The organism is Pseudonocardia sp. DxW, from assembly GCF_058448985.1.
In genome coordinates, this window is record NZ_JBZFLK010000013.1 from 168927 (window position 1) to 213419 (window position 44493).

Sequence of the window (44493 nt, forward strand, 5' to 3'; positions counted from 1 at the left end):
GCGCTGGTCGAGATCGAGGCCGCCGGGACGACCGTGGTGCCGACGGCGCGGGCGGCGAAGCTGACCATGGACCGGGAGGGCATCCGGCGGCTGGCCGCCGAGGAGCTGGGGCTGCCGACGTCGCCGTACGCGTTCGCCGACACCCTGGACGAGGTCCGGGCGGCGATCGGCCGGGTCGGGCTGCCGTGCGTGCTCAAGCCGGTGATGTCGTCGTCGGGCAAGGGCCAGTCGGTGCTCAAGGACGCCGGGGACGCCGAGGCCGCCTGGGAGCACGCCCGCACCGCCGGCCGGGTGTCGAACCCGCGGGTGATCGTCGAGGGCTTCGTCGAGTTCGACTACGAGATCACCCTGCTCACCGTGCGGCACGCCGGCGGCACCGCGTTCTGCGAGCCGGTCGGGCACCGCCAGGAGAACGGCGACTACGTCGAGTCGTGGCAGCCGCAGCCGATGTCGCCCGCCGCGCTGGCGGCCGCGCAGGACGTCGCCGGCCGGATCACCGAGGCGCTGGGCGGGCGCGGCCTGTTCGGGGTGGAGCTGTTCGTCCGCGGCGACGAGGTGCTGTTCTCCGAGGTCAGCCCGCGGCCGCACGACACCGGCCTGGTCACCCTCGCGACCCAGCGGCTCAGCGAGTTCGAGCTGCACGCGCGCGCCGTGCTCGGGCTGCCGGTGGACACCTCGCTGCGCTCCCCCGGCGCGTCCGCGGTCGTCTACGGCGGGCAGGAGCTGACCGCGCCGGACTACGAGGGCGTCGCCGAGGCGCTCGCCGTCCCGGGCGCCGACCTGCGGCTGTTCGGGAAGCCGACGGCCGGTGAGCGGCGCCGGATGGGCGTCGCGGTCGCCGCCGCCGACGACGTCGCCACCGCCCGCGACCGGGCCACCGCGGCGGCCGCGCACGTCCGCCCGGTGCCGCGCGCCGGGGATCCGGGGCCGGCCGGCCGATGAGTTCCCGGGCCGCCCCCGGTCGGTGACGGTACGGGGCGCCGGCGGTCGGCGCCCCCGGCCGAAGGGACCCGCGATGCGGACGATCACACCCTGCCTCTGGTTCGACGGACGGGCCGAGGAGGCCGCCCGGTTCTACACGTCGGTGTTCCCGGACTCCGGCATCGACGAGATCACCCACTACGGCCCCGAGATCCCGGAGCGGGAGGGGCAGGTGCTCACCGTGTCGTTCCGGCTGGGCGGGCAGCGCTACACCGCGCTCGACGGCGGTCCCGGGTTCACCTTCAGCGAGGCGGTCTCGCTGGAGGTGCACTGCGACACCGCCGACGAGGTGGACCACTTCTACGACTCGCTGGTGCAGGGCGGCACGACGCAGCCCTGCGGCTGGCTGAAGGACCGCTTCGGCTTCTCCTGGCAGATCGTGCCGCCGGGCCTGCTGGGCTGGCTGAACGGCCCGGACCCCGACGCCGCGGGGCGCGTCGCGAAGGTCCTCTACGCCACCCACGGCAAGCTGGACACGGCCGCGCTGCGGGCCGCCTACGAGGGGTGACCCGCGGGTAACCTGGCTTCGGGGGGCCGAGGCGAGGGGGCGCGTGATGGCGGGACGGACCGGGTTGGTGGTGGCCGGCGCCGGCGCCCGCGGCGCCTACGAGGCGGGGGCGCTCACCGAGCTGCTGCCCCGGCTGGAGCGGACCTGGTCGGCGCCGTCGGTGCTGGTCGGGACGAGTGCCGGGGCGCTCAACGTGGCCGCGCTGGCCGGTCTGGCCGGGACCCGGCCGGACGCCGCGGCGGCGGAGCTGGTCGCCCGCTGGGAGTCGGTGCGGACGGGTGACGTGGTCGCGTTGCCGTCGTCGGCGCTGGAGGCCGGTGTCGCCTACGCCGGGGACCTGCTCGGCGTCCCGTCCGCGCTGCGCCGCGCCGTCGGGCTGCCGGAGCGGGTGACCCGGCTGCTCGACGCGGACCGGCTGCGCCCGGTCGTCGAGCGGGTCGTCGACTGGGACCGGCTGCACCACGCCGTCGCCGGTGGGCTCGTCGACGCCGTCGGGGTCGCCTGCACCGCGGCCGGGACCGGCGGGACGGTCGTGTTCGTCGAGCACGGGCCGGACGTCGCGCTCCCGCCCTACGATCCGGGCCGCGACATCCGCTACGTCGGCACCCGGCTGACCCCGGACCATCTGCTCGCGTCGGCGGCGGTGCCGGTGCTGTTCGCGCCGCGCTGGATCGAGGGCCCGGGCGCCGGCTGGTACGTCGACGGCGGGGTCCGGCTGAACACCCCGCTGAAGCCGGCGCTGCGGCTGGGCGCCGACCGGATCGGGGTGGTCGCGACGACGCCGGCGGCGCCGTGCCCGGACGCGGCGCCGCCGCCGGACCGGGTGCCCGACGTGTACGCGGTCGCGGCGCTCGCGCTGCGGATCGTGCTGGGCGCCGGGGTCACCGAGGACCTGCGCACGCTGCGCGCGGTGAACGCCGAGATCGACCGGGGCGCCGACGGCAGGCACGCCCGGATCGGCGCCTGGTTCGCCGGGCCGCCCGCGGACCGGGCCACCGAGCTGGCCGAGCTGGCCGCCGAGATCCGCCGCCGCGAGTACGGCGGGCTGCGGGCGCTGCGCAACCCGCCGCTGCTGGTGCTGGAACGGCTGGTCGGCGGGGCCGTGCCGGACACCGATCTCACGCACGGCGCCGAGCTGCTCAGCTTCCTGTTCTTCGATCCCGCCTTCGCCGCGGCCGCCGCGGACCTCGGGGCGGCGCACGCCGCCCGGTCGACGGCCCCGGACACCGGCCGCCCGGGCGCCGGGGCACGGCGCCGGGCGCGGGCGGCCCGGCGCTGAGCCCCCGGCGGCCGGGCACCGAGCCTGCGCGCACGGCGGTGTGCCCCCGCGACCCGGCCCCGGCGGGTGCCACCGGCACCGCGTCGCTCACACCGCGTCCGCCCCCCGTTCCCCGGTCCGCACCCGGACGACCGTCTCGACGGCCTGCACCCACACCTTCCCGTCGCCGACCTTCCCGGTGCGGGCCGCCTCGGTGATCGCGCCGACCACCCGGTCGACCTGCTCCTCGTGCACCACGGCGTCGATCCGGATCTTCGGCACCAGGTCGACCGCGTACTCGGCGCCCCGGTACAGCTCGGTGTGCCCCTTCTGCCTGCCGTAGCCGCGGACCTCGCCGATGGTCATCCCCAGCACGCCGAGCTGTTCGAGCGCGGCCCGGACGTCCTCCAGCGCGTAGGGCCGGACGATCGCGGTCACCAGCTTCACGACGCCTCCACCGGTGGCGCGGTGGTGGCCTGCCCGGCCGGCCGCGCGGACGCGGTGCCGCCGCGCAGCGTGGAGAAGTCGTAGGCGGTCTCGGCGTGCTCGGTCTCGTCGATGCCGGTGACCTCGTCGTCGCCGTCCACCCGGAAGCCGATGGTCACCTTCACCAGGTAGCCGAGCAGCAGCGCGAGCACGAACGAGTAGGCGAGCACCGCCCCGGCGGCGAGCGCCTGGCGGCCCAGCTGGACCAGCCCGCCGCCGTAGAACAGGCCGTTGTCGCCGGCCGCCGCCGAGTTGACGCTGTTGTCGCCGAAGAACCCGATCAGCAGGGTCCCGACGATCCCGCCGACCAGGTGGACGCCGACGACGTCGAGCGAGTCGTCGAGCCCGAACCGGTACTTCAGCCCGACGGCGAGCGCGCACACCGCACCGGCGATCAGCCCGATCGCCAGCGCCCCGACCGGCCGGACGAACCCGCAGGCCGGGGTGATCGCGACCAGCCCGGCGACGGCGCCGGACGCCGCGCCCAGCGTGGTGGGCCGCCCGTCCCGGATCTGCTCGACGATCAGCCAGCCGATCAGCGCGGTCGCGGTCGCCAGCATGGTGTTGGTGAACGCGGTGGCGGCGAGGTCACCGGCGGACAGCGCCGAGCCGGCGTTGAACCCGAACCAGCCGAACCACAGCAGCGCCATCCCGAGGAGCACGAACGGCAGGTTGTGCGGGCGCATCGGTTCGCGCGGCCAGCCGCGCCTGCGCCCGAGCACGATCGCCAGTGCCAGCGCCGCGGCGCCGGCGTTGATGTGCACCGCGGTCCCGCCGGCGAAGTCCTCGGCGCCGAGGGTGTTCGCGATCCAGCCGCCGACGTTGTCCGGGCCGGTGAAGCCGTCGAACGCGAACACCCAGTGCGCGACCGGGAAGTACACGACCGTCGCCCACAGCACGACGAACGCCGTCCAGCCCCAGAACTTCGTGCGGTCCGCGACGGCGCCCGAGATCAGCGCCGGGGTGATCACCGCGAACATCAGCTGGAACATCACGAAGGCGAGCGCGGGCAGCGCGTCCGGCCCCGGCCACGGCGCGGTGTCCGAGCCGACGCCGACCGCCTGGCCGATCGTGTTCGCCAGCCCGGCGAACTCGCCGCCGCCGAGCAGGCCGCCGCCGATGTCGTTGCCGAACGCCCAGCTGTAGCCGTACAGCGCCCAGAGAACGCTCACCACCGCCAGGCAGATCACGTTCATCATCAGCATGTTCAGCACGGACTTGCTGCGCGTCATCCCGCCGTAGAAGAACGCCAGCCCCGGCGTCATCAGCATCACCAGCGCGGCGCTGACCAGCACCCACGCCGTGTCTCCCGCATTGAGTTCCACCCGTCCTCCGTTCGGTCCGCCCCGACCAGGTGGCATGTTTCGCCCGCTGTGTTGCAGGGAGGAACGGTCCGCGGTTTCCCGGGCGTGTCGGGTCCCGGCACCGGGCGCAGCGGGCGCCGACCGCGCCGACCGCGCAGGCGGTACAGGGGGTACAGGGGGGTACAGAGAGGAACAGGGGGCGCGCTGCCCGGCCCTTCCGGGCACAGCGGTACGGACCGGTGGGATCAGCCCATCTCGTCGTCGAGCCGGCCGTTGTTGTAGTCGTCGTACGCGGCCAGGTCGAGGAAGCCGTGCCCGGAGTAGTTGAACAGGATGACCCGCTCCTCCCCGGTCTCCTTCGCGGCGAGTGCCTCGTCGATCGCGGCGGCGATCGCGTGCCCGGTCTCCGGGGCCGGGATCTTCCCCTCGCTCCGGGCGAACTGCACGGCCGCCTCGAAGACCTTGCCCTGCGGGTACGCCGCCGCCTCCATCCGGCCGTCCTTCACCAGCGACGACACCAGCGGCGAGTCGCCGTGGTAGCGCAGGCCGCCCGCATGGATCGACGGTGGCACGAAGTCGTGGCCGAGGGTGTACATCGGCATCAGCGGGGTCAGGCCCGCGGTGTCACCGAAGTCGTAGTCGTAGCGGCCCTGGGTCAGCGTCGGGCAGGACAGCGGCTCGACGGCGAGCAGCCGCACGCTCTCGTCCGGCACGAACGGGAAGGTGATGCCGCCCAGGTTCGAGCCGCCCCCGCAGGACCCGATCACGATGTCCGGCAGCGTCTCGCCGGCCAGCCCCAGCTGCTCGCGCGCCTCCAGCCCGACCACGGTCTGGTGCAGCAGCACGTGGTTGAGCACCGACCCGAGCGCGTAGTGGGTGTCGTCGCGGCCGACGCAGTCCCGCACCGCGTCCGAGATCGCCGCACCCAGCGAGCCCGGGTGGTCCGGCTCGTCGACCGGGCTCGGGACCACCTCGCCGCCCCAGGTCTCGATGGCGATCCGCCGGTAGGGCTTCTGCCCGAACGACGCCCGCACCATGTAGACCTTCAGCTCCAGGTCGAACTGGGCCGCGGCGAACGCCAGCGAGGTGCCCCACTGGCCGGCGCCGGTCTCGGTGGTGAGCCGCCGGATGCCCTCGCGGGCGTTGTAGAACGCCTGCGGCACCGCGGTGTTCGGCTTGTGGCTGCCGGCCGGGGAGACCGACTCGTCCTTGAAGTAGATGCGCGCCGGGGTGCCCAGCGCCTGCTCCAGCCGGACCGCCCGCTGCAGCGGCGTCGGCCGCCACAGCCGCAGGATGTCGAGCACCTCGCCCGGCACGTCGATCCACGGTTCGGCGCTGACCTCCTGCTCGATCAGCGACATCGGGAACAGCGGCGCCAGGTCGGCCGGGCCGACCGGCTCCCGCGTCCCCGGGTGCAACGGCGGCTGCACCGGGCTCGGCAGGTGCGGAACGACGTTGAACCAGGCCGAGGGGATCTGTTCCGGAGGCAGCGTCCAGCGGGTCATGACCTCGGAATCTATCCCGAACGTGCCCGGGATCACGAGGGGGGCGGTCCGCCCGGCTCGTCGATCCGGACGGCGACCTGCTCGTTGTCGTAGGTGTAGCAGAGGTAGCTGTAGCCGACGCCGTGCGCGGCGGCGTACTCCCACCAGGCACGGGCCTCGTCGCGCTGCCACTGCGGGAAGTTGAAGAACTCGTCGAACAGCACGATGCTGCCGCGGCGCAACCGCGGGCCGACCCCGGCCAGCACGGTGACCGCGGACGAGTAGAGGTCGGAGTCGACGTGCAGGAAGTCGACCGGGCCGGGATGCGTCGCCAGGAACCCGTCGAGAGTGTCCTCGAACAGCCCGGGCACCAGCTCGGCGCCGGGCACCCGCGGGAGCTCGCCGACGTCGCCGAAGGCGCCGGCCGGGAAGCCCTGGCGCCAGGTCTGCGGCAGGCCGGTGAAGGTGTCGAAACCGTGCACCCGGCCGTCGCCGCGGTGCTCGGCGATGGTGCGCAGGGTGCCGCCGCGGTACACGCCGAACTCCAGCGCCGTGCCGCCGGTCGGGGCGGCCCGGAGCGCGTGCTCCAGGGTGGCCTGCGGGTTCGGCAGCGGCACCGCGTCGGCCAGGTGCTCCCGGGCGAACCGGGCGCTGCTCGCGACGGCCTCCCGCTCCCCCGCCGCGATCGTGTCCCGGCGGTCCCGGATCTCGACCGCGCGCAGCTCGGCGACGACCCGGTCGACCTCGGTGCGGACCCGGCCGTCCAGCTCCTCGCGCAGCAGCGCCAGCTCGGACCGCAGGGTCGCCGTCTGGTTCGCGGTGTGCCGGGCCAGCGCGTCGTCGAGCACCCGCCCGGCGCGCCGGCGGGCCCGCCGGACGAGCGCGCGCGGCCCGGGGAGCCCGATCAGAGCTCCCGGGACGCCCGCAGCCGACCGAGGGCCTCCTCGAGGATGGCCTCACCGTCGGCGTCGCTGCGCCGTTCCTTCACGTACGCGAGGTGCGTCTTGTACGGCTCGGTGCGCGGGGCGGCCGGCGGGTTCGCCGAGTCCCGGCCGCCGGGCAGCCCGCAGCGGGGGCAGTCCCAGGTCTCGGGGACCTCGGCCTCCGCGGCGAACCAGGTGTTGTTGACGTGGCCGTTCGCACAGTAGAAGGGGATCCGCTCGCGGGCGGCACTCTCGCCCCGCTCGGACTCGCCCATCGGACCGGCCCCCACCCGGGTGCCGCGGATCGCGTTGCCGCCAGCCATCTCCCTCGTCCCCTCTCCTCGCCGCGACGCTCAGACGTTCGCCAGCATCAGGCCGTTGCCGACGACGGCGATCGCCCAGATCATTCCGACGAAGATGGTGTAACGAGCCATGTTGCGGTCGGCGGCCGCGGAGCCGGACAGGCTCGACTGCACGCCGCCGCCGAAGAGGCTGGTCAGACCCCCACCCTTGCTGCGCTGCAGCAGGATCAGCGCGATCAGCAGAAGGCTGGTCACGATGAGGATGATCTGCAGTGTCAGGATCACGCGCTTCCCAATCCTGGTCGCTCGCCGGAGTGGCCGAGGATACTCCGCACGCTGCGGGGACCCTCCGGCCGGGGTGGCCGGGAACGCGTGGAGCCGTGGCCCCGCACCCGGCGGCCACGGCTCCACGGCTGTGCGGACGGACCTGCCTAGGGCAGCGGACCGCCGGCCGCGATCGCGGACAGCTTCGCGAACTCCTCGGCGTCCAGGCTGGCGCCGCCGACGAGGGCGCCGTCCACGTCGGCCTGGCCGACGATCTCCGCCACGTTCGACGACTTCACCGAGCCGCCGTAGAGGATCCGCACGGCGCGGGAGACCTCCGGCCCGTACAGCTCGGTCAGCGTCTCCCGCAGCGCCGCACAGACCTCCTGGGCGTCCGACGCGCCGGCCACCCGGCCGGTGCCGATCGCCCAGACCGGCTCGTAGGCGAGCACCAGGGTGGCCGCCTGCTCGGCGGTGACCCCCTTGAGCGCGCCGCGCAGCTGGTCGGTGCAGTGCTGCACGTGCTCGCCGGCCTCGCGGACGTCCAGGCCCTCGCCGACGCACAGGATCGGGGTGATCCCGTGCCGCAGCGCGGCCAGCACCTTCGAGTTGACGACGGCGTCGTCCTCGCCGTGGACCTCCCGGCGCTCGGAGTGCCCGACCACCACGTAGCGGCAGCCCAGCTTCGCCAGCATCGCGCCGGACACGTCGCCGGTGTAGGCGCCCGAGTCGTGCGGGGACAGGTCCTGCGCCCCGTGCACCACGCTCAGCTTGTCGCCGTCGATCAGCGTCTGCACGCTGCGGATGTCGGTGAACGGCGGCAGCACCGCCACCTCGACCCGGTCGAAGTACTTCTCGGGCAGCGCGAAGGCGAGCTTCTGCACCACCGCGATCGCCTCGAGGTGGTTGAGGTTCATCTTCCAGTTGCCGGCGATGAACGGCTTACGGGTCATGCGTCCCCCTCCAGTACCGCGACGCCGGGGAGGGTGGCGCCCTCGAGGAACTCGAGCGAGGCACCCCCGCCGGTGGAGATGTGCGAGAAGCCGTCCTCGGGGATGCCCAGCGCGCGCACCGCGGCCGCGGAGTCACCGCCGCCGACGACGCTGAACGCGCCGCCCGCCGTGGCGTCCGCGATCGCCTGCGCCACACCGCGGGTGCCGTCGGCGAACGGGGCCAGCTCGAAGACGCCCATCGGGCCGTTCCAGAAGATCGTCCGCGCCGCGCCGATCCGGTCGGCGAACGCGGCGACCGACTCCGGGCCGATGTCCAGGCCCAGCCAGCCGTCCTCGATGCCGGTGACCGGCACCGTGCGGGTGGTGGCGTCGGCGGAGAACGCGTCGGCGACCACCACGTCGGACGGCAGGACGATCTTGCCGGACTCCAGCAGCGTCCGGCAGGTCCCGACCTGGTCGGCCTCCAGCAGCGACGACCCGACGCCGTGCCCCTGGGCGGCCAGGAAGGTGAAGCACATCCCGCCGCCGACCAGCAGGGTGTCCACGCCGGGCAGCAGCGCCTCGATCACGGCCAGCTTGTCGGAGACCTTCGAGCCGCCGAGCACGACCGCGTACGGCCGCTCCGGATCCCCGGTCAGGGTCCGCAGGACCTCGACCTCGGACAGCACCAGGCCGCCCGCGTAGGGATCGAGCCGCTGCGCGACGTCGTACACCGACGCCTGCTTGCGGTGCACCACGCCGAAGCCGTCCGAGACGAACGCGGCGTCGTCGCCCACCAGGGCGGCCAGCTCGTCGGCGAACGCGGCGCGCTCGGCGTCGTCCTTGGCGGTCTCCCGGGCGTCGAACCGGATGTTCTCCAGCAGCACGACGTCGCCCGCGGCCATGCTCGGCAGCGGCTTCCCGAGCTCCACCAGCCGGACCGGCGCGCCGAGCAGCTCACCGAGCCGGTCGGCGACCGGGGCCAGCGAGAGCTTCTCGTCCGGGCCGTTCTTCGGCCGGCCCAGGTGCGCGGTCACCACGACCAGCGCCCCGGCCCCGGACAGCGCCGAGATCGTCGGCACCGAGGCGCGGATGCGGCCGTCGTCGGTGATGTTCCGGTCGTCGTCGAGGGGAACGTTGAGATCGGACCGCACCAGCACGGTCCGGCCCTGCACGCCCTCCCCCTCGTTCAGGAGGTCGTCGAGGGTCCTCACAGCTTCGACGCCACCAGCCCGGCGATGTCGACGAGGCGGTTCGAGTAGCCCCACTCGTTGTCGTACCAGCCGACCACCTTGACCTGGTTCCCGATGACCTTGGTCAGGCCCGAGTCGAAGATCGTCGAGTGCGGGTCGGTGACGATGTCGGAGGAGACGATCGGGTCCTCGGTGTACTTCAGGATGCCCTTCAGCGGGCCCTCGGCGGCCGCCTTGAACGCCGCGTTGATCTCCTCGGCGCTCGCCTCCTTGCGGACCTCGACGGTCAGGTCGGTGGCCGAGCCGGTGGGGATCGGCACCCGCAGCGCGTAGCCGTCGAGCTTGCCCTTGAGGTGCGGCAGGACCAGCGAGATCGCCTTCGCCGCACCGGTCGAGGTGGGGACGATGTTCAGCGCGGCGGCGCGGGCCCGGCGCAGGTCCTTGTGCGGGCCGTCCTGCAGGTTCTGGTCGGCGGTGTAGGCGTGGATCGTGGTCATCAGACCCTTCTCGATCCCGAGCAGGTCGTCGAGGACCTTCGCCAGCGGCGCCAGGCAGTTCGTGGTGCAGGACGCGTTCGAGACGATGTTCTGCGAGCCGTCGTAGTCGCCGTCGTTGACGCCCTTGACGATGGTGAGGTCCTCACCGGTCGCCGGGGCCGAGATGACGACCTTCTTCGCGCCGGCGTCGAGGTGCTTGGACGCGGCGTCGCGCTTGGTGAACAGACCGGTCGACTCGACGACGACGTCGACGCCCAGGTCCTTCCAGGGCAGCTCGCCGGGGTCGCGCACGGCGAGCCCCTTGAAACCCTTGCCGTCGACGACGATCTCGTCGCCCGAGGTGCCGACCTCGTAGGGCAGCCTGCCGAGGATCGAGTCGTACTTCAGCAGGTGCGCGAGCGTCGCGTTGTCGGTGATGTCGTTCACCGCGACGATCTCGATGTCCGTGGTGCCGGCGGCGCGCTGGGCGTCCACCGCCCGCCAGAAGTTCCGGCCGATGCGGCCGAAGCCGTTGACTCCTACGCGGACCGTCACAGTGCCTCCATGGGCTCGTCGTGCGCTGTCGTCTGGGTGTCCCAGTCCCCGGCGCGCCGGGTCCCGGCGGCGGGGCGGCAGGTCGGTCACGGCGCTCTCCCCCGTCGGGGAGCACCGCCTCCCGTGCTCGGCGACCACCCTATCGGCGGACCGCCCGCCCCGAACCCCGCGTACCCGGTGACCTGCGCCGCGATCCGTACCCGGACCCGATCGGGTACGGATCGCGGACGGGGTCAGGCGATGCGCAGGAACTTCTTCCAGCCGGGACGGGTGTCGGGCGCATCGGCGGCGGCGCGCTCGTCGTCGGTGAAGCCCTCGACGGGCTCGCGCGGGGCGGCGGCCCTGGCCCTGCTCACGAACGAGGCCGCGGCGGTCAGCGCGGCGGTGATCCCCTCCCGGCCGGGACCCGCGGTGATCGTCGCGGTCGCCGGGATCCCGAACCGGGCGGCCGCGGCGGGCCCACCGGCGCGCTGCTTGACGGCGACGGCCGAGCCCTCCCCCGCGGCGGCGTCCGGCTCCTCCGCCGGGCCGGCCGGCACCCCGGCCGCGGTGACGTCCACCAGCACGAACTCCCAGGCGTAGGCGGCCTGCTGGTGGGCGATGCGCTCGCGGACCGCGGCGGTGTCGCCGACCGCGGCCTCCCCGACGAGCAGGACGACGACCCGCCCGGGCCGGTCCCCCTCGGGGCGGGCGGCGAGCTCGTCGCCGACGGCGTCGAGCAGCCGGTGGGCGCCGGTGCGCAGGTCGGGCCCGTCGAGCGCGCGCAGCTTCGCGGGCAGCGCCGCGAGCGCCTCCTGCGCGGGCACCGGGACGGCCGGCGGGTGCGAGCCGTCGGCGAGGGAACGGGTCAGGTCGTTCCCGGTCGACAGCACGACCTCCGGCTCGTCCGGCCCGGCCTGGGCACGGAGCAGGTCGGCGAGTCCGGCGCGGAGTGCGGGGAGCAGCGGCCGCAGCATGCTGGATCGATCGAGATGAACGGCGAGGAGAGTGGAACCCGGGTTCGTCACGGCGGCATCATGCCCGACCCCCCGCAGCCCTCCCGTGACGGGGTGTGATCACCGTGGTGGTGCGGGCTGTCCACCGACGCGCTCTGGCGCCGGGTCCGGGAGCACGGCTGGTCGCGGGTCCATCCCTCGGTCTTCTCGTCGCGGCCGGCTGGACGGTGCTGCGCTTCACCTGGCACGACCTCGACCGCACCCCGGACCGCGTGGTCCGGGAGATCAGAGCGGTGCTCGGACCATGATCGCCATCGTGGTGCGTCCGGTCACGCGGATCGCGGCCCTGCGCACCGGCACGGCGATCAGCCGTTCTCCTCCTCGAGCATCTTCGCGGTGACCGCCGACTCGGTGTCCGGGATCCCCAGCTCCGCGGCCTTCTTGTCGGCGGTCTGCAGCAGCCGCCGGATCCGGCCGGCCACCGCGTCCTTGGTCATCGGCGGGTCCGCGAGTTGACCCAGCTCCTCCAGCGACGCCTGGGTGTGCTCGGCGCGCAGCCTCCCGGCCGCCCGCAGGTGGTCGGGCACCTCGTCACCGAGGATCTCCAGGGCGCGCGACACCCGGGCCGCGGCGGCGACCGCCGCCCGCGCGGACCGGCGCAGGTTGGCGTCGTCGAAGTTCGCGAGCCGGTTCGCGGTCGCCCGGACCTCGCGGCGCATCCGCCGCTCCTCCCAGGAGAGCACGCTCTGGTGGGCGCCCATCCTGGTCAGCAGCGCACCGATCGCGTCCCCGTCGCGGACCACGACCCGGTCCGCGCCGCGCACCTCGCGGGCCTTCGCCGCGACCCCCAGCCGCCGCGCCGCGCCGACCAGCGCCAGCGCAGCCTCCGGCCCCGGGCAGGTCACCTCCAGCGCGGAGCTGCGGCCCGGCTCGGTCAGCGAGCCGTGCGCCAGGAAGGCGCCTCGCCAGGCCGCCTCGGCGTCGGACAGGTCCCCGGAGACGACCGGCGGCGGGAGTCCGCGCACCGGGCGGCCGCGGTTGTCCAGCAGCCCGGTCTGGCGGGCCAGGCCCTCGCCGTCGCGGATCACCCGGATCACGTACCGCGCGCCGCGGCGCAGGCCGCCCGCGGTGATCACGTGCGCGTCCGCGGTGTGCCCGTAGAGCTCGTGGATCTCGCGCCGCAGCCGCCGGGCGACCGAGCCGGTGTCGACCTCGGCCTCGATCACCACGCGGCCACCCACGATGTGCAGCCCGCCGGCGAACCGCAGCAACGAGGCCACCTCGGCACGCCGTGACGACTGCTTGGTGACGGTGAGCCGGCTCAACTCGTCCTTCACCGTGGCGGTCATGGCCATTGCGGGCTCCTTCCGCGCTGCGGGCTGTGCTGTTGTGTCCCGTCCCCGCCGCCCGTCCCGGCCGCCGGTACGGCGGCGCGGAACACGTCGAGCAGGGCGCCCGCGAGGGCGTCCGGATCGTGCCGCGGGGTGGCCGCGCGGTCGTCGGCGACGTCCGCGAGCCAGACCCGCCCGCCCGGGACCAGCAGGTCGGATGCGGCCGCGTGCAGCCGCTCCGGAAGGCTCACCGACCCGATGTCCGCCAGGACGGCATGCGCCCGCAACTCGGGCGCGTGACCGGACAGTACTTCAAGGTGCTGCTCCGGCGAGAAACCGGCGGTCTCCCCCGGCTCGGGACTGAGGTTGAGCAGCACGATCCGGGCCGCGGCGGTCCGCAGCAGCGCGTCGCGCAGGCCGGGGACCAGCAGGTGCGGCAGCACGCTGGTGAACCACGATCCGGGGCCGAGCAGCACGGCGTCGGCGGCCAGCACCGCGCGGACGGCCTCGTCGCAGGCCGGCGGGTCCTCCGGCAGCAACCAGACCCGGCGCACCCGGCCGGGCGTCGACGCGACCGCGACCTGGCCGCGGATCAGGTGCGGGCCGTCGACGCCGTCCAGCTCGACCTCGGCCTCGATGTCCAGCGGCACCCGGGCCATCGGCAGCACCCGCCCGGCGCAGCCGAGCAGCCCGCCGAGCGCGTCCAGCGCGCGCACCGGATCGCCGTCCCGTTCCAGAAGCGCCGCCAGCAGCAGGTTGCCGACGGCGTGCCCGGCCAGCGCGCCGGTCCCGCCGAAGCGGTGCTGGACCAGGCCGGACCAGAACCGGCCGTCGGCGTCGTCGGCGGCCAGCGCGGCGAGCGCCATCCGCAGGTCGCCCGGCGGCAGCAGGCCGAGCTCGCGGCGCAACCTGCCGGACGACCCGCCGTCGTCGGCGACGGTGACCACCGCGGTGACGTCGGCGACGTCGGGGCACCGGCGCAGCGCGCTGAGCGTGGCGTGCAGGCCGTGCCCGCCGCCGAGCGCGACGACCCGCAGACCCTCCTGCGCTCCGCTCACTCGCGCCCCATGTCGCGGTGCTCGACGTTGACCTGGACGCCGTCCCGGTCGGCCAGCCGGCGGCCGATCTCCTCCGAGATCGCCACCGAGCGGTGCTTCCCACCGGTGCAGCCGACGGCGACCGTCAGGTAGCGCTTGCCCTCCCGCCGGTACCCGGCGCCGACCAGGTCCAGCAGATCCAGGTAGCGCTCGACGAACTCCTCGGCGCCCTCCTGGGACAGCACGTAGTCGCTGACCTCGCGGTCCCGGCCGGTGTGCTCGCGCAGCTCCGGGATCCAGTGCGGGTTGGGCAGGAACCGCACGTCGACGACGAGATCGGAGTCCAGCGGCAGGCCGTACTTGTAGCCGAACGACAGCACGGTGATCCGGGTCGCGGAGTGCGTGCCCTCGGCGGCGAACGAGCCCTCGATCCGGGCCCGCAGGTCGTGCACCGACAGGGTCGAGGTGTCGACGACGAGATCGGCGTTCTCGCGCAGCGGGCGCAGCACCTCGCGCTCGGCGTTCAGGCCGTCGGTGATCCGGCCGGCGCCCTGCAGCGGGTGCGAGCGGCGGTTCTGCTCGAACCGGCGGACCAGCACCGCGTCGGACGCCTCCAGGAACAGCAGCTTCGGGCGGTAGCCCCGGCTGTCCAGGTCCTTGATCACCGCACCGAGGTCGTCGGTGAAGGCGCGCGAGCGCACGTCCATCACGACCGCGATCCGGGTCACGTCGCCGCGGGCCCGCGAGCCCAGGTCGACCATCGTCGCGATGAGCTCCGGCGGCAGGTTGTCGACGACGAACCAGCCGAGGTCCTCCAGCACCTTCGCCGCGGTGCTGCGACCGGCGCCGGACAGTCCGCTGACCACCGCCACCTCGATGCCCGGACCACCGTCCGGTGCCTGGTCCACCACGTCGGCCGCCCCCGTCATCGCTGTTCCTCCCCCTCGGTCGTCGGGCCGGGCCCGTCACCGCCGTGCAGCGCCGACACCACGGTCTCCGCGGTGCGCCGCCCGAAACCGGGCAGCCCGGCGATCTCCTCGATCCCGGCGGCGCGCAGCTTGCGCACCGACCCGAAGTGCTTCATCAGCGCCTGCTTGCGGGCCGGCCCGAGGCCGGGCACGCCGTCCAGCTCGGACGCGGTCATGCCCTGGGAACGACGCTGCCGGTGATAGGTGATGGCAAATCGGTGCGCCTCGTCACGGATCCGCTGGAGGAGGTACAGACCTTCACTCGTCCGGGACAGGATGACCGGATCGTCCTCGTCCGGCAGCCAGACCTCCTCGAGCCGCTTGGCCAGCCCGCAGACCGCGACGTCGGTGACGCCCAGCGCGGCGAGCTCGGCGGCGGCCGCGTCGACCTGCGGCTTCCCGCCGTCGACGACGAGCAGGTTCGGCGGGTAGGCGAACTTCCGCGGACGCCCGGTCTCCGGGTCGATCCCGGTCCGGACGGTGTCCTCCGGCGGCACCTCGCCGGACCCGGCGGGGGCGGTGTCCCCCGCGGTCTCGGCCAGGTAGCGGCGGAACCGGCGACGCACCACCTCGGCGATCGCCGCGACGTCGCTGTGCCCGGCGGCGGCCCCGTCCCGGATCTCGAAGCGGCGGTACTCGGACTTGCGGGCCAGGCCGTCCTCGAAGACGACCAGCGAGGCGACGACGTTCGTGCCCTGCACGTGGCTCACGTCCACGCACTCGATCCGCAGCGGCGCCTGGTCGAGGCCGAGGTTCTCCTGGAGCTCCTGCAGCGCCGCCGAGCGGGCGGTCAGGTCCCCGGCCCGGCGCAGCCGGTGCTGGGTGAACGCCTCCTTCGCGTTCCGGGCGACGGTCTCGGCGAGCGCCTTCTTGTCGCCGCGCTGCGGCACCCGCAGCTGCACCCGGGAGCCGCGCAGGCCGGTCAGCCACCGCTCCAGCGCGCCGGCCTCGGCGGGCAGCACCGGCACCAGGATCTCCCGCGGGACCGGCTGGGCGGCGTCGTCGGCGGCCCCGGCGAGCGCGTGCTGCTCGCCGTAGAACTGCGAGACGAACCGCTCGACGAGCTGCTCGGTGTCGGTCGGCTCGACCTTGTCGATCACCCAGCCGCGCTGGCCGCGGACCCGGCCGCCGCGCACGTGGAAGACCTGGACGGCGGCCTCCAGCTCGTCCTCGGCGAAGGCGACGACATCGGCGTCGGTGCCGTCGCCGAGCACCACGGCCTGCTTCTCCAGGGCGCGGCGCAGCGCGCCGAGATCGTCGCGCAGCCGGGCGGCGCGCTCGAACTCCAGGTTCTCCGACGCCTCGGCCATCTCGCGTTCGAGCCGGCGCACCATCCGGTCGGTCCGGCCGGAGAGGAAGTCGGAGAAGCCCTCGACGATCTCGCGGTGCTCGTCCGCGCTGACCTTCCCGACGCACGGGGCGGAGCACTTGTCGATGTAGCCGAGCAGGCAGGGCCTGCCGATCTGGCCGTGCCGCTTGAACACCCCGGCCGAGCAGGTCCGGGCCGGGAAGACCCGCAGCAGCAGGTCGAGCGTCTCCCGGATCGCCCAGGCGTGCGCGTACGGGCCGAAGTAGCGCACGCCGCGGCGGCGCGGGCCGCGGTAGACGTGCAGCCGCGGGTACTCCTCGTTCATCGTGACGGCGAGCACCGGGTAGGTCTTGTCGTCGCGGTAGCGGACGTTGAACCGCGGGTCGTACTCCTTGATCCAGTTGTACTCGAGCTGGAGCGCCTCGACCTCGGTGCCGACGACCGTCCACTCCACCTTCGCGGCGGTCGTCACCATCTGCCGGGTGCGCGGGTGCAGCCCGGCCAGATCGGCGAAGTAGGAGTTCAGCCGCTGCCGCAGGCTCTTGGCCTTGCCGACGTAGATCACCCGGCCACGCGGGTCCGAGAAGCGGTAGACCCCCGGCGACTCCGGGATCGTCCCGGACGCCGGACGGTAGCTGCTCGGGTCGGCCATGGTGCCGTCCAGGATAGTTGCGACCCCCGACACCGCGGGCCGCACCCGGCCCCCGCGGACCCCCCGGACGGGGTGTAGTGACGTGTCGGTGACCGGAAACCGTCGGTCCCCTGCGGTAGACCTCGTGTCGAACACGAGTTCGACGTCCTGCCCCGAGGAGGAGCACCGTGAGCACCACGCACGACACCCCCGGCGGTCCCGCGCTGCAGGAGGCCCGGCTGGACCGGATCCGCAAGCTGCTGGCGAAGGCGGAGCGGGCCGGCACGGCGGCCGAGGCGCAGATCTACACCGACAAGGCCGTCGAGCTGATGGCCCGGCACGGCGTCGACGAAGCGGTCCTGGCCGCCACCGGGCCACCGGGCCACGATCCGATCGGCGGCGTCCGGATCGCGGTCGACGACCCGTACAGCGCGGCGAAGGCCCGGCTGCTGGGGTGGACGGCGGCGGCGCTGCGCTGCCGGTGGGTGCTGCACGACTCCCGCGGCGGCAAGGTCGCCGCGGTCACCGTGTTCGGCTTCGCGTCCGACCGGGAGCGGGTGGAGCTGCTCTACACCTCGCTGCTGCTGCAGGCGTCCACCCAGGTGAACCGGATCCGGCCGCCCGATCCGGGCGAGTCGGTCGCCGCCTACCGGCGCTCCTGGATCTACGGCTTCGCCGCCCGGGTGCACGAGCGACTGTGCGAGGCGGAGCGGGCCGCCGTCGGCGAGAGCGACGCCGCGGGCGACGGTGCCACCTCCGCCGCGCTGGTGCTGGCCGACCGGGGCGACCGGGTGGCGCGCGCCTACTCCGAGGAGTACTCCGGCCTGCGCCGCGCCCGGCCCCCGCAGGTGTCCGGATCGGGCTACCGCAGCGGCGCCGAGGCCGCGGACCGGGCCGACCTGGGCGGCACCCGGCTCGGCCGGCGGGGCCGGGCCCGGGCGATCGGCGGCTGAGCCGGCCCGGGCGCCGGAGCGGGTCCGGTCCGGACCGGTCCGGCCCGGGTCAGCCCCTGCGGACCGCGTCGCGGTGCAGGTCGCGCAGCGTGCGGACGTTGCGCACGGCGAGCCCGCGATCGACGGCCTGGACGGCGAGGATCGGGTGGTACTCGTCGTCGGGCAGCTCCAGCCGGGCCGAGGAGGCGCCGTCCGGGAACGAGATGCCGTACACCTCCGGCCACGCGAACCAGCGGGTCAGCACCACGTTGCGGATCTCGATGCCGTGTCCGTCGGCGCGCACCCGGGGCCGCGCCATCTGCAGCAGCCCGCCCGCGACGAACGCGCCGATCACCATCATCGACGCCTGGTCCACCGGGCGGAAGATCACACCGGTGTCCTCGGACGGCATCAGGTACGCGACGACGACGAAGAAGATCATCACCGCGACCGCACAGACCCACGCGGTGATCAGGATCGCCCGCGGACGGAGGGTGACGGCGTCCGGGCCGGGTCCGGCCGGCGCCGGGGCCGCGGCCCGTGGCTGCTCGGGGGTCTCGCCGGTCCCGCTGTCCGGGGGCGGCTGCTCTGTCACGGAAGGTCCTTCCCGCCCGGCCCGGTCGGGGCCGGCGCTCATGTCTGCACCCCTGCGCCGGTCCGCAGCTCGCGCAGCACCAGCGCCGATTCCAGGGCCGCCGTGCAGGCCTCGGCCCCCTTGTCCTCCGGCGCGCCGGGCGCACCGGACCGGTCCACCGCCTGCTCGACCGTGTCGGTCGTGAGCACGCCGTTCCCGACCGGGGTGGACTCGTCCAGCGCGACCCGGGTGAGCCCCGCGGTGACCGCGTCGCAGACGTACTCGAAGTGCGGGGTGCCGCCACGGACGACGACGCCCAGCGCCACCACCACGTCGTGCGAGCGCGCCAGCTGCTGGGCGACCACCGGGAGCTCGATGGTGCCCGGCACCCGGACCACAGTCGGCTCGGCGCCGGCGTCCCTGGCCGTGGCGACCGCCCGCTCCAGCAGGGTGTCGACGATCTCGGCGTGCCACCGGGCGGCGACCACACCCACCCGTAGTCCGGTCGCGTCCAGCTGTGCGGCCCCGGCGGGCCTGCCCTCACCGCTCATGGGTCGATTCTCGCCTCCCGGTCCGATCCACGCCGGACCGGGTCCTCCGCCGGGACGGCCGCCGTTCAGCCGGACACCAGCGGCGCGATCCGCCGGGTCATCTGCCGCGACGGCACGACCCCCAGCTCCGTTGCACGAGGCTGCGGAAGCGCTGGTAGTGGCGGACGGCGCAGGCCGGGTTGCCCTCGTCGATCAGCACCTGGACGACCAGCCGGTGCGCGCTCTCCCGCATCTGCTCGACGGCCACCGCGGTCATCGCGGCCTCCAGCGCGGCCAGCTGCCGGCCGGCCGCGAGCTGCTCGGCCGCCAGCTGTTCGAGCGCATGCAGCCGGACCTGGTCCCAGCTCAGCCGCTCGGGCGCCAGCCAGGCGTCCGCCCAGGCGGGAGCTGCCCGGCCGGGCCCGGTCGGCGGACGCGCAGCGGGTCCGCACGTTCGGCGAGACGGTGCTGGCCGAGATCGGCGGCAGGTGACGGACGCCCGGGGCGCGGGCCGGTCCCGCGCCCCGGGCCGCCACATCAGCGGATCAGCGGATCAGCGCCCGGGATCGGCCAGCCCGCCCAGGTCGGGCAGGTCGTGCCCCATCCGGTCGCGCTTGGTCCGCAGGTAGCGCAGGTTCTGCGGGGTCGGGCGGACCGGCATCGCCTCGCGGCCGACGACGCGCAGGCCGTAGCCCTCCAGCCCGGCCCGCTTGTCCGGGTTGTTGGTGAGCAGCCGCATCGACACGACGCCCAGGTCGGCCAGGATCTGGGCGCCGATGCCGTAGTCGCGGGCGTCGGCGGGCAGCCCCATCGCCAGGTTCGCGTCGACCGTGTCGGCGCCGGCCTCCTGCAGCTGGTAGGCCTGCAGCTTGTGCAGCAGGCCGATCCCGCGGCCCTCGTGCCCGCGCATGTAGAGCACGACACCGCGGCCCTCCCGGGCCACCGCCTCCAGCGCGGCGTCGAGCTGCGGGCCGCAGTCGCAGCGCAGCGAGCCGAGCACGTCCCCGGTCAGGCACTCGGAGTGCACCCGGACGAGCACGTCCTCGCCGTCGTCGGCGGGGGTGCCGACGTCGCCCATCACCATTGCGATGTGCTCGACGCCGTCGAGCAGCGAGTCGTAGCCGTAGGCCAGGAAGTCGCCGTGCCCGGTCGGGATCCGGGCGGTCGCGACCCGCTCGATGTGCTTCTCGAAGCGGCGCCGGTAGGCGATCAGGTCGGCGATCGTGATCAGCGTGAGGTCGTGGTCGGCGGCGAAGACGCCGAGCTCCTCGCCGCGGGCCATGTCGCCCTCGTTCTTCTCCGAGACGATCTCGCAGAGCGCACCGGCCGGGGGCAGCCCGGCCATCCGGGCCAGGTCGACCGCGGCCTCGGTGTGACCGGGCCTGCGCAGCACGCCGCCCTCGCGGGCCTGCAGCGGCAGCACGTGCCCGGGCCGCACCAGCTCGGCGGCCTCGGTCGCCGGGTCGGCCAGCAGCCGGATGGTGTGCGCCCGGTCCTGCGCCGAGATGCCGGTGGTCACGCCCTCCTTGGCGTCCACGGTGACCGTGTACGCGGTGCGGAAGGAGTCCCGGTTGGTGTGGTGCATCGGCGGCAGGTCGAGCCGGTCACAGGTCTCCTCGGTGATCGCCACGCAGACGTAGCCCGAGGTGTAACGGACGGTGAAGGCCAGCAGCTCGGGGGTGGCCCGGGCCGCGGCGAAGATCAGGTCGCCCTCGTTCTCGCGGTCCTCGTCGTCCATCACGACGACGGCCTTGCCCTCCGCGATGTCCGCGATCGCCTTCTCGATCAGCGCGAACCGCTCGGCCCGCTCGGCCGGCGTCATCGCGGTGTGCGGGTTCTCCGGCAGCTTGCCCGAGACGTTCCCGCCCGGGGTGTTCGACGGCTCGCTCACCGGGCGGCCCCTTCCGTTCCGGACCCGGGGCCCTGCAGGTACCCCGCGGTCATCCGTTCCACGTACTTCGCGATCACGTCGACCTCCAGGTTGACCGGGTCGCCCGGAGTGCGCGCGCCGAGGGTGGTGTCGGCCAGCGTCGTCGGGATCAGCGCCACACCGAAACCGTCCGGGTACACCGCGGCGACGGTCAGCGACACGCCGTCGACGGCGATCGAGCCCTTCTCCACGACGTAGCGGGACAGCTCGGCGGGCAGCGAGAAGCGCAGCGCGTCGCTGCGCTCCCCCGGGTCACGGGAGACCAGCGTCCCGACGCCGTCGACGTGCCCCTGCACGATGTGCCCGTCCAGCCGGCCGCCGGCCGGGACGGCCCGCTCCAGGTTGACCCCGGATCCGGGGGCGACCGCGCCGAGCGAGGTGCGCTTGAGCGTCTCGGGGACCAGTTCCAGGGTGAGCGTCGGTCCCGGGCCGGTCCCCTCCGGTACGACGGCCGTGAGGCAGCAGCCGTTCACCGCGACCGACTCGCCGTGCCCGACCTCGGCGGCCAGTGCGGCACGCACGGTCAGCACGACGACGTCGTCGTCCGTCCGGACGTCGACGACCTCGCCGACCTCCTCCACGATGCCGGTGAACATCCTCGTTGCCTCCTGCTACCCGACCTGCCCGGAGGCCGGTCGTGCGTCGATGACCACGTCGCCGCCGGCGCGGCGGACCTCGTCCACCTGCAACCGCACGATGTCCGCGATCGTTCCCACACCCGCGGCGCCGAGCGCCTGGGGTCCCTCGCCGAGCAGTGCCGGGGCCAGGTGCACCAGCACCCGGTCCACGACGCCCGCGGCGACGAAGGCACCCGCCAGTATCGGCCCACCCTCCAGCAGGACGTCGACGACGTCCCGCATCGCGGGATCGGCCAGCACCTCGGCCGGGTCGCGGGTCCGCAGGTGCAGGGTCGGGGCCGCGCCGTCGGTGCGGAGCCGCGCCCCGGGTGGGATGTCCCGGTGCCCGACGACCACCCGCAGCGGCTGGTCGGCGAACAGGGTGCCGTCCGGGTGGCGGGCGGTCAGTGCCGGGTCGTCGGCGAGGACGGTACCGGTACCGGCGACGATGGCGTCCATCCTGCGCCGCAGGTCGTGCACCTCGCCGCGGGCCTGCGGGCCGGTGATCCAGCGGCTGGTCCCGTCGGCGGCGGCGACCCGGCCGTCCAGGGTGGTGGCGACCTTCCAGGTCACGTGCGGTCGCCCGGTCCGCTGCCGGTGCAACCAGCCGCGCAGCGGACCGCGGGCGACCTCGTCGGCGAGTGTGCCGAGCGTCACGTCCACGCCGGCGGCGCGGAGCCGGTCCAGGCCGCCGGCGGCGATCGGGTTCGGGTCGGTGAGCGCGGCGTGCACCCGGACGATCCCGGCATCGAGCAGCGCGTCGACGCACGGCGGGGTGCGGCCGTGGTGGTTGCACGGTTCGAGGGTGACGACGGCGGTGCCGCCGGCGGCGCGGTCGCCCGCCTCGGCGACCGCGGTGCGCTCGGCGTGCGGGCCGCCGGGCGGGGCGGTGGCGCCGGTACCGGCCACGGCGCCGGTCCGGTCCAGCACGACGCAGCCGACCGCCGGGTTCGGGCTGGTGCGGCCGTGCACCAGGTCGGACGCGGCCAGCGCGCGGCGCATGGCGTCCGTGACGGCGACGGACGTCTCGTGCGGCGCGGTGCTCACCGGATCGGTCCGGTTCAGCCGGCCCAGCGGTGCGGGTTGGCCGTGCGCACGCGCTCGCGCAGGGCCGCGACGGCGCGCCCCGGGTCGTCCGCGCCGTAGACCGCCGAGCCCGCGACGAAGCAGTCGACGCCCGCCTCGGCGGCCTGCTCGATCGTGTCGGCGTTGATCCCGCCGTCGATCTCGACGAGCAGCCGCAGGTGCCCGGTGTCGACGAGCCGGCGGGCGGCCCGGACCTTCTCCAGCACCTCGGGGATGAAGCTCTGCCCGCCGAAGCCGGGCTCGACGCTCATCACCAGCAGCGTGTCGTAGTGCCGCAGCACGTCGACCCAGGGCTCCAGCGGGGTGCCCGGCTTGATCGACAGCCCGGCCAGCGACCCGGCCGCGCGCAGGTTCTTCGCCAGCATCACCGGATCGCGGGCGGCCTCGACGTGCACCGTCACGTTCCGGGCGCCCGCCTCGGCGTAGCCGGGGGCCCAGCGGTCCGGGTCCTCGATCATGAGGTGGCAGTCCAGCGGGATGCCGGTGGCCGACTCCAGGCTCTGCACCACCGGGAGGCCGAGCGTCAGGTTCGGCACGAAGTGCGCGTCCATCACGTCGACGTGCAGCCAGTCGGCCCCCGGTTCGTCCCCGCGGGGACCGACGGCGGCGGCCTCGTCGGCGAGCCGCGCGAAGTCCGCAGACAGGATGCTGGGTGCGATCATCGGGTGCACGCCCGCAGGCTATCCCTGCCCGGCACGGCCTCCGGCACCCCCGTGCGAGGGAGGGATCACATCCGGCACGGGGGAACCGGGCCCGCGGCGCCGACCCGGCCCGGCCCGGTGCTGACCCGGGTGCCGCTCAGCCGGCGGGGCGGCGCAGCAGCGCGAGGAACATCGCGTCGGTCCCGTGCCGGTGCGGCCACAGCTGCACCGACGGCCCGTCGCCCAGTCCGGGCATGCCGTCCGGCAGCACGGTCCGGGCGTCCAGCTGCTCGACCGGACCGGCCGGGCCGGGGCGCCCCTCCCGGCCGACGATCCGCCCGACCACGCCCACGGTCTCCGACACGTGCGGCGAGCAGGTCACGTAGCCGACGACGCCGCCGGGCCGGACCAGCCGCAGCGCCGCGACGAGCAGCTCGCGCTGCAGCCGGGTGAGCGCCGCGGTGTCCTCGGGGCGGCGCCGCCAGCGCGCCTCCGGGCGGCGGCGCAGGGCGCCGAGCCCGGTGCACGGGGCGTCGACCAGCACCCGGTCGAAGGTGCCGTCGGGCAGGCCGGACTCCCGGCCGTCGGCCACGTGCACGGTGACCGGCAGCTCGGCGGTCACCTTCCGGACCAGGTCGGCGCGACGCTCGGCGGACTCGACCGCGTCGAGGGTGCCGCCGAGCGCGGCGACCAGGCCGCCGAGCAGCGCGGCCTTGCCGCCGGGGCCGGCGCACAGGTCGAGCCAGCGGCCGGTGTCCTCGCCGACCAGCTCGGCCCTGGCGAGCGCGGCCGCGACGAGCTGGCTGCCCTCGTCCTGCACCACGGCCAGTCCCTCGGCGACGGCGTCGAGCTCACCGATCTCGCCGCTGCCCGGCTCCAGGTGCACCCCGTAGGGCGACCACGGCGCCTCCTCCCCGCCGGTCGCCAGCGCCAGCTCCTCCGCGGAGATCTCGCCCGGCCGGGCCAGCAGGTGCACCCGCGGGCGGGCGTCGTCGGCGGCCAGCGCGGCGGTCAGCTCGTCGCCGGTGTCGCCGAGCGCGTCGGCGAACGCCTGCGCGATCCAGCGCGGATGGGCGTGCCGCAGCGCGGCGGCGCCGACCGGGTCCTGCGCCGGGTCCGGGGCGAGCCGGTCCAGCCAGGTCGGCTCGTCGTGCTCGCCGATCCGGCGCAGCACCGCGTTGACGAACCCGGCCGACTGCGCGCCGTGCTCACCGCGCACCAGGTCGACGCAGGTGGAGACGGCGGCGTGCGACGGCACCCGGGTGCGCAGCAGCTGGTAGGCGCCGAGGCGCAGCGCGTCGAGCAGCGCGTGCTCGATCTTGGCGAGCGGCCGGTCGGTGCACTCGTCGATGATCGCGTCGAGCAGGCCCTGGGCGCGCAGGGTGCCGTAGCCCAGCTCGGTGGCGAGCGCGGCGTCGCGGTCGCGCAGCCCGTGCCGGCGCAGGATGCCGGGCAGCGCCAGGTTGGCGTAGGCGTCGCGCTCGCGCACCGCGGTGAGCAGGTCGTAGGCGGCCTGGCGGGCCGGGTCGCCCGCCGGGGGGCGGCCGGAGCCGGTGCGGCCACGCGGCGGGCCGGCGTTGCGCGGGCCCGCGGTGCGCTCGCGGCGGCCGCCCGCGGTGCGGTCCCGGCGCGGGTCGCGGCGCGGGGCGGAACCGGAGTCCCGGTCCCGGCGCGGCGCCGAGCCGGAGTCGCGGCGCGGACCGCCACCCTGGCCGCCGCCGGTCCCCCGGCCGCCGTCCCGGGCGGCGCGGTCCGGGCGCTGCCCGCCGCCGGACCAGCCCGAGCCGGACCGGTCGTCCCGGCGGGGCCGGTCACCCCGATCGGCACGGTTGCCGCGGTCGGCACGGCCGCCCCGGTCACCGCGCTCGCCGCGGTCGCGCGGGCCGTCACGGTCGGGCCGGTCGGGCCGGTCGTCGCCCGGTCGGGTTCCGGGGTCCTGCTCGCTCACGTCGTCTCCTCGGCGGTCGTCCCGCCTCGGCCGGATGGTTCCGGCCGTCCTCGCTCGTCGTCGGTGCCCGCCGCCGGGATCGTCCGGCGTCGCGGCGGGTCAGCTCAGGTGTTCGCCCGGCTCGATCCGGGCGCCCCGGGCCCAGTCCGGCGCCGCCATCAGGCGCTTGCCCTTCGGCTTCACCTCGCCCAGCTCGACCGGGACGGTGGCGGTGCCGGCCAGCACCCGGCGGCGCTCCACCCGCAGCTCGCCGGGGGCGAGCTCCAGCTCGCCGGTGCGCAGCGGGCGGACCGGGCCGACGCCGAGCCGCTCGCCGCGGAACTCGTACCAGGCGCCCGGCTCCGGGGTCACCGACCGGATCAGCCGGTCGACCGCGGTGGCGGGTGCCCCGACCGGCACCCGGGAGTCGGCGGTGCTGACCTTCGGGGCGAACGTGACCCCGTCCGCCGGTTGCGGCACGGCGGTCACGGTGCCGTCCTCGATGCCGTCGAGGGTGGCGGCGAGCAGCTTGGCGCCGGACTCGGCGAGCCTGCCCAGCAGCGTGCCCGCGGTGTCGGTGGGGCCGACGGTCTCGGTGACGACGCCGAACGTCGGCCCGGTGTCCATGCCCTCCTCGAGCCGGAAGGTCGTCGCGCCGGTCACGTCGTCGCCGTGCCGGATCGCCGCCTGCACCGGGGCCGCGCCGCGCCAGGCGGGCAGCAGCGAGAAGTGCAGGTTCACCCAGCCGTGGACGGGCACGTCGAGCACGGGCCGCGGGAGCAGCGCCCCGTAGGCGACGACCGGTGCGCAGTCCGGTGCCAGCTCGCGGAGCACGGCGAGGAACTCCGGCTCGGACGGCCGGGCCGGGGTGAGCACCGGCAGGCCGGCGGCGTCGGCGAGCTCGCCCACCGGTGACCGGGTCAGCCTGCGGCCGCGGCCGGACGGCGCGTCCGGCCGGGTCAGCACGGCGACCACCTCGTGCCGCGGCGAGTCCAGCAGCGCCCGCAGCGCCGGGACGGCCGGCGCCGGCGTGCCGGCGAAGAGCAGCCTCATCGAGCCTTGCCGAACAGCGGGTGCGGGCTGACCTGCACCGTCGGTGCCGGTTCGCCGAACCACTCGGCCTCGCGGATCGCCCGCATGGCCTCCTTGCGGGTCTCGGCGTCGAGCCGGTCGATGAACAGCACGCCGTCGAGATGGTCGGTCTCGTGCTGGATGCACCGGGCCAGCAGCTCCGACCCCTCGACGACCAGCGGCTCGCCGTGCATGTCCCAGCCGCGGGCGACCACGGTCAGCTTGCGCCGGCAGTCCCAGCCGAAGCCGGGGATGGACAGGCAGCCCTCCATGCCGATCTGGTCCTCGTCGCCGACCGCCTCCCAGGTGGGGTTCACCAGGTGCCCGGTGAAGCCGTCGCAGTCGTAGACGAACACCCGCTTGCCGACGCCGATCTGCGGCGCGGCCAGGCCGGCGCCGCCCTCGTCGTGCATCGTGTCGGTGAGATCGGTGACCAGCTTGCGCAGCTCCGCGTCGAAGTCCGTGACCTCGGTGGCACGGGTGCGGAGCACGGGGTCTCCGAACAGCCGGACGGGCTGGATGGGCACGGTTCTCCTCGCGGACGGTGGGTGGTGGGTGGGGAACCGATTGTGCCATTGGGGCCGGGCGGGGTTACTCGATCTCCCCCGGATCCATCCGCACCCGCACCGCGTCGGCCGCCTTGCGGGCCGTGCGCAGCGCCTGGGCGTCGTGCAGGGCGGCCGCCAGCCGCCGTCCGGCGTCGCGGGGCACCCGCAGCAGCGCGCGCTCCCGGATCTCATCGCGGCCGGCGCCGCGCCCCGGACGCTCCGGCGGGTCGATCTCCACCGGCCCCAGCAGCTCGACCCCGCGCGGCGGGTCCCGGTCCGGATCGAGCACCGCGTCGCAGATCTCGGCGACGGCGGCGGGCGGGCCCTCGACCGCGGCCATCCGGACGGCGGGCGGGAACCCGACGTCGGCGCGCTCGGCCAGCTCGGCCTCGGCGTGCCCGGCCGGGTCCCAGCGGACCAGTGCCTGCACGGTGGGGATACCGGAGTCGGCGACGACCACCACCCGGCCGCCGTCGGTGTGCGGGACCACCCCGGCCGCCGCGGCGAACCAGCGGCGCAGCGTCTCCTCGGCGACCCGCAGGTCCGGCCGGGCCAGCATCGCCCAGCCGTCCAGCAGCAGCGCCGCGCCGTAGCCGCCCTCGGCGACCGGCTCCGCCCCCGGGGTCGCGACCACCAGCGACGGCCCGGCCGGGACGTCGTCGACGATCGGGGCGCCGCCGCCGGAGGTGCGCACGGTGGTCCCGGGGAACGCCCGGCCCAGCTCCTCCGCGGTGCGGCCGGCGCCGACCACCCCGGCCCGCAGCCGGCGCGACGCGCAGTTGCCGCAGCGGAAGCCGGGCTCGACCCGGCCGCACCACCGGCAGGCCGGCAGCCCGGCGGCCGCGTCGGTCCCGCCGGAACCGGGCCGGGGCAGCCCGAGCGGCCCGGCGCAGTGCCGGCAGCGGGCGGCCTCCCGGCAGGAGGCGCACGCCAGGAACGGCAGGTAGCCCGAGCGCGGCACCTGCACCAGCACCGGGCGACCGGCGGCCAGCGCCGCGCGGGCCGCCTCGAACGCGACCCCCGGGACCCGGGCGGCCCGGGCGGCCGGATCGCGCACCAGCTGGGTGTCGGTCTCGCCGATCGCGGTGACCCGCGGTGCGCGGGCCCGCACCGTCGCCCGGTCGGCGAGCACCGCCAGCGCCCAGCCGGACTGCACCAGCAGCTGGGCCTCCGCGGTGCGGGCGAAGCCGGCCACCAGCACGGCGGCGCCCTCCCGGTGCGCGCGCAGCACCAGCACGTCACGGGCCTGCGGGTACGGCGCACGCGGCTCGGAGTGCGAGTCGTCGCCGTCGTCCCACACGGCGAGCAGGCCCAGCTCACCGAGCGGGGCGAACGCGGCGGAGCGGGTCCCGACGACCACCCGGACGCTCCCCCGCCGCACCGCCAGCCACCGCCGGTAGCGCTCGGCCGGGCCGAGCTCGGCGGTGAGTGCGACGACCGCGTCGTCGCCGAGCAGCGCGGCGCAGGCCGCGTGCAGCCGGTCGACGTCGCGCTGGTCGGGCACGACGAGCAGCGCGGACCGGCCTGCGGTGCGGGTCGCGGCCGCGGCCTCGGCGAGCCGCACCGCCCAGTCCTCGCCGGGCAGCGGCTGCCAGACGGCGTGCGCGGCGCGGCCCCCGGCGAGCGCGTCGAGCAGCGCGCCGCCGCGCGGGTAGGCCGACCAGCCCGCCGGGTCGGGCGGCTCCGGCTCGGCGGTGGTCCGGGCCCGCGGGGTCTCCGACTCGACGCGGGCGTGCCGGGCGGGCACGGCGAGCCGGAGCACGTCGGCGAGCACCCCGGCACACCGGTCGGCGACGGCGCGGGCGAGCCCGGCGACCTCGGGGGTCAGGACCGGCTCGGCGGACACCACCTTGTCCACCCAGGCGAGCCTGCCGTCGTGCCCGGAGGACCCGGCGCGCTCCAGCAGGTAGCCGTCGACCATCCGGCCGGCGAACCGGACCCGGACCCGGACGCCGGGGACGGCGACGTCGTCGAGGTGGGTCGGCACCCGGTAGTCGAAGGGCCGGTCCAGGTGCGGCAGCGGGACGTCGACGACGATCCGGGCCACCGGCAGCGCCGCCGCCTCCTGCCACTCGCCGCGGTTGCGCGCGGGACGCCGGGGGCGAGCCGCCCCGGCGGGACGTGCGGTCGCGGGAGAGCTCACGGCCAGGGTCTACCAGACGCCTCCGACGCACCGGTCGGACGGACACCCGGCCGGGGTGGCGGGACGGGCCCTGACCGGACGGCGGGACCCGGCCGGCCGGCCGGTGACGTGCGCGTGGCCGGGTCCGCGCGGTGCGGACCCGGCCACGGGCGTGGTGCAGGCGGTCAGGCCCCGACGGCCGACTTGAGCGCGTCGGCGCGGGAGGTGTCCTCCCACGGGAGCTCGACGTCGGTGCGGCCGAAGTGGCCGTACGCGGCGGTCGGGGTGTAGATCGGGCGCAGCAGCTTCAGGTCGCGGATGATCGCGGCCGGGCGCAGGTCGAAGACCTCCTCGATGGCGGCCTGGATCTTCGCCGGGTCGACGTTCTCGGTGCCGAAGGTCTCCACGAACAGGCCGACCGGGGCGGCCTTGCCGATCGCGTACGCGACCTGCACCTCGATCCGCCCGGCGAGCCCGGCGGCGACGGCGTTCTTGGCGACCCAGCGCATCGCGTAGGCGGCGGAGCGGTCGACCTTCGACGGGTCCTTGCCGGAGAAGGCACCGCCGCCGTGGCGGGCCATGCCGCCGTAGGTGTCGACGATGATCTTGCGGCCGGTCAGGCCCGCGTCGCCCATCGGCCCGCCCAGCACGAAGCGGCCGGTCGGGTTGATCAGCAGCCGCGGCTCGGACGGGTCCCAGCCGAGCGCCTCGACCTCGGGGGTCACGACGTGCTTGAGGATGTCGGGGGCGAGCATGCCGTCGAGGTCGACGTCCGCGGCGTGCTGGGAGGACAGCACGACGGTGTCCAGCCGGGCCGGCTTGTCGCCCTCGTAGTCGATGGTGACCTGGGTCTTGCCGTCGGCACGCAGGTAGGGCAGCGTGCCGTTCTTCCGGACCTCGGTCAGCCTGCGGGCGAGCCGGTGGGCCAGCGCGATCGGGAGCGGCATGAGCTCCGGGGTGTCCTCGCAGGCGTAGCCGAACATCAGGCCCTGGTCGCCCGCGCCCTGCTTGGCGATCTCGTCCTCGGCGGACTCGACGCGCTTCTCGTAGGCGGTGTCGACACCCTGCGCGATGTCCGGCGACTGCGCGCCGATCGCGATGTTCACGCCGCAGGAGGTGCCGTCGAAGCCCTTCGCGGACGAGTCGTACCCGATCTCCAGGATGCGGTCCCGGACCAGCTGCGGGATCTCGACGTAGGCGTTGGTCGTGACCTCACCGGCGACGTGCACCTGCCCGGTGGTCACCATGGTCTCGACGGCCACCCGGCTGCTCGGGTCTTGCGCGAGCATCGCGTCGAGGATCGTGTCGCTGATCGCGTCACAGATCTTGTCGGGGTGGCCCTCGGTGACCGATTCGCTCGTGAACAGACGGCGGCTCGTGTTCGACACGCGCAGTTTCTCCATCCCGTTGTGGTGCTGTCGTGGTGCTGCCTTCACTCCGGCGCGACGCGCCTCGGGCGGCCGCGCTCGTCCGGACGCTTCCGCGATCGGGGCGTCCGCCGGGGACCGACCCTAGTCCAGATCGGGCGACGGTACGGAGATCACAGGACGCAACTGTGCACGCACCGTGAAGTATCGCTGAAAGTCAGCTACACAGGGTCGCCGGATGGGGTGATTGACGCTCCGCTCGCGAATCGCGCGCCGCCCCACTCGTTGGTCGGAACAGTACCGCCGCGCACCGCGCGGACGGGCCCACCGATCAGACGAAACGCGACTCCACGGCGGTGCTGCACCGTCGTCGCCACGGAGGATGTCCCACGATGAAGCCGAACTCCCGACGGATCGCCGCCGCCGTCGCCGCGCTGGCAGTGGCAGGCGTCACCGCCACCGGTGTGATCGCAGGCACTGCGGCCGCCGCCGGCACCGGAACCTGCACCTCGAGCGTGAACGTGCGCTCGGAGCCCGCCACCGACGCGCCGATCGTCGGGGTGTGCGAGCGCGGCGACACCACGTCGGTGGGTGACACCCGCAACGGCTTCGTCGAGCTTCCGGAGTACGGCGGCTGGGCGGTCGCCGAGTACGTGTCGACGACCAGCAGCTCGTCGCCGCGGACCGGCTCGCCGACCGCCCCGGCCGACTCCGAGGACGCCACGCCGCGCACCTCCGAGCGGTCCACCGCGCCACGCGCCGAGGACCGCTCGTCGTCGACCGGCAGCCCGTCCACCAGCACTCCGTCGAGCAGCACGCCGTCGAGCAGCACCCCGCGGTCGACGTCGGACGGCCCGGAGGGCGCCGCCGAGCGGCGCACCCAGCCGTCCACCACCGGCAGCGCGACCCCGTCGGCGACCGGCAGCACCGACGAGAGCACCGAGAGCACCCCCACCGAGGACCCGTTCTTCGCCGACGACTGACCCCGCCGTCGCCACCCGGCCGCACACCCGATGACCTCGCCGCACACCTGCTGCGGCGGGTGTGCGGCGGGGCCTGTGGGTGTGCGGCTCAGCTCAGGCGCGGGGTGACGGCGTCCCAGATCCGGGAGGCCAGCAGGGCCTTGGAGCCCATCGGCAGCTCCTCCTCGCCGCCGTCGCGGGCGAGCAGCCAGCCGGCGTTGTCGAGGGTCTCGAACGCCTTGCCGTCGCCGACGGCGTTGACGACGAGCAGGTCGCAGCCCTTGCGGGCGAGCTTGGCGCGGCCGTGGTGCAGCACGTCGCCCTCGGCGTCGCCGGTCTCCGCGGCGAACCCGACGACGACCTGGCCGGGCCGCGGGCTGTCGTGCACCAGCCCGGCGAGGATGTCCGCGTTCTGCGCCATCCGCAGCGGGGCGGGCTCGTCGCTGCCCCGCTTGATCTTGTCGGTGGCGGTGGACAGGGGCCGGAAGTCGGCGACCGCGGCGGCCATCACGACGGCGTCGGCGTCCGCGGCGGCGGACCGGACGGCGGTCTCCATCGCGGCCGCGGTGCCGGCGTGCACCACGTCGACCGCGGCCGGGACGGCGAGATCGGCGGTGTGCCCGGCGACCAGGGTGACCCGGGCCCCGCGCTGGGCGGCGACCCTGGCGAGCGCCCAGCCCTGCCGGCCGGACGAGCGGTTGCCCAGGTAGCGGACCGGATCGAGGGCCTCCCGGGTGCCGCCGGCGCTCACCACGACGTGCCGGCCCTCCAGGTCGCGGGGCAACGCGTCCGGGCGCTCCAGGAGCAGCGTGGCCAGGTCGGCGATCTCGGCCGGATCGGGCAACCTGCCCTTGCCGGTGTCCGCGCCGGTGAGCCGGCCCGCGGCGGGCTCCAGCACGACGGTGCCGCGGGACCGCAGCAGCGCGACGTTGTCCCTGGTGGCCGGGTGCTCCCACATCTCGGTGTGCATCGCGGGGGCGAGCACCACCGGACATCGCGCGGTGAGCAGCGCGGCGGTGAGCAGGTCGTCGGCGCGGCCGTGCGCGACGCGGGCCATCAGGTCGGCGGTGGCCGGCGCGACGACGACGAGATCGGCCCGCTGCCCGAGGGCGACGTGCGGGACCGCGTGGACGTCGCTGAACACGTCGGTCGCGACCGGCCGCCCGGACAGCGCCTCGAAGGTGGCGGCGCCGACGAACCGCAGTGCGGCGGCGGTGGGGATCACCCGCACCGCGTGACCGGACTCGGTCAGCCGGCGCAGCAGCTCGGCGCTCTTGTAGGCGGCGATCCCGCCCGAGACGCCGAGCAGGACCTCAGGTGCCGTGCCGGGCATCGGTGCGTGCTACTCGCCCTCGGTGTGCTCGAGCATGCCGGACTGGATCTCGCGCATGGCGATCGACAGCGGCTTCTCGCGCGGGCCCGGCTCGACCAGCGGGCCGACGTACTCCAGCAGGCCCTCGCCGAGCTGCGAGTAGTAGTCGTTGATCTGCCGGGCGCGCTTGGCCGCGTAGATGACCAACGCGTACTTCGAGCTGACCTGGCCGAGCAGGTCGTCGATCGGCGGGTAGGTGATGCCCTCGGGGGCGGTGGTGCCGGTAGGCGTGCTCACGTACTCACTCCTGAAGCGAAAGGGGGACCGGGGGCCTCAGACGGCGTCCCGGCCGACCGCCAATGCTACCAACCGGCCGATCACGGTCTGCAGGTCGTCGTTGACGACGACCTCGTCGAACTCGTCGCGGGCCGCCATCTCCTCGATCGCGGTCCGCAACCGGCGCTCGCGCTGCTCCGGGGTGTCGGTGCCGCGGTCGGTCAGCCTGCGGGCCAGCTCCTCCATCGAGGGCGGCGCGACGAACACCGTGAGCGCCTCCGGGACCAGTGCCTTCACCGCCCGGGCGCCCTGCAGGTCGACCTCGACGAGGACCGGCCGGCCGGCGCCGAGCGCCTGCTCGACGGGCTCCCGCGGCGTGCCGGAGCGCTGCAGCCCGCCGTGCACCTCGGCCCACTCGAGCAGGTCGCCGCGCTCGATCAGCGCGTCGAACCGCTCGCGGGTGACGAAGTGGTAGTCACGGCCGTCCACCTCGCCCGGCCGCGGGGGCCGGGTGGTGGCGGACACACTGAACAGCAGCTCCGGCAGCGCCTCGCGCAGTCCCGCGACCACGTGGCTCTTCCCCACGCCGGACGGACCGGCCAGCACGAGCAGCCGCCCGCGGGCCGGTCGCCCGGCCTGCTCGGAGCGCACGGCGGAGGAGGTTCCGGTCACGGGATGCGCCGATCAGCTCGGGTAGCGGTCGAGCAGGGCCTTGCGCTGGCGGTCGCCGAGGCCGCGCAGCCGGCGGCTGGTCGCGATCTCCAGCTCCTCCATGATCTGCTGCGCACGGACCTTGCCGACGTTCGGCAGGGCCTCGAGCAGCGCCGAGACCTTCATCTTGCCGAGCACCTCGTCGGTCTCGGCCTGCTTCAGCACCTCCTCGAGGGTGGTGCCGCCGCGCTTGAGACGGTCCTTCAGCTCCGCTCGGGCCCGGCGCGCGGCCGCAGCCTTCTCCAGCGCGGCGGCGCGCTGTTCCTCGGTCAGCTGGGGAAGGGCCACGGTGTTGCCTCCGTACTCTCCGTGTCGAACACGTCGTTCTCGTCGCCGCCGCAGCGGCGGCCGGGTGGTGGGTCGCACCGACCCGTCCGGGGGACGTCCCCGGAGCCGCGATCGAACGTACCCACGACGTCCAGTAGGGCGTCAATGGGGGTCCCACCACCGGTTTCGCCGTCCTCATGGTGATCAACGGCACGCCGTCCGGCGGCCCGACGTCCGCCGCCGGGCTCGCCCGGACGGCGGGTCGGCGCACCGGTCACCCCCGGCGTGCGGTCCGGCGCGGGCACGGACGCGCCAAGTCGCCACCCGGTTGCGCCGACGGTCACCGGGCGTGCCGGACGGGCCGGTCGGCGTACGCCGACCGGCCGTCCACCGACCGGGGCGGCACATCCGGCCCGGTCCCGCACTGCGACGGGTCAGGGTGTCGCGCAGCAGGTCCGGCCGGCGGTGTGCCGGGGCGGAACGGGCCCGCCCGGGGGCTCAGTGCGATCCGGCGCGGGCCGAGGCGAGCTCCTCCCCCAGCGCCAGCGCGGCGCTGCGCAGGGCGGCCGGGGCGGGCCCCGCGGCGAGCACCGACCGGGCCGCGGCGGGCAGCACCGGACCGGCCGTCCCGGCGAACCGGGAGACGACGTCGGCCGGGCCGGCGCCCTGCGCGCCGAGCCCGGGCACCAGCACCGGCCCGTTCAGCGCGGCCAGGTCGAGGCCGTGCTCACGGGTCCCCCCGACGACGACGCCGACGTCCCCGGCGCCGGCCGGCGCACCGGCGTTGCGGGCCGCGGCGGCGTCGACGACCGCCTGGGCGACGCTGCGCCCGTCCAGCGCGGCCAGCTGCACCGTCGCGCCTTCCGGGTTGGACGTCCTGGCCAGCACGAACAGCCCGCGTCCGGCCTCGGCGGCGGCCACCAGGGCCGGTTCCAGCGAGTCGAAGCCCAGGTACGGCGACACGGTGAGCGCGTCGGCGCCGAGCGGGGCGCCGATCCGCAGGTAGGCGTCGGCGTAGCCGTCCATCGTGGACCCGATGTCGCCGCGCTTGGCGTCCAGCAGGGTCAGCGTGGGGGTCTGCGCGAACCCGGCCAGCAGCCGCTCCAGGACGGCGACGCCGGCCGCGCCGTGCCGCTCGAAGAACGCCGACTGCGGCTTCACGACGGCGACCGCACCGGCGAACCCGTCCAAGCAGGCGTCGGCGAACCGGGCCAATCCGTCGGCGTCGTCGGTGAGGCCCCACTGCGCGAGCAGCGCCGGGTGCGGGTCGATCCCGGCGCACAGCGGGCCGTGCGCGGCGACCGCGCCGGCCAGCCGCGCACCGAACCCGGTCACGAGCCGGACCGCAGCGCCGCGTGCGCCTGCTGCAGCGACCGAACGCCCAGCCCGCCGGAGGCGAGCGCCTCGATGCCCTGCACGGCGGCCGCCGCACCCTGCACCGTGGTGATGCACGGGACGCCGCGGGACACCGCGGCGGCCCGGATCTCGTAGCCGTCCACCCGGGGGCCCGGGTTCCCGACCGGCGTGTTGACGATCAGGTCGACCTCGCCGGCCAGGATCGTGTCCACGATGGTCGGGTTCTCCGGCGACGAACCGGACGAGTGCTTGCGCACCACGGTGACGGTGATCCCGTTGCGGCGCAGCATCTCCGCCGTCCCCTCGGTGGCCAGCACCTGGAACCCGATGTCGGCCAGGCGGCGCACCGGGAACACCATCGCCCGCTTGTCCCGGTCGGCGATGGACACGAACACGGTGCCCGACACGGGCAGCGAGCCGTAGGCCGCGGCCTGCGACTTCGCGAACGCCGGGCCGAACGCGGAGTCGAAGCCCATGACCTCACCGGTGGACTTCATCTCCGGGCCGAGCAGCGGATCGACGCCCTGGCCCGCGGTGTTGCGGAACCGGTTGAACGGCAGCACCGCCTCCTTCACCGCGACCGGCGAGTCGGCGGGCAGCGCGCCACCGTCGCCCTCGGCCGGGAGCAGGCCCTCCGCCCGCAGCTCGGCGATGGTGGCGCCGAGCATGATCCGGGCGGCCGCCTTGGCCAGCGGGACCGAGGTGGCCTTGGACACGAACGGCACCGTCCGGGACGCCCGCGGGTTGGCCTCCAGCACGTAGAGCACGTCGCCGTGCAGCGCGTACTGCACGTTGAGCAGGCCGCGGACGCCGACGCCGTGCGCGATCCCGGCGGTCGCCTCGCGCACCTTGGCCAGCACCGAGCTGCCCAGGGTGATCGGCGGCAGTGTGCACGACGAGTCCCCGGAGTGCACCCCGGCCTCCTCGATGTGCTCCATCACGCCGCCGAGGTAGATCTCGTCGCCGTCGCAGAGGGCGTCGACGTCGATCTCGATGGCGTCGTCGAGGAAGCGGTCGACGAGCACCGGGCGGTCCGGCGAGATGGTGGTGGCGCGGGCGATGTAGCCGGCCAGCGTCGCCTCGTCGTAGACGATCTCCATGCCGCGCCCGCCGAGCACGTAGGACGGCCGCACCAGCACCGGGTAGCCGATCCGGGCAGCGATCTCCCGGGCCCCCTCGAAGCTGGTCGCCATGCCGAACTCGGGGGCCGGCAGGCCCGCCTTGCGCAGCACCTCGCCGAACGCGCCGCGGTCCTCGGCGAGGTCGATCGCCGCCGCGGAGGTCCCGACGACCGGCACCCCGGCCTCGGTGAGCCGCTGCGCCAGGCCCAGCGGCGTCTGCCCGCCGAGCTGCACGATGACGCCCGCGACGGTGCCGGAGGCCTGCTCGGCGTGCACGACCTCCAGCACGTCCTCGAAGGTGAGCGGCTCGAAGTACAGGCGGTCGGCGGTGTCGTAGTCGGTGGACACCGTCTCCGGGTTGCAGTTGACCATGACGGTCTCGTAGCCGGCGGCCCGCAGCGCCATCACGGCGTGCACGCAGGAGTAGTCGAACTCGATGCCCTGCCCGATCCGGTTCGGCCCGGAGCCGAGGATCAGGACCTTCTCCTTCGCCGTCTGCGGGGCGATCTCGGACTCGGCGGACGGGTCGGTCTCGTAGGCCGAGTAGTGGTACGGCGTCCTCGCGGCGAACTCGGCGGCGCAGGTGTCGACGGTCTTGTAGACCGGCCGGATCCCGAGCCGGTGCCGCAGCGAGCGGACGCCGTCCTCGCCGGCGAACTCCGGCCGCACGGCGGCGAGCTGGCGGTCGGACAGGCCGTGCCGCTTGGCCCGGCGCAGCAGCGCGGCGTCGAGCACCGGGGCGGCCCCGATCTCCGCGCGCAGCTCGCCGAGCAGCGCGATCTGGTCGACGAACCACGGATCGACGCCGGAGTTCTTGGCGACGTCGGTCACGCTCTGGCCGGTCCGCAGCGCCCGCTCCAGCTCGTAGATGCGGCCGTCCACCGGGACGGTGTACTCGGGCTCGCCCTCCGGGTCGGGCGCGGTCCAGAAACCGGCCCGGGCGCGCTCCATCGAGCGCATCGCCTTGCCCAGCGCCTCCGCGAACGACCGGCCCAGCGCCATCGCCTCACCGACCGACTTCATGGTCGTGGTCAGCTCCGGATCGGCGCCCGGGAACTTCTCGAACGCGAACCGCGGGATCTTGACCGCGACGTAGTCGAGCGTCGGCTCGAACGCGGCGATCGTCTCGCCGGTGATGTCGTTGCGGATCTCGTCGAGGGTGTAGCCGACCGCGAGCCGGGCGGCGATCTTGGCGATCGGGAAGCCGGTGGCCTTGGAGGCGAGCGCGCTGGACCGGGAGACCCGCGGGTTCATCTCGATCACGACGAGCCGGCCGGTCTCGGGGTGCACCGCGAACTGGATGTTGCAGCCGCCGGTGTCGACGCCGACCGCGCGCAGCACGGCGATCCCGACGTCGCGCATGTGCTGGTACTCGCGGTCGGTCAGGGTCATCGCCGGCGCGACGGTGATCGAGTCGCCGGTGTGCACGCCCATCGGGTCGAGGTTCTCGATCGAGCAGACGACGACCACGTTGTCGCGGTGGTCGCGCATCAGCTCGAGCTCGTACTCCTTCCAGCCGAGCACGGACTCCTCGATCAGCACCTCGGTGACCGGGGACGCGGCGAGCCCGGCGCCGGCCAGCCGCTCCAGCTCCTCGGCCGAGTGCGCCAGGCCGGAGCCGAGCCCGCCCATCGTGAACGACGGCCGGATGACCACCGGCAGACCGAGCTCGGCGGCGGCCTCGCGGACCTCCTCCATCGAGTGGCAGACCCGCGAGCGCGGGACGTCGCCGCCGATCGAGGTGACGATGTCCTTGAACTTGAGCCGGTCCTCGCCGCGCTGGATCGCCTCGACGTCGGCGCCGATCAGCTCGACGCCGTAGCGCTCCAGCACGCCGTTCTCGTGCAGCGCGATCGCGGTGTTCAGCGCGGTCTGCCCGCCGAGGGTGGCGAGGATCGCGTCCGGCCGCTCCGTGGCGATCACCTTCTCGACGAACTCCGGGGTGATCGGCTCGACGTAGGTGGCGTCGGCGAACTCCGGGTCGGTCATGATCGTCGCCGGGTTGGAGTTGACCAGCGAGACGCGGATGCCCTCGGCCTGCAGCACCCGGCACGCCTGGGTCCCGGAGTAGTCGAACTCGCAGGCCTGGCCGATGACGATCGGCCCGGAGCCGATCACCATCACGTGGTCGATGTCGTCGCGGCGGGGCATCAGTTCTCCTCCTGCCGGGCCTGCTCGGCGTCGGCGCTTCCGGCCGGGGGTGGTGGCCAGGGTCGGTCGTCGACCGGGCCGGACCGGCCGGTCACCGGATCGGCGTCGCGCTCGGGGGTGTGCGGCGCGGCCGGGCCGCCGGGTGCACCGCCCTCGCGGCGCAGCGCGTTCTCGATGTCGGAGAACGGCGCGGTCAGCGGGTCCGGCGTGCCGGGGCCCGGCACGGTGGGCAGCCTGCTGGTCGGCGGCTCGTCGGCCGGGCCGGACACGGGGGCGCCACCGGTCCGGCCGGCCGCCGGGGCGCCGCCGGGCGGGGTGACCGGCAGCCGGGTGGTCGGTGCGGGGTCATCAGCCGCGCCGGCCGGGTCGACACCGGCCGGGCCGGCCTGATCGACACCGGCCGGGCCGGCCTGATCGACACCGGCCGGGCCGGCCTGATCAACACCGCCCGGGCCGGCGGCGCGTTCCGGGTTCAGGTCGACCGAGGGGCCCGCCGTCGCCGACGGCGGTGCCACCGGGGACGGTTGCGCGGTCTGCGCCGATGCCTGCCGGACGGGCCGGGGGACGGCGCCGCCGGCCGCACCGGGCTCGCCGGTGGCGGCCCCGGACACGGCGCCGGTGGCCGGATCGGGATCCGGCGCGGGACCGCCGACCGCCGGGTCCGGCAGGGCGTCCCGGTCCGGCAGGGCGTCCCGGTCCGGCCGGGCGTCCCGGTCCGCAAGGTCGTGCTGATCCGGGCCGTCGTGCTGATCCGGGAGGTCGTCCGGGGCCGGGTACGGCACCGGCCCGGCGCCGTCCGGGCGGCGCGCGGCGACACCGGCGTAGCCGACCGGGTTGTCGGTCATGAGCTGGGCGAACCGGTCGAACAGGTCGGCCGCGTCGTGCGGGCCGGCCGCCGCCTCCGGGTGGTACTGCACCGAGAACGCCGGGAAGTCGATCCCGGCCATGCCCTCCACGCAGCCGTCGTTCGGGCAGGTGTGGGTGATCGCGGCGCGGCCGTAGGGGGTGACGAACTCCTCGCCCGCCTCGCCGGCGACGGCGAAGCCGTGGTTCTGCGAGGTGATCGCGACCCGGCCGGTGGCGTGCTCGATCACCGGGATGTTGATGCCGCGGTGCCCGTAGCGCAACTTGTAGGTGTCCCGGCCGAGCGCGCGGCCCAGGATCTGGTTGCCGAAGCAGATGCCGAACAGCGGGATCCGCCGCTGGAGCACCTGCCGGGTGAGCGCGACCGGCCCGTCGGCGGTCGCCGGGTCCCCGGGGCCGTTCGCGACGAAGAACCCGTCCGGGCGCAGCGACTCGATCTCCTCGATCGTGCTGGATGCGGGCAGCACGTGCACCTCGATGCCGCGGGCCGCCATCATCCGCGGGGTGTTGTACTTGATCCCGACGTCCAGCGCGGCGACGACGAACCGGCGCTCCCCCACCGCGGGCACCACGTAGGGCTCGGCGGTGGTGACGGCGCCGTAGAGGTCGGCGCCCTCCATCTGCGGGCTCTGCCGGACCCGGTCGACGAGCTCGTCGTCGTCGGCCAGCGCGTCGCCGGAGAAGACCCCGGCGCGCATCGCGCCCCGCTCGCGCAGGTGCCGCACCGCGGCCCGGGTGTCGATCCCGGCGATCCCGACGACGCCCTGGGCGCGCAGCGCGTCCTCCAGCGATCCGGTCGCCCGCCAGTTCGACGGCCGGCGGGACGGGTCGCGGACCACGTAGCCCGCGACCTGGATGCGGGCCGACTCGTCGTCCTCGTCGTTCCAGCCGGTGTTGCCGATCTGCGGTGCGGTCTGCAGCACGATCTGCCGGTGGTACGACGGGTCGGTCAGGGTCTCCTGGTAGCCGGTCATCCCGGTGGTGAACACGGCCTCGCCGAGGCTCTGGCCGGTCGCACCGTAGGACTCGCCGCGGAAGATCCGGCCGTCCTCGAGGACCAGCAGGGCGCTACCGTCCCCGCCGCCACCGTCCCGCGTGCTCCGTGCGCTGCCCGTGCTCGTCATGCCTGAACCTTCCCGTCCCGCGCGGTGATCCGGCCACGCAGGACCGTCGCGACCACCGCACCGGGCAGCCGCATTCCCTCGTACGGCGTGTTCGCCGCCTTGCTCGCCAGGTTCGCGCCGCGGACCGTCCAGACCGCGTCCGGGTCGACGAGCGCGAACGTCGCCGGCTCGCCCTCGGCGATCGGCCTGCCCTGGTCGGCCAGCCTGCCGATCTCGGCCGGGCGCTCGGAGAGCACCCGCGCCACGCCGTGCCAGTCCAGCAGGCCCGGCTCGACCATCGTCTCGATCAGCACCGACAGCGCCGTCTGCAGGCCCAGCATGCCCGGTTTGGCGGCCTGCCACTCGGTGTCCTTGTACTGCGCGGCGTGCGGCGCGTGGTCGGTGGCGACGACGTCGATCACGCCCTCGGCCAGCGCCTCGCGCATCGCGCGGGTGTCCTCCGCGGTGCGCAGCGGCGGGTTCACCTTGTTCACCGGGTCGTAGCCGGTCAGCCGGCCGTCGGTGAGCAGCAGGTGGTGCGGGGTCACCTCGGCCGACACCTGCACGCCCTGCGCCTTCGCCGCGCGCAGCACGTCGATCGTGCGGGCGGTCGAGATGTGGCAGACGTGCAGCCGGGCGCGGGCCTCGCGGGCCAGCGCGCAGTCCCGGGCGACGATGGTCTCCTCGGCCGTCGCGGGCCAGCCGGTCAGGCCGAGCCGGGCCGCGACCGCGCCCTCGTGCGCCTGCGCGCCGACGGTGAGCCGGTGGTCCTCGGCGTGCTGGGCGACGACCGCGTCCAGCGCCGAGGCGTACTCCAGCGCGCGTCGCATGATCAGCGGGTCGTTCACGCAGCGGCCGTCGTCGGAGAACATCCGGACGGCGGCCCGGGAGTTCGCCATCGTGCCCAGCTCGGCGAGGCGCTCGCCGCCGAGCCCGACGGTGACCGCGCCGACCGGGTGCACGTCGACCAGGCCGATCTCGGCGCCACGCCGCCACACGTGCTCGACGACGACGTCGGAGTCGGCGACCGGGTCGGTGTTCGGCATCGCGAACACGGCGGTGAACCCGCCCAGCGCCGCGGCGTGGCTGCCGGTCTCGATCGTCTCCGACTCCTCCCCGCCGGGCTCGCGCAGGTGCACGTGCAGGTCGACGAAGCCGGGCAGCAGGACCGCGCCGCCGGCGTCGAGCACCTCGACGCCCTCCGGGGCGTCCAGGCCGGTGCCGATGGCGGTGACGACGCCGTCGGTGACCAGCAGGTCGGTCGGGTCGCCGCCGTAGGGCCGGGCGTCGGTGATCAGGAGGTCGGTCATGCTGTTCACTCCGGTGCTCCGGCGAGAAGGTGGTAGAGGACGGCCATCCGCACGTGCACACCGGTGCGCACCTGCTGCAGGACGGCGGAGTTCGGCGCGTCGGCGACCGCGGGTGCGATCTCCATGCCGCGCACCATCGGGCCCGGGTGCAGCACCACGGCGTGCCCGGCGAGCAGCGCGGCCCGGTCCGCGGAGAGGCCGTAGCCGATCGCGTACTCGCGGGCGGACGGGAAGAACCCGCCGTGCATCCGCTCGGCCTGCACCCGCAGCATCATCACCGCGTCGGCCGCCGGCAGCTCGGCGTCCAGGCCGTGCGCGACCCGGCACGGCCACTGCTCGACCCCGGCGGGCAGCAGCGTCGGCGGCGCCACCAGCACCACCTCGGCGCCCAGGGTTGCCAGCAGCAGCACGTTGGACCGGGCCACCCGCGAGTGCAGGACGTCGCCGACGATCACGATCCGCCGCCCGGCGATCCCGCCGAGCCGGTCCCGCAGCGTCGCCGCGTCGAGCAGCGCCTGGGTGGGGTGCTCGTGCGTACCGTCCCCGGCGTTCACGATCGCGGTCGGGGTGCCGGTCGCCTCCCGGGACGCGTCCACCCACTGCGCCAGCCGGTGCGCCGCACCGGAGGCCGGGTGCCGGACGACCACGCAGTCGGCGCCCATCGAGGACAGCGTCAGCGCGGTGTCGCGCAGCGACTCGCCCTTCGACACCGACGAGCCGGACGCGGCGACGTTCACCGTGTCCGCGCTCATCCACTTGCCGGCGATCTCGAACGACACCCGGGTGCGGGTGGAGTTCTCGTAGAACATCGTGATGACCGTCCGGCCGCGCAGCGTCGGCAGCTTGCGGACCTCGCGGCCGAGCAGCGCCTGGCGCAGCCGGTCGGCGGTGTCCAGCAGCGCCGTCGCCTCACTGGCGTCGAGATCGGCGACCGAGAGCAGGTGCCTCACGAGGGCTCCTCCTGGGTGATCCAGACGCCGTCCCGGGCGTCGATCTCGGTGAGCGAGAGCAGGATCTGCTCCGAGCGCGAGGTCGGCACGTTCTTGCCGACGTAGTCGGCGCGGATCGGCAGCTCCCGGTGCCCGCGGTCGACCAGGACGGCGAGCTGGACGATCCGCGGGCGGCCCTCGTCGCGCAGCGCGTCCAGTGCGGCGCGGGTGGTGCGCCCGGACATCAGCACGTCGTCGACGAGCACGACGAGCTTGTCGTCCACCCCGCCCTCGGGGACGGCGGTGGACTCCAGCGCGCGGGCCGGGCCGCGGCGCAGGTCGTCGCGGTAGAGGGTGGCGTCCACCGACCCGACCGCGGGGGCGACGCCGGTGAACTCGGCGATCGCCGCGGCCAGCCGGTGCGCCAGGTGGACACCCCGGGTCGGGACGCCGAGCAGGACGAGATCGTCCGGGCTGTCCGGGCCGAAGGCGGTCTTCTCGATGATCTGGTGCGCGATGCGCGCGATGGTGCGGGTGACGTCGGCGGCGCTGAGCAGTTCCCGGCCGGGATCCTGCGCACCGACGTCCCCGCGGCGGTTCTGCGCCACGAGGTGTGCTCCTTCCCCGCCTCACCGGACGGGTCTTAAAGGACGGCGTTGCCGCACCAACCTAGCAACCGGCGCCGGGGCACCGCGGCCCGGCCGCAGCGCGTCACAGGGCGAGCCGGGCCACACCCCCACCACCCGATCGAGGTCACGGTCCGGTGACGATCCGCAGTGGCCGTGGTCGTCCGCGGCGGTCGTCATGCGATACCCGATTCTGCCCATGCGGGGGCCCGGGAGGTGTGGTCCACCCCGTGCTCCGGCACCCACCGCTACCGCTGACGAGGGACACGGACTGCCCCGTTCGTGTGGGAAACCGCTCGTCAACCCCCCGAGCAGGGGGTCGAACTTGACCGCGCCGGAGCCGACCCGGAAGATTACTCTCCGTATCAAACAGGGAACGTGCAGCAGTGTCGCAGGGCGCGCGACGGACACCGGATCCGGACGCGCCACGCGGCACCGGACTCACCGCCGGAGACCGGGGACCACCCACAGGGGCTACGGCGGGGCGGGGTCCGGCGCACCGCCGGTGACCGACCCGTCCGCCGCCGGCACGCCACCGTCAGGAACGAGGGGATCGATGGGCGACTACGCCAAGGCGCTCGGGGGGAAGCTCCGGGCGATCAGGCAGCAGCAGGGGCTGTCGCTGCACGGCGTCGAGCAGAAGTCCGGCGGACGCTGGAAGGCGGTCGTCGTGGGCTCCTACGAGCGCGGCGACCGTGCGGTCACCGTGCAGAAGCTGGCCGAGCTGGCCGACTTCTACGGGGTGCCGGTGGCCGAGCTGCTCCCCGAGGGACGCATCCCGTCCGGCAGCGAGCCGGCCACCAAGATCGTGATCAACCTGGAGCGGCTGCAGCAGCTGCCCGCGGACAAGGTGGGCCCGCTGGCCCGCTACGCGGCGGCCATCCAGAGCCAGCGCGGCGACTACAACGGCAAGGTCCTCTCGATCCGCGCCGAGGACCTCCGCTCGCTGGCGATCATCTACGACATGTCGCCCGGTGAGCTGACCGACCAGCTCATCGAGTGGGGTGTGCTACCTCCCGAGGCACGCCCGGGCGGCCAGGTGGGATGATCGGGTCCGCACCGGTCGCGCCCCAGGGGAAGGGCGGCGCGTCCGGTGTACGGCCCGGCGGTGGGGGGGGGGGGGGGGGGGGGGGGCCGCCGCCCCCCCCCCCCCCCCCCCCCCCCCCCCCCCCACACCCCCCCCCCCCCCCCCCCGCCCGGGGCGGCCCCCCCCCCCCCCCGCCCCGGGGCCCCCCCCCCCCCCCCGCCCCCCCCCCCCCACCCCCCCCCCCCCCCCCACCACC

General features: G+C 75.1%; 41 protein-coding genes and 1 pseudogene (1 of these 42 cut by a window edge). 6 read left to right on the plus strand and 36 right to left on the minus strand.

Features of this window, described 5'->3' with window-relative positions; all coding sequences use genetic code 11:
- The 3 genes from purT to ACVJO7_RS21150 all read left to right on the plus strand — a co-directional run.
- Window positions 1–942 carry the 3' portion of a formate-dependent phosphoribosylglycinamide formyltransferase gene (purT, locus tag ACVJO7_RS21140; RefSeq protein ID WP_344030153.1) on the plus strand. Its footprint begins 264 nt before the window's first position, so the window shows 942 of its 1206 coding nt (coding positions 265–1206); the start codon falls outside the window, past its left edge; it ends in the stop codon at window positions 940–942.
- A gap of 73 nt (window positions 943–1015) precedes the next feature.
- Window positions 1016–1489, plus strand: coding sequence for a VOC family protein (locus ACVJO7_RS21145; RefSeq protein WP_491674311.1), 474 nt, complete (start codon window positions 1016–1018; stop codon window positions 1487–1489).
- 46 nt (window positions 1490–1535) lie between these two features.
- Window positions 1536–2768 carry a patatin-like phospholipase family protein gene (locus ACVJO7_RS21150; protein ID WP_491674312.1) on the plus strand — a complete coding sequence of 411 codons (1233 nt, stop codon included), beginning with the start codon at window positions 1536–1538 and terminating at the stop codon, window positions 2766–2768.
- 87 nt (window positions 2769–2855) lie between these two features.
- Here the strand turns inward: ACVJO7_RS21150 and ACVJO7_RS21155 are convergent, their stop codons facing one another.
- The 14 genes from ACVJO7_RS21155 to uvrC form a co-directional block, all read right to left on the minus strand.
- On the minus strand, window positions 2856–3194 hold the full coding sequence (locus ACVJO7_RS21155; protein ID WP_491674313.1) for a P-II family nitrogen regulator: 339 nt from the start codon (window positions 3192–3194) through the stop codon (window positions 2856–2858).
- The gene (locus ACVJO7_RS21160; RefSeq protein WP_491674343.1) at window positions 3191–4504 is read right to left on the minus strand and encodes an ammonium transporter; all 1314 of its coding nucleotides are present in this window, start codon (window positions 4502–4504) and stop codon (window positions 3191–3193) included. The genes ACVJO7_RS21155 and ACVJO7_RS21160 overlap by 4 nt, the downstream gene beginning before the upstream one ends.
- A gap of 278 nt (window positions 4505–4782) precedes the next feature.
- Complete coding sequence (locus tag ACVJO7_RS21165; RefSeq protein ID WP_491674314.1) at window positions 4783–6042, minus strand: TrpB-like pyridoxal phosphate-dependent enzyme; 1260 nt, start codon at window positions 6040–6042, stop codon at window positions 4783–4785.
- Between the two features lie 32 nt (window positions 6043–6074).
- Window positions 6075–6869, minus strand: coding sequence for a class I SAM-dependent methyltransferase (locus ACVJO7_RS21170; protein ID WP_491674315.1), 795 nt, complete (start codon window positions 6867–6869; stop codon window positions 6075–6077).
- Between the two features lie 56 nt (window positions 6870–6925).
- Complete coding sequence (locus tag ACVJO7_RS21175) at window positions 6926–7267, minus strand: RNA polymerase-binding protein RbpA (protein ID WP_491674316.1); 342 nt, start codon at window positions 7265–7267, stop codon at window positions 6926–6928.
- 30 nt (window positions 7268–7297) lie between these two features.
- The gene (gene secG / locus ACVJO7_RS21180) at window positions 7298–7531 is read right to left on the minus strand and encodes a preprotein translocase subunit SecG (protein WP_344028409.1); all 234 of its coding nucleotides are present in this window, start codon (window positions 7529–7531) and stop codon (window positions 7298–7300) included.
- Between the two features lie 146 nt (window positions 7532–7677).
- Entirely contained in the window at window positions 7678–8463 is a 786-nt protein-coding gene (tpiA, locus tag ACVJO7_RS21185) for a triose-phosphate isomerase (RefSeq protein WP_491674317.1), read from the minus strand.
- Window positions 8460–9656 carry a phosphoglycerate kinase gene (locus ACVJO7_RS21190; RefSeq protein WP_344028404.1) on the minus strand — a complete coding sequence of 399 codons (1197 nt, stop codon included), beginning with the start codon at window positions 9654–9656 and terminating at the stop codon, window positions 8460–8462. Before ACVJO7_RS21190 ends, tpiA begins: the two co-directional genes overlap by 4 nt.
- Window positions 9653–10666, minus strand: a complete 1014-nt coding sequence (gap, locus tag ACVJO7_RS21195; protein ID WP_344028402.1) for a type I glyceraldehyde-3-phosphate dehydrogenase — start codon at window positions 10664–10666, stop codon at window positions 9653–9655. The genes ACVJO7_RS21190 and gap overlap by 4 nt, the downstream gene beginning before the upstream one ends.
- Before the next feature lie 233 nt (window positions 10667–10899).
- On the minus strand, window positions 10900–11673 hold the full coding sequence (locus ACVJO7_RS21200) for a hypothetical protein (protein WP_491674318.1): 774 nt from the start codon (window positions 11671–11673) through the stop codon (window positions 10900–10902).
- Between the two features lie 293 nt (window positions 11674–11966).
- A complete protein-coding gene (gene whiA / locus ACVJO7_RS21205; RefSeq protein ID WP_491674319.1) occupies window positions 11967–12956 on the minus strand; it encodes a DNA-binding protein WhiA in 990 nt (329 codons plus the stop codon).
- On the minus strand, window positions 12947–13969 hold the full coding sequence (locus ACVJO7_RS21210) for a gluconeogenesis factor YvcK family protein (RefSeq protein WP_491674344.1): 1023 nt from the start codon (window positions 13967–13969) through the stop codon (window positions 12947–12949). Before ACVJO7_RS21210 ends, whiA begins: the two co-directional genes overlap by 10 nt.
- Window positions 13970–13986: 17 nt before the next feature.
- A complete protein-coding gene (gene rapZ / locus ACVJO7_RS21215; protein ID WP_491674320.1) occupies window positions 13987–14898 on the minus strand; it encodes an RNase adapter RapZ in 912 nt (303 codons plus the stop codon).
- The gene (gene uvrC, locus ACVJO7_RS21220; protein WP_491674321.1) at window positions 14895–16898 is read right to left on the minus strand and encodes an excinuclease ABC subunit UvrC; all 2004 of its coding nucleotides are present in this window, start codon (window positions 16896–16898) and stop codon (window positions 14895–14897) included. The genes rapZ and uvrC overlap by 4 nt, the downstream gene beginning before the upstream one ends.
- A gap of 167 nt (window positions 16899–17065) precedes the next feature.
- Here uvrC and ACVJO7_RS21225 point away from each other — a divergent pair, with 167 nt between their 5' ends.
- The gene (locus ACVJO7_RS21225; RefSeq protein ID WP_491674322.1) at window positions 17066–17830 is read left to right on the plus strand and encodes a DUF2786 domain-containing protein; all 765 of its coding nucleotides are present in this window, start codon (window positions 17066–17068) and stop codon (window positions 17828–17830) included.
- A 49-nt stretch (window positions 17831–17879) separates the two neighbouring features.
- Here ACVJO7_RS21225 and ACVJO7_RS21230 read toward each other — a convergent pair whose 3' ends face one another.
- The 12 genes from ACVJO7_RS21230 to metK all read right to left on the minus strand — a co-directional run bounded on the left by ACVJO7_RS21230 (window position 17880) and on the right by metK (window position 30243).
- Complete coding sequence (locus tag ACVJO7_RS21230) at window positions 17880–18287, minus strand: PH domain-containing protein (protein WP_491674345.1); 408 nt, start codon at window positions 18285–18287, stop codon at window positions 17880–17882.
- A gap of 155 nt (window positions 18288–18442) precedes the next feature.
- Window positions 18443–18934: a 6,7-dimethyl-8-ribityllumazine synthase gene (ribH, locus tag ACVJO7_RS21235; protein ID WP_491674323.1), complete on the minus strand. Its 492-nt coding sequence runs from the start codon at window positions 18932–18934 to the stop codon at window positions 18443–18445.
- A 97-nt stretch (window positions 18935–19031) separates the two neighbouring features.
- Complete coding sequence (locus ACVJO7_RS21240) at window positions 19032–19451, minus strand: AfsR/SARP family transcriptional regulator (protein ID WP_491674324.1); 420 nt, start codon at window positions 19449–19451, stop codon at window positions 19032–19034.
- A gap of 15 nt (window positions 19452–19466) precedes the next feature.
- Window positions 19467–20735 carry a bifunctional 3,4-dihydroxy-2-butanone-4-phosphate synthase/GTP cyclohydrolase II gene (locus ACVJO7_RS21245; RefSeq protein WP_344028438.1) on the minus strand — a complete coding sequence of 423 codons (1269 nt, stop codon included), beginning with the start codon at window positions 20733–20735 and terminating at the stop codon, window positions 19467–19469.
- Between the two features lie 65 nt (window positions 20736–20800).
- Window positions 20801–21439, minus strand: coding sequence for a riboflavin synthase (locus tag ACVJO7_RS21250; protein ID WP_344028372.1), 639 nt, complete (start codon window positions 21437–21439; stop codon window positions 20801–20803).
- A gap of 15 nt (window positions 21440–21454) precedes the next feature.
- Window positions 21455–22462, minus strand: a complete 1008-nt coding sequence (gene ribD, locus ACVJO7_RS21255) for a bifunctional diaminohydroxyphosphoribosylaminopyrimidine deaminase/5-amino-6-(5-phosphoribosylamino)uracil reductase RibD (protein WP_491674346.1) — start codon at window positions 22460–22462, stop codon at window positions 21455–21457.
- A 59-nt stretch (window positions 22463–22521) separates the two neighbouring features.
- Entirely contained in the window at window positions 22522–23208 is a 687-nt protein-coding gene (rpe, locus tag ACVJO7_RS21260) for a ribulose-phosphate 3-epimerase (protein ID WP_344028432.1), read from the minus strand.
- Window positions 23209–23344: 136 nt separating this feature from the next.
- On the minus strand, window positions 23345–25135 hold the full coding sequence (locus ACVJO7_RS21265) for an RsmB/NOP family class I SAM-dependent RNA methyltransferase (RefSeq protein ID WP_491674325.1): 1791 nt from the start codon (window positions 25133–25135) through the stop codon (window positions 23345–23347).
- A gap of 99 nt (window positions 25136–25234) precedes the next feature.
- Window positions 25235–26167 (minus strand): methionyl-tRNA formyltransferase, encoded by a 933-nt coding sequence (fmt, locus tag ACVJO7_RS21270; RefSeq protein WP_491674326.1) that lies wholly within the window; start codon window positions 26165–26167, stop codon window positions 25235–25237.
- The gene (def, locus tag ACVJO7_RS21275) at window positions 26164–26712 is read right to left on the minus strand and encodes a peptide deformylase (RefSeq protein ID WP_344028367.1); all 549 of its coding nucleotides are present in this window, start codon (window positions 26710–26712) and stop codon (window positions 26164–26166) included. Before def ends, fmt begins: the two co-directional genes overlap by 4 nt.
- Window positions 26713–26776: 64 nt before the next feature.
- Window positions 26777–28876 carry a primosomal protein N' gene (locus tag ACVJO7_RS21280; RefSeq protein ID WP_491674327.1) on the minus strand — a complete coding sequence of 700 codons (2100 nt, stop codon included), beginning with the start codon at window positions 28874–28876 and terminating at the stop codon, window positions 26777–26779.
- Between the two features lie 164 nt (window positions 28877–29040).
- The gene (gene metK, locus ACVJO7_RS21285; protein ID WP_491674328.1) at window positions 29041–30243 is read right to left on the minus strand and encodes a methionine adenosyltransferase; all 1203 of its coding nucleotides are present in this window, start codon (window positions 30241–30243) and stop codon (window positions 29041–29043) included.
- A 371-nt stretch (window positions 30244–30614) separates the two neighbouring features.
- Between metK and ACVJO7_RS21290 the strand changes: the two genes are divergently transcribed.
- Complete coding sequence (locus ACVJO7_RS21290; RefSeq protein ID WP_491674329.1) at window positions 30615–31205, plus strand: SH3 domain-containing protein; 591 nt, start codon at window positions 30615–30617, stop codon at window positions 31203–31205.
- A gap of 88 nt (window positions 31206–31293) precedes the next feature.
- On the opposite strand, the gene coaBC is transcribed toward ACVJO7_RS21290, so the two are convergent.
- From coaBC to pyrR, 10 genes and pseudogenes are all read right to left on the minus strand, one after another.
- The gene (gene coaBC / locus ACVJO7_RS21295) at window positions 31294–32517 is read right to left on the minus strand and encodes a bifunctional phosphopantothenoylcysteine decarboxylase/phosphopantothenate--cysteine ligase CoaBC (RefSeq protein WP_491674330.1); all 1224 of its coding nucleotides are present in this window, start codon (window positions 32515–32517) and stop codon (window positions 31294–31296) included.
- A 9-nt stretch (window positions 32518–32526) separates the two neighbouring features.
- Window positions 32527–32793, minus strand: coding sequence for a DNA-directed RNA polymerase subunit omega (gene rpoZ / locus ACVJO7_RS21300; protein ID WP_344028351.1), 267 nt, complete (start codon window positions 32791–32793; stop codon window positions 32527–32529).
- 36 nt (window positions 32794–32829) lie between these two features.
- Window positions 32830–33444, minus strand: a complete 615-nt coding sequence (gene gmk / locus ACVJO7_RS21305; RefSeq protein ID WP_491674331.1) for a guanylate kinase — start codon at window positions 33442–33444, stop codon at window positions 32830–32832.
- A gap of 12 nt (window positions 33445–33456) precedes the next feature.
- Window positions 33457–33771, minus strand: a complete 315-nt coding sequence (gene mihF / locus ACVJO7_RS21310) for an integration host factor, actinobacterial type (protein WP_158092208.1) — start codon at window positions 33769–33771, stop codon at window positions 33457–33459.
- A 477-nt stretch (window positions 33772–34248) separates the two neighbouring features.
- Entirely contained in the window at window positions 34249–35085 is an 837-nt protein-coding gene (gene pyrF, locus ACVJO7_RS21315) for an orotidine-5'-phosphate decarboxylase (RefSeq protein WP_491674332.1), read from the minus strand.
- Window positions 35082–38378, minus strand: coding sequence for a carbamoyl-phosphate synthase large subunit (gene carB / locus ACVJO7_RS21320; protein ID WP_491674333.1), 3297 nt, complete (start codon window positions 38376–38378; stop codon window positions 35082–35084). The genes pyrF and carB overlap by 4 nt, the downstream gene beginning before the upstream one ends.
- An 842-nt stretch (window positions 38379–39220) precedes the next feature.
- A pseudogene (carA, locus tag ACVJO7_RS21325) lies at window positions 39221–40366 on the minus strand (glutamine-hydrolyzing carbamoyl-phosphate synthase small subunit); the annotation flags it as partial.
- Complete coding sequence (locus ACVJO7_RS21330; RefSeq protein WP_491674334.1) at window positions 40363–41655, minus strand: dihydroorotase; 1293 nt, start codon at window positions 41653–41655, stop codon at window positions 40363–40365. The gene ACVJO7_RS21330 and the pseudogene carA, both read right to left, overlap by 4 nt.
- A 5-nt stretch (window positions 41656–41660) precedes the next feature.
- Window positions 41661–42605 (minus strand): aspartate carbamoyltransferase catalytic subunit, encoded by a 945-nt coding sequence (locus tag ACVJO7_RS21335; RefSeq protein WP_344028330.1) that lies wholly within the window; start codon window positions 42603–42605, stop codon window positions 41661–41663.
- Window positions 42602–43192 (minus strand): bifunctional pyr operon transcriptional regulator/uracil phosphoribosyltransferase PyrR, encoded by a 591-nt coding sequence (gene pyrR / locus ACVJO7_RS21340; protein WP_344028328.1) that lies wholly within the window; start codon window positions 43190–43192, stop codon window positions 42602–42604. Before pyrR ends, ACVJO7_RS21335 begins: the two co-directional genes overlap by 4 nt.
- A 574-nt stretch (window positions 43193–43766) precedes the next feature.
- Between pyrR and bldD the strand changes: the two genes are divergently transcribed.
- Window positions 43767–44258, plus strand: coding sequence for a transcriptional regulator BldD (gene bldD / locus ACVJO7_RS21345; RefSeq protein WP_344028325.1), 492 nt, complete (start codon window positions 43767–43769; stop codon window positions 44256–44258).
- Window positions 44259–44493 lie beyond the last annotated feature (235 nt).

Excerpts from the sequence above, each read along its gene's own strand:
- ACVJO7_RS21145 (WP_491674311.1), top strand. The coding sequence starts at position 1,016 with ATGCGGACGATCACACCCTGCCTCTGGTTCGACGGACGGGCCGAGGAG.
- ACVJO7_RS21150 (WP_491674312.1), top strand. The coding sequence starts at position 1,536 with ATGGCGGGACGGACCGGGTTGGTGGTGGCCGGCGCCGGCGCCCGCGGC.
- ACVJO7_RS21160 (WP_491674343.1), bottom strand. The coding sequence starts at position 4,504 with ATGCTGATGACGCCGGGGCTGGCGTTCTTCTACGGCGGGATGACGCGC.
- ACVJO7_RS21165 (WP_491674314.1), bottom strand. The coding sequence starts at position 6,042 with ATGACCCGCTGGACGCTGCCTCCGGAACAGATCCCCTCGGCCTGGTTC.
- ACVJO7_RS21175 (WP_491674316.1), bottom strand. The coding sequence starts at position 7,267 with ATGGCTGGCGGCAACGCGATCCGCGGCACCCGGGTGGGGGCCGGTCCG.
- tpiA (WP_491674317.1), bottom strand. The coding sequence starts at position 8,463 with ATGACCCGTAAGCCGTTCATCGCCGGCAACTGGAAGATGAACCTCAAC.
- whiA (WP_491674319.1), bottom strand. The coding sequence starts at position 12,956 with ATGGCCATGACCGCCACGGTGAAGGACGAGTTGAGCCGGCTCACCGTC.
- rapZ (WP_491674320.1), bottom strand. The coding sequence starts at position 14,898 with ATGACGGGGGCGGCCGACGTGGTGGACCAGGCACCGGACGGTGGTCCG.
- uvrC (WP_491674321.1), bottom strand. The coding sequence starts at position 16,898 with ATGGCCGACCCGAGCAGCTACCGTCCGGCGTCCGGGACGATCCCGGAG.
- ribH (WP_491674323.1), bottom strand. The coding sequence starts at position 18,934 with ATGAGCGGTGAGGGCAGGCCCGCCGGGGCCGCACAGCTGGACGCGACC.
- ACVJO7_RS21240 (WP_491674324.1), bottom strand. The coding sequence starts at position 19,451 with ATGTGGCGGCCCGGGGCGCGGGACCGGCCCGCGCCCCGGGCGTCCGTC.
- ACVJO7_RS21245 (WP_344028438.1), bottom strand. The coding sequence starts at position 20,735 with ATGACGCCGGCCGAGCGGGCCGAGCGGTTCGCGCTGATCGAGAAGGCG.
- ACVJO7_RS21250 (WP_344028372.1), bottom strand. The coding sequence starts at position 21,439 with ATGTTCACCGGCATCGTGGAGGAGGTCGGCGAGGTCGTCGACGTCCGG.
- ribD (WP_491674346.1), bottom strand. The coding sequence starts at position 22,462 with ATGCGCCGCGCGCTGGCCGCGTCCGACCTGGTGCACGGCCGCACCAGC.
- rpe (WP_344028432.1), bottom strand. The coding sequence starts at position 23,208 with ATGATCGCACCCAGCATCCTGTCTGCGGACTTCGCGCGGCTCGCCGAC.
- fmt (WP_491674326.1), bottom strand. The coding sequence starts at position 26,167 with ATGAGGCTGCTCTTCGCCGGCACGCCGGCGCCGGCCGTCCCGGCGCTG.
- ACVJO7_RS21290 (WP_491674329.1), top strand. The coding sequence starts at position 30,615 with ATGAAGCCGAACTCCCGACGGATCGCCGCCGCCGTCGCCGCGCTGGCA.
- coaBC (WP_491674330.1), bottom strand. The coding sequence starts at position 32,517 with ATGCCCGGCACGGCACCTGAGGTCCTGCTCGGCGTCTCGGGCGGGATC.
- carB (WP_491674333.1), bottom strand. The coding sequence starts at position 38,378 with ATGCCCCGCCGCGACGACATCGACCACGTGATGGTGATCGGCTCCGGG.
- ACVJO7_RS21330 (WP_491674334.1), bottom strand. The coding sequence starts at position 41,655 with ATGACCGACCTCCTGATCACCGACGCCCGGCCCTACGGCGGCGACCCG.
- bldD (WP_344028325.1), top strand. The coding sequence starts at position 43,767 with ATGGGCGACTACGCCAAGGCGCTCGGGGGGAAGCTCCGGGCGATCAGG.